This window comes from Mycobacterium sp. E1214 (assembly GCF_001666755.1).
Lineage (GTDB): Bacteria > Actinomycetota > Actinomycetes > Mycobacteriales > Mycobacteriaceae > Mycobacterium.
In genome coordinates, this window is record NZ_LZJC01000052.1 from 1 (window position 1) to 56,116 (window position 56,116).

The 56,116-nt window shown below is 70.3% G+C and carries 55 protein-coding genes; 26 read left to right on the forward strand and 29 right to left on the reverse strand.

Going from position 1 to position 56,116, the window contains the following annotated elements; translation table 11 throughout:
* From A5700_RS06420 to A5700_RS06435, 4 genes are all read right to left on the reverse strand, one after another.
* Positions 1–2,349: phosphoketolase (locus tag A5700_RS06420; protein ID WP_068204544.1), on the reverse strand; the 2,349-nt coding region annotated here is incomplete at its 3' end.
* Positions 2,350–2,395: 46 nt separating this feature from the next.
* Complete coding sequence (locus A5700_RS06425; RefSeq protein ID WP_068072514.1) at positions 2,396–3,244, reverse strand: SDR family oxidoreductase; 849 nt, start codon at positions 3,242–3,244, stop codon at positions 2,396–2,398.
* Positions 3,245–3,323: 79 nt separating this feature from the next.
* A complete protein-coding gene (locus tag A5700_RS06430; RefSeq protein WP_068072511.1) occupies positions 3,324–3,806 on the reverse strand; it encodes a DUF427 domain-containing protein in 483 nt (160 codons plus the stop codon).
* A gap of 62 nt (positions 3,807–3,868) precedes the next feature.
* The gene (locus tag A5700_RS06435; RefSeq protein ID WP_068072508.1) at positions 3,869–4,789 is read right to left on the reverse strand and encodes an undecaprenyl-diphosphate phosphatase; all 921 of its coding nucleotides are present in this window, start codon (positions 4,787–4,789) and stop codon (positions 3,869–3,871) included.
* A 190-nt stretch (positions 4,790–4,979) separates the two neighbouring features.
* Between A5700_RS06435 and A5700_RS06440 the strand changes: the two genes are divergently transcribed.
* From A5700_RS06440 to A5700_RS06450, 3 genes are all read left to right on the forward strand, one after another.
* Positions 4,980–7,385, forward strand: coding sequence for a CoA transferase (locus A5700_RS06440; protein ID WP_068072505.1), 2,406 nt, complete (start codon positions 4,980–4,982; stop codon positions 7,383–7,385).
* Between the two features lie 52 nt (positions 7,386–7,437).
* On the forward strand, positions 7,438–8,922 hold the full coding sequence (locus tag A5700_RS06445; protein ID WP_068204547.1) for an acetyl-CoA acetyltransferase: 1,485 nt from the start codon (positions 7,438–7,440) through the stop codon (positions 8,920–8,922).
* Positions 8,923–9,032: 110 nt separating this feature from the next.
* Positions 9,033–11,120 carry a hypothetical protein gene (locus A5700_RS06450; protein WP_068072500.1) on the forward strand — a complete coding sequence of 696 codons (2,088 nt, stop codon included), beginning with the start codon at positions 9,033–9,035 and terminating at the stop codon, positions 11,118–11,120.
* Positions 11,121–11,124: 4 nt separating this feature from the next.
* On the opposite strand, the gene A5700_RS06455 is transcribed toward A5700_RS06450, so the two are convergent.
* The 5 genes from A5700_RS06455 to A5700_RS06475 form a co-directional block, all read right to left on the reverse strand.
* A complete protein-coding gene (locus A5700_RS06455; protein ID WP_068072498.1) occupies positions 11,125–11,850 on the reverse strand; it encodes a DUF72 domain-containing protein in 726 nt (241 codons plus the stop codon).
* Positions 11,847–12,482 (reverse strand): endonuclease, encoded by a 636-nt coding sequence (locus tag A5700_RS06460; RefSeq protein WP_068072495.1) that lies wholly within the window; start codon positions 12,480–12,482, stop codon positions 11,847–11,849. The genes A5700_RS06455 and A5700_RS06460 overlap by 4 nt, the downstream gene beginning before the upstream one ends.
* Before the next feature lie 42 nt (positions 12,483–12,524).
* Positions 12,525–12,851, reverse strand: coding sequence for a TfoX/Sxy family protein (locus A5700_RS06465; RefSeq protein ID WP_068072492.1), 327 nt, complete (start codon positions 12,849–12,851; stop codon positions 12,525–12,527).
* A gap of 72 nt (positions 12,852–12,923) precedes the next feature.
* Positions 12,924–15,245 (reverse strand): endopeptidase La, encoded by a 2,322-nt coding sequence (gene lon / locus A5700_RS06470; RefSeq protein ID WP_068072489.1) that lies wholly within the window; start codon positions 15,243–15,245, stop codon positions 12,924–12,926.
* A 137-nt stretch (positions 15,246–15,382) separates the two neighbouring features.
* Positions 15,383–16,615, reverse strand: coding sequence for an alpha-hydroxy acid oxidase (locus A5700_RS06475; protein ID WP_068072486.1), 1,233 nt, complete (start codon positions 16,613–16,615; stop codon positions 15,383–15,385).
* A gap of 18 nt (positions 16,616–16,633) precedes the next feature.
* On the opposite strand from A5700_RS06475, the gene A5700_RS06480 reads away from it, so the two are divergent.
* The gene (locus A5700_RS06480) at positions 16,634–17,071 is read left to right on the forward strand and encodes a DUF1810 domain-containing protein (RefSeq protein WP_068072483.1); all 438 of its coding nucleotides are present in this window, start codon (positions 16,634–16,636) and stop codon (positions 17,069–17,071) included.
* Here the strand turns inward: A5700_RS06480 and A5700_RS06485 are convergent.
* The 3 genes from A5700_RS06485 to A5700_RS06495 all read right to left on the reverse strand — a co-directional run bounded on the left by A5700_RS06485 (position 17,068) and on the right by A5700_RS06495 (position 19,629).
* Positions 17,068–18,399 (reverse strand): alpha-amylase family glycosyl hydrolase, encoded by a 1,332-nt coding sequence (locus tag A5700_RS06485; protein WP_068072480.1) that lies wholly within the window; start codon positions 18,397–18,399, stop codon positions 17,068–17,070. The genes A5700_RS06480 and A5700_RS06485 overlap by 4 nt on opposite strands.
* Before the next feature lie 10 nt (positions 18,400–18,409).
* Entirely contained in the window at positions 18,410–18,946 is a 537-nt protein-coding gene (locus A5700_RS06490; protein WP_068072477.1) for an alkyl hydroperoxide reductase, read from the reverse strand.
* A 95-nt stretch (positions 18,947–19,041) separates the two neighbouring features.
* Positions 19,042–19,629 (reverse strand): peroxiredoxin, encoded by a 588-nt coding sequence (locus tag A5700_RS06495; RefSeq protein ID WP_068072474.1) that lies wholly within the window; start codon positions 19,627–19,629, stop codon positions 19,042–19,044.
* Positions 19,630–19,730: 101 nt separating this feature from the next.
* Between A5700_RS06495 and A5700_RS06500 the strand changes: the two genes are divergently transcribed.
* The 4 genes from A5700_RS06500 to A5700_RS06515 are packed head-to-tail and all read left to right on the forward strand — an operon-like array spanning position 19,731 to position 22,625.
* Positions 19,731–20,666, forward strand: coding sequence for a hydrogen peroxide-inducible genes activator (locus A5700_RS06500; RefSeq protein WP_068072471.1), 936 nt, complete (start codon positions 19,731–19,733; stop codon positions 20,664–20,666).
* Between the two features lie 28 nt (positions 20,667–20,694).
* A complete protein-coding gene (locus tag A5700_RS06505) occupies positions 20,695–21,396 on the forward strand; it encodes an EthD domain-containing protein (RefSeq protein WP_068204551.1) in 702 nt (233 codons plus the stop codon).
* Positions 21,397–21,408: 12 nt separating this feature from the next.
* A complete protein-coding gene (locus tag A5700_RS06510; RefSeq protein ID WP_068072466.1) occupies positions 21,409–21,852 on the forward strand; it encodes a TIGR03618 family F420-dependent PPOX class oxidoreductase in 444 nt (147 codons plus the stop codon).
* Between the two features lie 20 nt (positions 21,853–21,872).
* Entirely contained in the window at positions 21,873–22,625 is a 753-nt protein-coding gene (locus A5700_RS06515; protein ID WP_068072464.1) for an enoyl-CoA hydratase/isomerase family protein, read from the forward strand.
* Between the two features lie 16 nt (positions 22,626–22,641).
* Here A5700_RS06515 and A5700_RS06520 read toward each other — a convergent pair whose 3' ends face one another.
* Positions 22,642–22,827 (reverse strand): bacterioferritin-associated ferredoxin, encoded by a 186-nt coding sequence (locus A5700_RS06520; protein WP_068072528.1) that lies wholly within the window; start codon positions 22,825–22,827, stop codon positions 22,642–22,644.
* Between the two features lie 331 nt (positions 22,828–23,158).
* On the opposite strand from A5700_RS06520, the gene bfr reads away from it, so the two are divergent.
* The 9 genes from bfr (at position 23,159) to A5700_RS06560 (ending at position 33,631) form a co-directional block, all read left to right on the forward strand.
* The gene (gene bfr / locus A5700_RS06525) at positions 23,159–23,653 is read left to right on the forward strand and encodes a bacterioferritin (RefSeq protein WP_068072461.1); all 495 of its coding nucleotides are present in this window, start codon (positions 23,159–23,161) and stop codon (positions 23,651–23,653) included.
* A gap of 97 nt (positions 23,654–23,750) precedes the next feature.
* Complete coding sequence (locus tag A5700_RS06530; RefSeq protein WP_082966219.1) at positions 23,751–25,835, forward strand: MDR family MFS transporter; 2,085 nt, start codon at positions 23,751–23,753, stop codon at positions 25,833–25,835.
* A gap of 41 nt (positions 25,836–25,876) precedes the next feature.
* Complete coding sequence (locus A5700_RS06535; RefSeq protein ID WP_068073740.1) at positions 25,877–26,371, forward strand: carboxymuconolactone decarboxylase family protein; 495 nt, start codon at positions 25,877–25,879, stop codon at positions 26,369–26,371.
* 77 nt (positions 26,372–26,448) lie between these two features.
* Positions 26,449–27,330, forward strand: a complete 882-nt coding sequence (locus A5700_RS06540) for a TIGR03854 family LLM class F420-dependent oxidoreductase (RefSeq protein WP_068073739.1) — start codon at positions 26,449–26,451, stop codon at positions 27,328–27,330.
* 52 nt (positions 27,331–27,382) lie between these two features.
* Positions 27,383–28,735 carry a glutamine synthetase family protein gene (locus A5700_RS06545; RefSeq protein WP_068073751.1) on the forward strand — a complete coding sequence of 451 codons (1,353 nt, stop codon included), beginning with the start codon at positions 27,383–27,385 and terminating at the stop codon, positions 28,733–28,735.
* Between the two features lie 6 nt (positions 28,736–28,741).
* Positions 28,742–29,848, forward strand: a complete 1,107-nt coding sequence (locus tag A5700_RS06550) for an amidohydrolase family protein (RefSeq protein WP_068073737.1) — start codon at positions 28,742–28,744, stop codon at positions 29,846–29,848.
* An 80-nt stretch (positions 29,849–29,928) separates the two neighbouring features.
* Positions 29,929–31,941: an adenylate/guanylate cyclase domain-containing protein gene (locus tag A5700_RS06555; RefSeq protein ID WP_068073735.1), complete on the forward strand. Its 2,013-nt coding sequence runs from the start codon at positions 29,929–29,931 to the stop codon at positions 31,939–31,941.
* A 272-nt stretch (positions 31,942–32,213) separates the two neighbouring features.
* The gene (locus A5700_RS25150; RefSeq protein ID WP_197502924.1) at positions 32,214–32,402 is read left to right on the forward strand and encodes a DUF3761 domain-containing protein; all 189 of its coding nucleotides are present in this window, start codon (positions 32,214–32,216) and stop codon (positions 32,400–32,402) included.
* Between the two features lie 104 nt (positions 32,403–32,506).
* The gene (locus A5700_RS06560; protein ID WP_068073733.1) at positions 32,507–33,631 is read left to right on the forward strand and encodes a hypothetical protein; all 1,125 of its coding nucleotides are present in this window, start codon (positions 32,507–32,509) and stop codon (positions 33,629–33,631) included.
* Positions 33,632–33,638: 7 nt separating this feature from the next.
* Here A5700_RS06560 and A5700_RS06565 read toward each other — a convergent pair whose 3' ends face one another.
* The 7 genes from A5700_RS06565 to A5700_RS06595 form a co-directional block, all read right to left on the reverse strand.
* Positions 33,639–34,082 (reverse strand): nuclear transport factor 2 family protein, encoded by a 444-nt coding sequence (locus tag A5700_RS06565; RefSeq protein ID WP_068073749.1) that lies wholly within the window; start codon positions 34,080–34,082, stop codon positions 33,639–33,641.
* Positions 34,083–34,156: 74 nt separating this feature from the next.
* Positions 34,157–35,479: a cytochrome P450 gene (locus tag A5700_RS06570; RefSeq protein ID WP_068073730.1), complete on the reverse strand. Its 1,323-nt coding sequence runs from the start codon at positions 35,477–35,479 to the stop codon at positions 34,157–34,159.
* Positions 35,480–35,528: 49 nt separating this feature from the next.
* A complete protein-coding gene (locus A5700_RS06575) occupies positions 35,529–35,951 on the reverse strand; it encodes a lipoprotein LpqH (RefSeq protein ID WP_068073728.1) in 423 nt (140 codons plus the stop codon).
* Between the two features lie 4 nt (positions 35,952–35,955).
* Positions 35,956–36,798, reverse strand: coding sequence for an SDR family oxidoreductase (locus A5700_RS06580; RefSeq protein WP_068073727.1), 843 nt, complete (start codon positions 36,796–36,798; stop codon positions 35,956–35,958).
* Between the two features lie 18 nt (positions 36,799–36,816).
* On the reverse strand, positions 36,817–37,290 hold the full coding sequence (locus tag A5700_RS06585) for an SRPBCC family protein (protein WP_156671106.1): 474 nt from the start codon (positions 37,288–37,290) through the stop codon (positions 36,817–36,819).
* A 35-nt stretch (positions 37,291–37,325) separates the two neighbouring features.
* On the reverse strand, positions 37,326–37,736 hold the full coding sequence (gene rpfC / locus A5700_RS06590) for a resuscitation-promoting factor RpfC (protein WP_068073726.1): 411 nt from the start codon (positions 37,734–37,736) through the stop codon (positions 37,326–37,328).
* Positions 37,737–37,867: 131 nt separating this feature from the next.
* A complete protein-coding gene (locus A5700_RS06595) occupies positions 37,868–38,479 on the reverse strand; it encodes a chorismate mutase (RefSeq protein WP_082960638.1) in 612 nt (203 codons plus the stop codon).
* Positions 38,480–38,852: 373 nt separating this feature from the next.
* On the opposite strand from A5700_RS06595, the gene A5700_RS26870 reads away from it, so the two are divergent.
* A complete protein-coding gene (locus A5700_RS26870) occupies positions 38,853–39,182 on the forward strand; it encodes a hypothetical protein (RefSeq protein ID WP_231973898.1) in 330 nt (109 codons plus the stop codon).
* An 87-nt stretch (positions 39,183–39,269) separates the two neighbouring features.
* Here the strand turns inward: A5700_RS26870 and ag85B are convergent, their stop codons facing one another.
* Positions 39,270–40,262: a diacylglycerol acyltransferase/mycolyltransferase Ag85B gene (gene ag85B / locus A5700_RS06605; RefSeq protein ID WP_068073725.1), complete on the reverse strand. Its 993-nt coding sequence runs from the start codon at positions 40,260–40,262 to the stop codon at positions 39,270–39,272.
* A 644-nt stretch (positions 40,263–40,906) separates the two neighbouring features.
* On the opposite strand from ag85B, the gene A5700_RS06610 reads away from it, so the two are divergent.
* Positions 40,907–42,025, forward strand: a complete 1,119-nt coding sequence (locus tag A5700_RS06610; protein ID WP_068073744.1) for a hypothetical protein — start codon at positions 40,907–40,909, stop codon at positions 42,023–42,025.
* 24 nt (positions 42,026–42,049) lie between these two features.
* Here the strand turns inward: A5700_RS06610 and A5700_RS06615 are convergent, their stop codons facing one another.
* The 4 genes from A5700_RS06615 to A5700_RS06630 all read right to left on the reverse strand — a co-directional run bounded on the left by A5700_RS06615 (position 42,050) and on the right by A5700_RS06630 (position 45,959).
* Complete coding sequence (locus tag A5700_RS06615; RefSeq protein WP_068073723.1) at positions 42,050–42,982, reverse strand: SAM-dependent methyltransferase; 933 nt, start codon at positions 42,980–42,982, stop codon at positions 42,050–42,052.
* A gap of 94 nt (positions 42,983–43,076) precedes the next feature.
* On the reverse strand, positions 43,077–43,616 hold the full coding sequence (locus tag A5700_RS06620) for a YceI family protein (RefSeq protein ID WP_068073742.1): 540 nt from the start codon (positions 43,614–43,616) through the stop codon (positions 43,077–43,079).
* Positions 43,617–43,637: 21 nt separating this feature from the next.
* Positions 43,638–44,651: an alcohol dehydrogenase catalytic domain-containing protein gene (locus A5700_RS06625; RefSeq protein ID WP_068073722.1), complete on the reverse strand. Its 1,014-nt coding sequence runs from the start codon at positions 44,649–44,651 to the stop codon at positions 43,638–43,640.
* Between the two features lie 9 nt (positions 44,652–44,660).
* Positions 44,661–45,959 (reverse strand): cytochrome P450, encoded by a 1,299-nt coding sequence (locus A5700_RS06630; RefSeq protein WP_068073721.1) that lies wholly within the window; start codon positions 45,957–45,959, stop codon positions 44,661–44,663.
* A gap of 226 nt (positions 45,960–46,185) precedes the next feature.
* On the opposite strand from A5700_RS06630, the gene A5700_RS06635 reads away from it, so the two are divergent.
* The 3 genes from A5700_RS06635 to A5700_RS06645 all read left to right on the forward strand — a co-directional run bounded on the left by A5700_RS06635 (position 46,186) and on the right by A5700_RS06645 (position 47,216).
* Positions 46,186–46,581: a hypothetical protein gene (locus tag A5700_RS06635; protein ID WP_068073719.1), complete on the forward strand. Its 396-nt coding sequence runs from the start codon at positions 46,186–46,188 to the stop codon at positions 46,579–46,581.
* Positions 46,581–46,883: a hypothetical protein gene (locus A5700_RS06640; protein WP_068073717.1), complete on the forward strand. Its 303-nt coding sequence runs from the start codon at positions 46,581–46,583 to the stop codon at positions 46,881–46,883. Before A5700_RS06635 ends, A5700_RS06640 begins: the two co-directional genes overlap by 1 nt.
* A 111-nt stretch (positions 46,884–46,994) precedes the next feature.
* Positions 46,995–47,216 (forward strand): hypothetical protein, encoded by a 222-nt coding sequence (locus A5700_RS06645; protein WP_068073716.1) that lies wholly within the window; start codon positions 46,995–46,997, stop codon positions 47,214–47,216.
* Between the two features lie 6 nt (positions 47,217–47,222).
* On the opposite strand, the gene A5700_RS06650 is transcribed toward A5700_RS06645, so the two are convergent.
* Positions 47,223–48,353 (reverse strand): nitronate monooxygenase, encoded by a 1,131-nt coding sequence (locus A5700_RS06650; RefSeq protein WP_068073714.1) that lies wholly within the window; start codon positions 48,351–48,353, stop codon positions 47,223–47,225.
* Between the two features lie 323 nt (positions 48,354–48,676).
* Here A5700_RS06650 and A5700_RS06655 point away from each other — a divergent pair, with 323 nt between their 5' ends.
* Complete coding sequence (locus tag A5700_RS06655; protein WP_068204558.1) at positions 48,677–50,614, forward strand: NAD(P)/FAD-dependent oxidoreductase; 1,938 nt, start codon at positions 48,677–48,679, stop codon at positions 50,612–50,614.
* 10 nt (positions 50,615–50,624) lie between these two features.
* Positions 50,625–51,650 (forward strand): alcohol dehydrogenase catalytic domain-containing protein, encoded by a 1,026-nt coding sequence (locus A5700_RS06660; protein ID WP_068075199.1) that lies wholly within the window; start codon positions 50,625–50,627, stop codon positions 51,648–51,650.
* A 22-nt stretch (positions 51,651–51,672) separates the two neighbouring features.
* On the opposite strand, the gene A5700_RS06665 is transcribed toward A5700_RS06660, so the two are convergent.
* Entirely contained in the window at positions 51,673–52,584 is a 912-nt protein-coding gene (locus A5700_RS06665; RefSeq protein ID WP_068075202.1) for a class I SAM-dependent methyltransferase, read from the reverse strand.
* A 77-nt stretch (positions 52,585–52,661) separates the two neighbouring features.
* Positions 52,662–53,093: a D-aminoacyl-tRNA deacylase gene (dtd, locus tag A5700_RS06670; RefSeq protein WP_068075205.1), complete on the reverse strand. Its 432-nt coding sequence runs from the start codon at positions 53,091–53,093 to the stop codon at positions 52,662–52,664.
* Positions 53,094–53,144: 51 nt separating this feature from the next.
* On the opposite strand from dtd, the gene A5700_RS06675 reads away from it, so the two are divergent.
* Positions 53,145–53,450 carry an MTH1187 family thiamine-binding protein gene (locus A5700_RS06675; protein WP_068075208.1) on the forward strand — a complete coding sequence of 102 codons (306 nt, stop codon included), beginning with the start codon at positions 53,145–53,147 and terminating at the stop codon, positions 53,448–53,450.
* Between the two features lie 30 nt (positions 53,451–53,480).
* The gene (locus tag A5700_RS06680) at positions 53,481–54,749 is read left to right on the forward strand and encodes a competence/damage-inducible protein A (RefSeq protein ID WP_068075211.1); all 1,269 of its coding nucleotides are present in this window, start codon (positions 53,481–53,483) and stop codon (positions 54,747–54,749) included.
* Here A5700_RS06680 and A5700_RS06685 read toward each other — a convergent pair.
* The gene (locus A5700_RS06685) at positions 54,746–55,957 is read right to left on the reverse strand and encodes an MFS transporter (RefSeq protein ID WP_068075220.1); all 1,212 of its coding nucleotides are present in this window, start codon (positions 55,955–55,957) and stop codon (positions 54,746–54,748) included. The genes A5700_RS06680 and A5700_RS06685 overlap by 4 nt on opposite strands.
* Between the last annotated feature and the right edge of the window lie 159 nt (positions 55,958–56,116).

Sequence of the window (56,116 nt, forward strand, 5' to 3'; positions counted from 1 at the left end):
GGCCGGGTCGTCCTCGCCGTGCTCCCGGGTGTAGCGCCGCGCGTCGAGGCGGGCGTCGACCATCCGCTGCCGCAGCACCGCGGCCCTGCTCGCCAAGCCGTCCACCCGATCGATGACGTCCATGACGAGGTGGAAGCGGTCCAGGTCGTTGAGCATCACCATGTCGAACGGCGTCGTTGTGGTGCCCCGCTCCTTGAAGCCCCGCACGTGCAGGTGCCCGTGGTTGGTGCGGGCGTAGGTCAGCCGGTGGATCAGCCAGGGGTAACCGTGATAGGCGAAGATGACCGGCCTGTCGCGGGTGAACAGCGCGTCGAATTCGCGGTCCGGCAGGCCGTGCGGGTGTTCGGAGTCGGGCAGCAGCCGCATCAGGTCGACGACGTTGACCACGCGGACCGCCAAGTCGGGCAGCTCGCGGCGCAGGAGCGCCGCGGCGGCCAGCGTCTCGAGCGTCGGGACGTCGCCGGCGCAGGCCAGCACCACGTCGGGCTCCGCGGTGGCGGTGCTGGCCCACTGCCAGATGCCCAGGCCGCGCGCGCAGTGGGCGATCGCCTCGTCCATGTCCAGGTAGGCCAGCGCGGGCTGCTTGCCCGCGACGATGACGTTGATGTAGTCGCGGCTGCGCAGGCAGTGGTCGGCCACCGACAGCAGGGTGTTGCCGTCCGGCGGCAGGTACACCCGCGTCAGCTCCGCCCGCTTGTTGGCGACCAGGTCGATGAACCCCGGGTCCTGGTGCGAGGCGCCGTTGTGGTCCTGGCGCCACACGTGGGAGGTCAGCAGGTAGTTCAGCGACGCGATGGGCCGCCGCCACGGCAGCTCCCGGCTGGTGCCCAGCCATTTCGCGTGCTGGTTGAGCATCGAGTCGACGATGTGCACGAACGCCTCGTAGCAGTTGAACAGCCCGTGCCGCCCGGTCAGCAGGTAGCCCTCCAGCCAGCCCTGGCAGAGGTGCTCGGAGAGCACCTCCATGACCCGGCCGTCGGGCGCCAGATTCTCGTCGTCGGGGCCGATCTCCGACATCCACGCCTTGGCGGTCGACCCGAACACCGCGTCCAGCCGGTTGGAGGCGGTCTCGTCGGGGCCCATCAGCCGGAACCGGTCGGGGTTGCGGGCGATCACGTCGCGCAGGAAGGCGCCCAGGACGCGGGTGGCCTCGTGGGTGACGGCCGCCGGGCGGTCCACCTGCACCGCGTAGTCGCGGAAGTCGGGCAGCTCGAGGTCGTGCAACAACAGGCCGCCGTTGGCGTGCGGATTGGCGCTCATCCGGCGATCGCCGGTCGGCGCCAGCGCCCGCAACTCGGGCCGCAGGGCGCCGTCACCGTCGAACAGTTCCTCGGGCCGGTAGCTGCGCAGCCAGTCCTGCAGCTGCGCGCGGTGCTTCGGGTTGTCGTGCGTCTCCGACAGCGGCACCTGGTGCGCCCGCCAGGTGCCCTCCACCTTCTTGCCGTCGACCTCCTTCGGGCCGGTCCAGCCCTTGGGCGTGCGCAGCACGATCATCGGCCAGACCGGCCGTTGCGGGTGGTCGCCGGCGCGCGCGGCGCGCTGGATGGCGGCGATGTCGTCGAAGGCGTCGTCGAGCGCGGCGGCCAGCTGCCGGTGCACGTCGGTCGGGTCGTCACCGGCGACGGTGATCGGCCGATAACCGTAGCCGCGCAGCAGCGCCTCCAGCTCGACGTGTGGGATCCGCGCGAGGACGGTCGGGTTGGCGATCTTGTAGCCGTTGAGCGCCAGGATCGGCAGCACGGCGCCGTCGGTCACCGGGTTGAGGAACTTGTTCGAGTGCCAGCTGGCCGCGAGCGGCCCGGTCTCGGCCTCACCGTCACCCACCACGCAGGCCACCACCAGGTCGGGATTGTCGAACGCCGCGCCGTAGGCGTGCACCAGCGCGTAGCCGAGCTCACCGCCCTCGTGGATGGACCCGGGTGTCTGGGCGGCGACGTGGCTGGGGATGCCGCCGGGGAAGGAGAACTGCCGGAACAGCTTGCGCAGCCCCTCGGTGTCCTCCTCGATTCCGGTGTAGACCTCGCTGTAGGTGCCCTCGAGGTAGGCGTTGGCCACCAGGCCGGGGCCGCCGTGGCCGGGGCCGGTGACGTAGATGACGTTGGCGTCGCGGTCGCGGATGACCCGGTTCAGGTGCGCGTAGATCAGGTTGAGCCCGGGCGTGGTGCCCCAATGCCCGAGCAGCCGCGGCTTGACGTGCTCGACGGCCAGCGGCTCGGTGAGCAGCGGGTTGTCGAGCAGGTAGATCTGTCCGACGGACAGATAGTTCGCGGCACGCCAGTAGGCGTCGATCAGGTCCAGCTCGTCGTCGGCAAGGGTGGTGGACTTTCCTACGCTCGTCTCAAGGCTCACCGCGCCAATTGTCCAAGGCGTCGCTGCGCGCCGCCAGGTTCAAAGGTCACTCTTCGCCGCGCGCCCGCGCCTCGTAGGCGCGCCGCTTCGCCACGTCGACGTCGTCGGTGAAGACGTGGTCGCCGCCGAGCAGCCGGTTCATTCCCTCGGACACGGCACGCGGCAGGTATTTCTGCGACACGATGAGGGCGCCGGCGGTTTTCGTTACCCGCACCCGCGGCCGGGGATGGGCGATCAGCCGCACGATGGCGTCGGCGATGTCGGCCGGTTCGGCGTTCTTGATGCCCTTGGCGCCGGAGGTGCCGGCGGTCAGCTCGGTGTTGACGAACGTCGGCAGGACCGCGGAGAACTTCACACCGGTCGTGCGGTATTCGATCCGGGCGGCGTCGGTGAAGCCGATGACCGCGTGCTTGCTGGCGCAGTAGGTCGCCGCCCCCGCCAGGTAGGTCTCGCCCGCGAGGGAGGCGACGTTGATGACGTGGCCCGCGCCGCGCGGGAGCATGCGTTGCGCCGCGAGCTTGCTGCCCAGGATGACGCCGTAGACGTTGATGTCGAGGATCCGCCGCGTGACGGCGTCGGGCTCGTCGACGACGCGGCCCAGCGGCATGATGCCGGCGTTGTTGACCAGCACGTCGACCGGCCCGAGTTGCCGCTCGACGCCGTCCAAGAAGTCCGCGAACGACTGGGGGTCGGTGACGTCGAGCCGCCCGTAGACGTCGAGGCCGAGGTCCGCGCCGGCCTCCTTGACCTTCACCTCGTCGACGTCGCCGATGGCAACCTTCGCGCCCAGGCCGTGCAGCGCCGTCGCGGTGGCCAGGCCGATGCCCCGGGCGCCGCCGGTGATGACGACGACCTTGCCGCCCACCTTGACCGCGAGGGATTCCGTGTCCGCCATGTCGCCCCTTCCGGTGACAAGCACAGCACTCGGGGCCCGGGCGCGCAATGCCCTGCCCGGGCGGCGCGCGGCGGCGCGATCACCACCCCGCCGAACCGGGGCCGCCTTTGAATGGGCCGCTGATCCAGCTGGTGATCCAACCGCCGTAGAAGCCCCCGGGCTGCGGTACGACGACCTCCCCGTTAACGGTGCACCGATCGACGGCGCCGGCCATGACCGCGACCGCACCGGCGATCGCGGCGAAACCCGGCGTCGGCTCCGGATAGCTCCAGGCGCACTTGCGCGCGACCTGGCCGCCGCCGATCAGGTCGTAGTAGGCGGCCCGGCCTTTCCACTCGCACCAGGAATTCCCGGACGCCGGGCGCAGGCCGCCCTCGGCGAACGCTTCGCGAGGCAGATAGTAGGTCGGCGGATGGCTGGTTTCGAGCACCCGCCAGGCACGAGAAGCGCGGGCGACGACCTCACCCCCCAGCTCGACGGTGAGGGAACCCGCGAACGGCTCGACGCGCGGTGGCCGGGGGTAGTCCCACACCGACTCGCGCCGGGGCCCGGATTCGCTCATCTGTCGTCTCCCTGGCTGGTCGTCGCGGTGCCGCCCCCCGTCGGCCCGAGCGTAGCGGCGAATCAGCGCAGCAGCAGCCACGCCAGGCTGCCCCCGCCGGCCAGCGCGCAATAGATCGCGAACGGCGTCAGCGTGCGCGTCTCGAAGTAGCGGGTGAGGAACCGCACCGCCAGGTAGGCGCAGACGAACGAGGCGACGCTGCCGGCCAGCACCTGACCCTGGATGCCCTGGCTGAGCGGCCCGAACAGCTCCGGGATCTTGTACACCCCGGCGGCCAGGATGATCGGCGTCGCGAGCAGGAAGGAGAAGCGGGCGGCGTCCTCGTGCGACAGGCCCCGCCACAGGCCGGCCACGATGGTGATGCCGGATCGGCTGATGCCGGGCAGCAGCGCAAGGATCTGCGCGGCGCCGATCAGCACACCGCGCCGCAGCGGCAGCTCGGCGAGCCGGTGATCGGCGGCCTCCCCGGCGTCGTCCGACGGCTCGCCGGCCGGGCGCGCGGCGGGCTCGGCGGCCGGCGCGACGCGGCGCCGCAGCACCTCACCCACGTACAGGGCGACCCCGTTGACCAGCAGGAACGCCGCGGCGGGCACGGGCTTGCCCAGAGTCGTGCGAAACAGCTGTTCCAGCAGCAGCCCGGCGAGCCCCACCGGGATGGTGCCCGCCACGATCAGCCACGCCAACCGCTCGTCCGCGTTCTGCACGCGGCGGTGCCGCACCGACGAGACGAAGCCGGACAGGATGCGCACCCAGTCCCGCCAGAAGAACACCAACAACGCGGCCGCCGTCGCGACGTGCAGGCCCACGATGAACGCCAGGTACGGCGACTTGGGCGCGGACACGCTCAGGTCGGCCGCCCACCGCCCGCCGACCAGCGCCGGCACCAGCACCGCGTGCCCCAGGCTCGACACCGGGAACAACTCGGTGACCCCCTGAAACGCCCCGACCACCACCGCCTCGACGTAGCTCAAGTGCGCGCTCATGACTCGGTGCCTCCATCGACGGTCTGGGCGGATCGGCCTGTGACGATAGCCCACCGCACCCCTCACCGGGTGCCGCAGGCGCGCCCCGGCGGGCCGAATCCGGTTGGCGACAGGCCTTTTGGGCCGACGCCGGGGCGGTCCGCCGCGCAAGACGGCGCACCGCGTCGGGCGCGTCGGGGGCAGGTACGGTGTGCGAATGGCCGACGGGTTACTCGATGCCGTGCGGGTGCTCGACTTGTCGAGCGGCGTCGCCGACGCGGTGACCCGCCTGTTCGCCGACCTGGGCGCCGACGTCCTCAAGATCGAACCGCCGGGCGGCAGCGCGGGGCGTGACGCGCTACCCGCCCTGGGCCGGGCCAGCATCCCGTTCGCCGTGCACAACGCCAACAAGCGCTGCGCGGTGCTCGACCCCTTCGACGACGACGATTGCGACCGCTTCCACGACCTGGCCGCCGAATCCGACATCGTCATCGACACGGGCTTCGACGAGCAGGGCGCCATGTTCGGCACCTCCGGCGCCGAGCTGGCGGCCCGCTACCCGCACCTGGTGGTGCTGTCCATCACCTACTTCGGGGCCGCGGGTCCGCGGTCGTCGTGGCGGGCCACCGACCCGGTGCTGTACGCGATGTGCGGCGCGCTGTCGCGGTCCGGCCCCACCACCGGCACCCCGGTCCTGCCGCCCGACGGCATCGCGTCGGCGACCGCGTCGGTGCAGGCGGCGTGGGCCGCGCTCGCCGCGTACTACAACCGGCTGCGGTGCGGCACCGGCGAATACATCGACTTCTCCTGGTTCGACGCGGTCGTGATGGCGCTCGACCCGGCGTTCGGCGCCCACGGCCAGGCGGCGGCCGGGATCCGCAGCGGCGAGCGGTGGCGGGGCCGCCCGAAGAACCAGGACGCCTACCCGATCTATCCGTGTCGCGACGGCCATGTCCGGCTGTGCGTGATGGCGCCCCGGCAGTGGCGGGGCCTGCGCCGCTGGCTGGGGGAGCCCGAAGAGTTCCAGGACCCCAAGTACGACGTGATCGGCGCGCGCTTCGCGGCCTGGCCGCAGATCAGCGTGCTGATCCAGGAGATGTTCGGCCCGCAGACCATGAAGGAGTTGGTGACGGCGGGGCAGGCGCACGGGGTGCCGATCGCCGCGGTGTTGACGCCCGCGCAGATCCTGGCGTCCGACCACTTCCAGGAGGTGGGCGCCACCACCGACGCGGAGCTGGCCGCCGGGGCGCGCACCAGCGTGCCGACCGGCTACTTCGTGGTCGACGGGCGCCGCGCCGGCTTCCGCACCCCCGCACCGGCCGCGGGGCGCGACGAACCGTTCTGGCGGGGCAACCCGTCGGTGGTGCCGTCACCGGGGGGCCGCCTCGGCGACTACCCGTTCGCCGGCCTGCGGATCCTCGACCTGGGCATCATCGTCGCCGGCGGTGAGCTCAGCCGGCTGTTCGGCGACCTGGGCGCCCAGGTGATCAAGATCGAGAGCGCCGACTACCCGGACGGGCTCCGGCAGGCCCGCGCCGGTGAGGCCATCAGCGAGTCCTTCGCCTGGACCCGGCGCAACAACCTCGGGCTCGGCCTGGATCTGCGCAGCGAGCAGGGCAACGAGCTGTTCCGCCGGCTGGTCGCCGACGCCGACGCCGTCTTCGCCAACTTCAAACCGGGAACGCTGACGGCGCTGGGCTTCTCCTACGACGCGCTGCGCGCGATCAACCCGCGCATCGTGCTCGCCGAGAGCAGCGCGTTCGGCGACACCGGTCCGTGGAGCACCCGCATGGGTTACGGCCCGCTGGTGCGCGCCACCACCGGCGTCACCCGGCTCTGGACATCCGACGACGCGCAGGAGACGGACTCGGGCAGGCACGCGTTCTATGACGCGACCACGATCTTCCCCGATCACGTCGTGGGGCGGGTGACGGCCGTCGCGGCGCTCGCGGCGCTCATCCACCGCAACCGCACCGGCAGGGGCTCCCACGTCCACATCTCGCAGGCCGAAGCCGTCGTCAACCAGCTCGACACGCTCTACGTCACGCAGGCGGCGCTCGCCGCGGGCGTCGCGCAGGTCCGCGACGACACCAGCCTGCACGCGGTCTACCCGTGCGCCGGCGACGACGAGTGGTGCGTCATCTCGATCACCTCCGACGACGACTGGCGCCGCGCCGCGTGGGTGCTCGACCACTCGGCGTGGGCGGACGACCCGCGCTTCGCCACCGGCGAGGCGCGGCAGGATCACCGTCGTGAGCTGATGGACCTCGTCTCGGCCTGGACCCGGACCCGCACTCCCGCGCGGGTCGCCGAGATCCTGCAGGCGGCCGGGATCGCCGCGGGGCCGATGAACCGCCCACCCGACATCCTCGAGGACCCGCAGCTGACCGCGCGCAAGGTGTACAGCCCCATGGTGCATCCGCTGATCGGGCACCCGCTGCCGGCCGAAACCGGCCCCGCCCCGTTCCACCACATCCCGCCGGCGCCGCAACGCCCGGCGCCGCTGCCCGGCCAGGACACCGTCGAGATCTGCCGGACGCTGCTGGGCATGAGCCCCGCCCAGGTCGAGCAGCTGCGCGAGGCGCGGGTGCTGTTCGGGCCGACCCCCCACGCCTGACGCGGGGCGGCCCGTTCCCGGGACCAATTCATAGCTTCGCTAAATTCGTCGCATGACCGTCGACCCCAAGACACCGGTGCTGATCGGCTACGGCCAGGTCAACCATCGCGGCGAGATCGACCCCGACGGGCCCACCGTCGAGCCCATGGACCTCATGGTCGCCGCGGCCCGCGCGGCCGCCGACGCGGCGGTCATCGACGCGGTCGACTCCATCCGGGTGGTGAACATCCTGTCGGCGCAGTATCGGGATCCCGGCCTGCTGCTGGGCCAGCGCATCGGGGCCTCCGGTTTCGGCACGCTGTACAGCCCCGTCGGCGGCAACGTCCCGCAGTCGCTGCTCAACCACGCCTGCCTCGACATCCAAAGCGGCCGGGCCGGGGTGGTGCTGCTGGCCGGCGCCGAGACCTGGCGCACCCGCCGCGCCCTGCGCGGCCGGGGCGGCAAGCTCACCTGGACCGAGCAGGACCCCTCGGTGCCGATGGCGGCGATCGCCGGCGCCGACGTCCCGATGGCCGGGGAGGCGGAGATCAGGATCCGGCTCGACCGGCCGGCCTACGTCTATCCGCTGTTCGAGCAGGCGCTGCGGATCGCCAACGGCGAGTCGGTCGAGGCGCACCTCGACCGCATCGGGCAGCTGTGGGCGCGGTTCAACGCGGTCGCGGTCGACAACCCGCACGCCTGGATCCGCACGCCATCGACCGCCCAGGAGATCAGCCATCCCGGCCCGGTGAACCGGATGATCAGCTGGCCGTACACCAAGCTGATGAACTCCAACAACATGGTCGACCAGGGCGCCGCGCTGGTCCTGGCGTCGGTCGAGCAGGCGACCCGGCTGGGCGTCCCCGCCGAACGGTGGGTGTTTCCGCACGCGGGCACCGACGCGCACGACACCCCGTCGGTCGCCGAGCGCGCCGAACTGCATCGGTCGCCGGCGATCCGCATCGGGGGCGCGCGGGCGCTGGAGCTGGCCGGTGTGGGCATCGACGACGTCGACTACGTCGACCTGTATTCGTGCTTCCCTTCGGCGGTGCAGGTGGCGGCGGCCGAACTGGGGCTGGCCGCCGACGACCCGGCACGGCCGCTGACGGTCACGGGCGGGTTGACGTTCGCCGGTGGTCCGTGGAGCAATTATGTCATGCACTCCATCGCGACCATGGCGGAGTTGCTGGTGGCCAACCCGGGCCGGCGCGGACTGATCACCGCCAACGGCGGCTATCTGACCAAACACAGCTTCGGCGTCTACAGCACCGAGCCGCCGGCGCGGTTCCGCTGGGAGGACGTGCAGCCCGCCGTCGCCGCCGAACCCACCCGCGAGGCGGCCGTCGAGTGGGAGGGCGTCGGCACCGTCGAGGCCTGGACCACCCCGTTTGACCGGGACGGCAATCCAGAGAAGGCTTTCCTGGCAGTGCGCACACCCGACGGGTCGCGCGCGCTGGCCGTCCTCACCGACGACGCCGCGGTGCGCGCGTCGGTGCGCGACGATATCGCGGGCGCCAAGGTTGCCGTCAGCGCCGACGGCGGCGCCATTCTGCAGTAATCCAACCGGCGCCACACACCAGCTCGTCAGGGCCGCGAGCGGGGTAACGGTCGCGTAGGTGCTAGCGGCCTGCCTATGGTTTAGGCGGATGTTGGGGGAGGTGGGCCCGGGTGCAGATCCTGGTTACCGACGCCACCGGAGCGCTCGGGCGGCTGGTGTCCGCGCAGCTGATCGCTGCCGGCCACTCCGTCACCGGCATTGCTGAACTCCCGCATCCGTGTTTGCACGGCAACGTCGAGCTTGTTTGCGCGTCGCTCCGTGAGCCGGTGCTCTACGAGCTCACCGCGCAGGCCGACGCGGTCCTGCACCTGGCGCCGGTCGACCCCAGCGCGCCCGGCGGCGCCGACGTCGACGGCCTGGCGCGGGTCACCGACGCCGCCGCCCGCGCCGGCGCCCGGCTGCTGGTCGTGTCGCAGGCCGCGGGCCGGCCGGACCTGTACGGGCCGGCCGAGGAGCTGGTCGTCGGCAGCTGGGGGCCCAGCCTGATCGTCCGTAGCGCGCCGCCGGTGGGGCGCCAACTCGACTGGACGGTGTGCCGCACGGCGGCCACGGTGTTGCGGGCCAAGGTCACCGAGAGGCCCTTGCGCGTCCTGCACCTCGAGGATCTCATGCGGTTCCTGGTCGCCGCGGTCGACACCGACCGGACCGGCGTGGTGGACCTGGCCACCCCCGACACCGTCAACATGGTGACCGCCTGGCGGCTGCTGCGCGCGGCGGACCCACGGTCGCGGGCGCAGCGAGTCCGCGGCTGGGCGACGCTGTTCCCCTACATGAATGTCGCTCAGGTACAAGAGGATTGGTCGTTCGAGTTCGGCTGGCACGCGCTGGACGCGGTCGCCGACACCGCCCGGGGGCTGGTGGGCCGGCGCCTGGGCGCCGCGGGCGCGACCAACCGCGGCGGCCAATTCCCGCTGCCCGTGGAGGTGCAGCCGCGCCCGCGCCCATCGCAGCGGGTGCGCGGCGCCGCGCCCGAAGGGGTCGACGGCGAGTTCGACGACCGCATCGACCCCCGGTTCCCGGTGTTCAGCGGCGCCGGCCTCGCCGAGGCGCTGCCGGGCCCGCTCACCCCGATCACGCTGGACGTGCAGATGAGCGGGCTGCGCACCGCGGCCGGCGTGCTGGGTCGCATCCTGGCCCTCGGCGGGGAGGTCGACCGGGAGTGGGCGAGCCGGGCCGTCGCGGTGTTCGGCCACCGCCCCTACGTCGGGGTGTCCGTGAACATCGTCGCGGCCGCCCAGCTGCCGGGCTGGGACCAAGACGCGCTCACCCGTGACGCGCTCGTCGGGCAGCCGCAGGTCGGCGACCCGCTGCCGTTCGGGGATCCGCCGCTGGCCGGGGGCGCGCGGGGATCGGTCGCCAAGGCGGTCGCCGCCGGGCGCTCCGTCGCGCTGCTGCGCCACCTCCGGCGCGACACCCGCGACTACGTCGCCGCCGCGACCGCCGAGCACCTCGACGCGACCTCGCTGACGACCCTGCCCGACGCCGGCCTCGAGGTGCGAATCCGGTTGCTGCGCGACCGCATTCACCAAGGTTGGATCCTGACCGCGCTGTGGCTGATCGACACCGGCGTCACCGCGGCGGCGCAGCGCTCGAGGGGTGCCGGCACGGTCCCCGGTATCGGGATGATCACCGACACGTCCCTGGTCGCCGGCGAACTCGCCGAGTTGGCGGCGCTGTTGCGCGCCGACCCGGCGCTGTGCGCCCTGGCCCGCCAGGGCAACGTGGCCAGCCTTCGTGCGCTATCCCCGCGGACCGTCGCCGCCATGGACGCCGCCGTGGACCGGCTGCGGCATCGAGGACCGGGCGAGGCGGAGCTGGCCGCCGCGACCTTCGCCGACGACCCGACGCTGCTGCTGGCGGCGGCCGCCGCCGAAGCGGACGCGCCGACTCCCGGGCCCGCGCGGGCCGTCGACCCTGCCCGCGGCTCGCGGGAGCTGGCCTACGACGCCACGCTGCGTTTCACCCACGAACTGCGAACGACGTTGCGCGAGTTGGGGACCCGCCGAGTCGCGGCCGACACCGCCGACGCCGTCGACGATGTGTACTACCTCACCTGCGACGAGCTCGTCAGCACGCCCGCCGACGCCCGGTTGCGCGTCAAACGCCGCCGCGCCGAGCGGGACCGCCTGCAGGCCCAGCGTCCACCCGAGGTCGTCGACGGGGCGTGGACGCCGGTCGCCGACGGCGCCGCGGGCTGAGCGCTCAGGCCAGCAGCTCGCGCAGCCGCAACGCGTTGCGCACCGCGTGGCCGCCAAGGTCGTTGTTGAAATACATCCACACGTCCTTGCCGGCGGCGCCCCAGTCGGCGATCAGGCCGGCCCACCGCCCCAGGTCGGAGTCCGGGTAGGAGCCCTCGTACATGGCGTCCGGATCGGGACCGTGCATCCGCACGTACACCAGGTCGGTGGTGGCGCGCGGGATGCACGGCAGCCCCGCGCCGCTCATCACCACATAGGCGGCGCGGCGGCGTTCCAGCACCTCGAACACGGCGGGGTCGTTCCACGACGGGTGGCGCAGCTCGACGGCCACCCGGATCTCGGCGGGCATGCTGCTCAGGAAGGAGTCCAGACGCTCGTCGTCGCGCTGTTGCTCGGGGTGCAGCTGCACCAGCAACACACCGTGGCGATCTCCCAATGTGCGCCAACAGCTTTCGAAGCGCTCGATCCACGGCTCGGGCGAGGCCAGCCGGCGGTAGTGGGTCAGCCCGCGGTGTGCTTTGACCGACATGGTGAACCCGGGCGGCAGCTGCTCGCGCCAGCCCGCGAACGTGGCGTCCTTGGGCCAGCGGTAGAAGCTGGCGTTGAGCTCGACGGTGTCGAAAACCTCGACGTAGCGCGCCAGCCGGCGCCCGGCCGGTGTCCCGGTGGGGTACAGGACGCCGGCCCAGTGGTTGTAGGACCACCCGGAGGTGCCGATGCGGACGGTCAACCGGTCACCCGCCGACGCACGTCGTCGTCCAGCGACGCCCGGACCAATGCGGCGGCCAGGCGCGCATTATCCTGCGGGGCAAGCGAACTCAGCTTGGCCGGGCTGGTGGGCAGGCCCAGTTGCCCGGCCGCGGCGGTGGCGCGGTCGTCGAAGTAGGGCCGCACCCAGGTCCACACGTCCTGCACTTCCCGCAGGTAGATGTCGGCGCCCGTGTCGCCGATTCCCTTGAACGCCTTCAGGAACCGCTTTGCGGTACCGGCGTCGCCCCCGCTGCGCTCGGCCAGGCCGCGCAGGTCGCCGGAGTACTCGGCGTTCACCCGCTCGGCCATGGCGGTCAGGCGGGTCGCCGAGCTTTCGTCATAGCGGACGTAGTGCGCGCGCCCGAACGCGTCGATTACGGCCCCGCGCTCGGCGGCCAGCACCGCCTTCGGGGTGCGCAGGCCGGCCCTGAACAGCTCCCGGGCGGCGCTCGTCGCGATGGCCGCGTCGATCGGCTTGCTGGCCAGCATGCACAGCACCAGCAGCTGGAACAACGGCATCGGCTTGTCGCGGGTCGTGATTCGCGCCTCGGCCGCGTACGTCGTCCCGGCGACGTCGAGCAGCCGACACGCCACCTGTTGCGGCTTAGCCATACCGCCTCGCGTACCCGCACCCTGTGCCAGCAAACCGCGCGCTCACTTGGGCGGCAGGCCCCGCGCGTAGTCGGTGCCGCGGCGCACCCAGCCCTGCAGTTGGCGGTGGGTGCGCAGGGCGGCTGCGTCGACATGAAGCCAGCCGCGCATCTCGCGGCCCGCCATCACCATCGGGGTCACGTGCGGACGCCGCAGCAGTGTGTCGGCGTCGCCCACCCGGACCAGCAACCCGCCCCGGCCGCTCGCGGCCACCGCCATGTTGCCGTTGACGAGGAACGCCAGGCCGCCGAACATCCGTTTCTCCACGACCCCGCCCTCGCGGGCGAGGCATTCCCGGATGCCGTTGGCCAGGTCTTCGTCGTAGGCCATCCGCCAAAGGTAACGCCGAGCGTGACGACGGTGTCACGCTCGGCGCTGATGTGACGTCGCTGTCACAGGTAATCAGGCGGCGGCGACCGCACCTTGGGTGGCCGGTTCCAGCGCCTGGGCGACGATCTCGGCGACGTCGGTCATCGGTTTGACCGTCAGGGCCTCGAGCACCTCGGCGGGCACGTCGTCCAGATCCGGCTCGTTGCGCGCCGGGATGAACACCGTTGACAGGCCGGCGCGTTGCGCGGCCAGCAGCTTCTGCTTCACCCCGCCGATCGGCAGCACCCGCCCGTTCAGCGTGACTTCGCCGGTCATGCCCACGTCGGAGCGGACCTGCCGCCCGGTCGCCATCGACACCAGGGCCGTCACCATCGTCACACCGGCCGACGGCCCGTCCTTGGGCACCGCGCCCGCGGGCACGTGCACGTGGATGCGCCGGTCCAGCGCCCTCGTGTCAATGCCCAGCTGCTCGGCGTGCGAGCGGACGTAGGACAGGGCGATCTGCGCCGATTCCTTCATGACATCGCCCAGCTGACCGGTCAGCTGCAACCCGGCGTCGCCGTCGGTGGCACCGGCCTCGATGTAGAGGACGTCACCGCCCAGGCCGGTCACTGCCAGGCCCGTCGCCACGCCCGGCACCGCCGTGCGTTCGGCAGACTCCGGCGTGAACCGCGGCCGGCCGAGGTAGCCGACCAGGTCGGGCTCTTCGATCGTCAGCGGGGCCGGATCGGCCGCCAGCTTGGTGGTCGCCTTGCGCAGCGCCTTGGCCAGCAGCCGCTCGAACTGCCGCACGCCCGGCTCCCGGGTGTAGTCGGCGGCGATCTTGCGCAGCGCGGCGTCGGTGAGGGTCACTTCGTCCTCGGTCAGCGCCGCCCGCTCCCGCTGCCGCGGCAGCAGGTACTCGCGGGCGATGGCAACCTTGTCGTCCTCGGTGTAGCCGTCGATGGTCACCAGTTCCATGCGGTCCAACAGCGCCGACGGGATGTTCTCGATCACGTTGGCGGTGGCCAGGAACACCACGTCGGACAGATCCAGGTCCAGGTCCAGGTAGTGGTCGCGGAACGTGTGGTTCTGCGCCGGGTCCAGCACCTCGAGCAGCGCCGCGCTCGGGTCGCCGCGGTAGTCGGAGCCCACCTTGTCGATCTCGTCCAGCAGCACGACGGGGTTCATCGATTTCGCCTCGCCGATCGCGCGGACGATCCGGCCCGGCAACGCACCGACGTAGGTGCGCCGGTGGCCACGGATCTCCGCCTCGTCGCGCACGCCGCCCAGCGCGACGCGCACGAAGGAGCGGCCCAGCGCCCGCGCGACGCTCTCACCCAGCGAGGTCTTGCCGACGCCGGGAGGGCCGGCCAGCACCATCACCGCGCCGGAGCCGCGACCGCCGACGACCTGCAGCCCGCGCTGCGCCCGGCGGGCGCGCACGGCCAGGTACTCGACGATGCGGTCCTTGACGTCGTCCAGCCCGTGGTGGTCGGCGTCCAGCACCGCCCGCGCGGCCACCAGGTCGGTCGAGTCTTCGCTTTTGACGTTCCACGGCAGGTCCAGCACGGTGTCCAGCCAGGTGCGGATCCAGCCGCTCTCCGGGCTTTGGTCGCTGGACCGTTCCAGCTTGCCGACCTCGCGCAGCGCGGCCTCCCGCACCTTCTCGGGCAGGTCGGCGGCCTCGACGCGGGTCCGATAGTCCTCGGACCCGTCCGGTTCGCCGTCCCCGAGTTCCTTGCGGATCGCCGCCAGCTGCTGGCGCAGCAGGAACTCCTTCTGGGTCTTCTCCATGCCCTCGCGGACGTCTTCGGCGATCTTGTCGTTGACCTCCACCTCGGCGAGGTGGTCAGCGGTCCACTCGATCAGCACCCGCAGCCGCTCGGTCACGTCGACGGTCTCCAGCAACTGCCGCTTCTGCTCGTTGCTGAGGTAGGACGCGTACCCGGAGGTGTCGGCAAGCGCCGACGGGTCGGTCAGCCGGTTGACGTAGTCGATGATCTCCCACGCCTCGCGCCGTTGCAGCATTGCGAGCAGCAGCTTCTTGTACTCGGCCACCAGCGTCTTGATCTCGTCGGTGGTCGCGGCGTCGGGCACCTCGGTCACCTCGACCCACAGCGCGGCGCCGGGCCCGGACGCGCCGGCCCCGATCTGCGCCCGGCGCTCGCCACGCACCACGGCGGCGGTGCCGCCGCCGGCCACGCGTCCGACCTGCAGAATCTTCGCGATCACCCCGTGGGTGGGGTAGCGGTCATGAAGGCGCGGGGCGATGAGCAGCTGCCCGGAGTCGCTCGCCTGCGCGGCGTCGATCGCCGCCCGAGCGGCGTCGTCCAGCGCGATCGGCACGACCATGCCCGGCAACACGATGGTGTCGGTGACAAACAGCACCGGCACCGACTTGGCTTCAGCCATCAATCCTCCAAAAGTTGAGTCTGATGCGCTTAACCCAGGAGGTGGCCGGTTTGTTCCCGCGGCCGGGTCGGTTCGCCGAACGTGAAGCTGGCTTCACGCTCGACGACGAACGTGAAACTGGCTTCACGCTCGATCGGCTAGCCCGGCCCCAGGCGGCGCAGCTGCGTCACGTGCCGGGGCGAGAGCTCCTCGAGGCAGGTGACGCCCAGCAGCCGCATCGTGCGGGTCAGCCCCTCGGCCAGGATGTCGATCGCGCGGGTCACGCCGGCCTCGCCGCCGGCCATCAGCCCGTACAGATAGGCCCGCCCGACCAGGGTGCAGCGCGCCCCGAGCGCGATCGCCGCCACGATGTCGGCGCCCGACATGATGCCGGTGTCGACCAAGATCTCGGTGTCCGCGCCGAATTCGCGCGCCACCGCGGGCAGCAGGTGGAACGGCACCGGGGCCCGATCCAGCTGGCGCCCACCGTGATTGGACAACACGAGGCCGTCGACGCCGCGCTCGACGACGGCGCGGGCGTCCTCGAGCGTCTGAATGCCCTTGACCACCAGCTTGCCGGGCCACTGCGCCTTGATCCACTCCAGGTCGTCGAAGGTCAGGCTGGGGTCGAACATCGTGCTCAGGTATTCCGCGACGGTGCCCGGCCACCGGTCCAGCGACGCGAACGCCAGCGGCTCGGTGGTCAGCAGGTCGAACCACCACTTCGGGTGGGGCACCGCATCTAAGACGGTGCGCAGCGTCAGCGTCGGCGGGATGGTCATGCCGTTGCGGTTGTCGCGCAACCGGGCGCCGGAGACCGGCACGTCGACCGTGGCCAGCAGCGTGTCGAAACCCGCGTCGGCGGCGCGTCGCACCAGCGCCATCGAGCGCTCCCGGTCGCGCCACATGTACAGCTGAAACCACTTGCGGCCCTGGGGAACAGCGCTCACCAGGTCCTCGATGGCGCAGGTGCCCAAAGTAGACAGCGAAAACGGGATTCCCGCCGCGGCGGCCGCCCGCGCCCCGGCGATCTCGCCCTCGGTGTGCATCAGCCGGGTGAAGCCGGTGGGCGCGATCCCGAAGGGCAGCTCGACGGGCCGCCCGAGCACCTCCCAGCCGGTGCTCACGCTGCTCACGTCACGCAGGATCGTGGGGTGAAATTCGATGTCGCGGAACGCTTGTCGGGCACGCTCGATGGACAGCTCGTCTTCGGCGGCCCCGTCCGTGTAGTCGAACGCCGCCCTGGGCGTGCGCCGCTTGGCGATGCGGCGCAAGTCCTCGATGCTGAAGGCGTTGGCGAGCCGCCGCTTGGTCGCGCTGAACTGTGGCCGCTTGAACTGCATCAGCGGAGCGAGATCGTGGAAGCTGGGCACTCGTCGATTGACCGCCATATGTGCCACCGTAGTCATATGAATCCCGTCGGCGACCCCTTCGACCTCGCCCGTTTCGTCGAGGCGCAGGAACCCGTGTACGACGACGTCGTCGACGAACTGCGTAATGGCCGAAAACGCAGTCACTGGATGTGGTTTGTGTTCCCACAGCTGCGCGGCCTGGGCGGCAGCGCGATGGCGGTGCGCTACGGCATCGCCTCGCTGGAGGAAGCCGGCGCCTACCTGCGCCACGACCTGCTGGGGCCGCGGCTGCGCGAATGCACGGATCTGGTGAACCGGGTGCGGGGACGCACGGCGGGCGAAATCTTCGGTTCGCCCGACGACGTGAAACTGCGGTCGTCGATGACGCTGTTCGCCCGCGCCACCGACGACAACGACGCGTTCGTCGCCGTGCTCGACCGCTACTACGGCGGCGAGGAGGATCCCGTCACGGTGGCCCGCCTCGGCGGTGCCTAGCGCGGGCTCAGGATCCGCCAGCCGTGCGGTTCCACCGTCACCGCGTCGACGACCTCCGGCGGCGGCGCGGCCGACCCGCCGAGGACCTCAGCGCGCCCCACGCCCCAGTCCGACACCGCGACCCGCAGCGGCTTGTCGTCGATGTTGAGGGCGACCAACAGGGCGTCGTCGCCGCTGCGCGCGGCGTAGACGTACTGGCGGTTTTCCAGGCGCGCCGCGGTGGTCGACGCCCGGTGCAACCACGGGTGGCGGCGGCGCAACCCGATCAGAAATTGGTGCAGACTCCACACCTCGGCGCCGAACGCGTCCAAAGGCTGTGGGGGAGAGCCGAATTCGGGGCGCACAGCGTCGTCGCCACCGAACCGTTCCTCCTTGACGGCGCGGAATCCGAACTCATCGCCGGCGTAGATGCTGGGGACGCCGCCAACGGTGAGTAGCAACACCAGCGCGTGCGCCAGGTGGCGGGAGTCGTCGAGCTGGCTCGCGATGCGGGTGACGTCGTGGTTGCCGACGAAGGTGAGCGGGGCGAACCGGCGAAGAAAGTCGTTGTGCCGCTGCAGGGCCCAGTCGAGCTCGAAGAAATTGCCGTCGTTCAGACCGCTCCAGATCGCCTTCCACAGCTCGTACTGGGTTGCCGAGTCGAACTTGGCCGCCTCGACCGCGGCGGCGTAGTCGCCGTGGATCAACTCCCCGACGAACCAGGCGTCGGGGTGGCGCTCCCGCGCCCGCGGCAGCGCGGCGGCCCAAAACCGTGGTGGTACGGCGTAAGCGGCGTCGAGGCGCCACCCGTCGGCGCCGCGGTGCAGCCAGTGGGTGAGTACGTTCACGGTGTAGTCGAGGACTTCGGGGTTGTCGTGGTTGAGGGTGATCAGGCCGTCGTGACCCTCGAACGTGTGGAATCGGCCGGGGCGCCCGCGAAACCAGCGCGCGGCCGCGGCGTGATCGGCCGCGGCGACGTCCGCGGCGGCGCGATAGCGGGCGAAGTCCTGGCCGACGTGGTTGAACACCCCGTCGAGCAGCACCCGCAGCCCGCGCCGGTGCGCCTCGGCGATCAGGTGGTCGAAGTCCGCGTCATCACCGAGCCGCGGGTCAATGCGGTAGTGATCGGTGGTGTCGTATCCGTGCGTGCGCGAGGCGAAGATCGGGCCCAGCGCCAGGCCGGAGGCGCCCAACGCGACGGCGTGGTCCAGCCAGTCGACGAGCCGCCGCAGCCGGTGTTCCTCGGGCCGCGGCGGCTCATTCGACGCCGCCGTGGGATAGGCGCCCACGAAGCCCAGGGGATAGACGTGCCACCAGATGGCGTGGTCGACCCAGGACAGCCCCGTCACGGCGCGGCGATCAGCCGACGCCCGCCAGCGTCTGGGCCGCGGCGATCGCCTGGGCAACCCCGGAGACGATGGCCGCGGCCTTCAACGCTTCCTGGATGGATTCGCGGCTGACGCCCGCCTCGCGCAGCGTGTGCTCGTGGGCGGCGACGCAGTCGGGGCACCCGTTGATCGATGACACCGCGAAACACCACAGCTCGAAGTTCGCCTTCTCCACGCCGGGGTTGGCGATGATGTTCATCCGCAGCCCCGCGCGCAGGTCGTCGTACTTGCCGTCGAGGAACCCGCGGCCGCGGTAGAACACGTTGTTCATCGCCATGATCGACGCCGCGCCCAGGGCGGCGTGGTAGGCCTCGGCGGACAGCGTGTCGGCCGCCTCGGTGCCAATCTCGCTGAGCACCTGGGGGTTTCGTGTGGCCGCGGCGCAGGCCAACAGGGTGCCCCAGAGCTGCTCCTCGTTGAGCTCGGTGGTGCGGCTGATCGAGCCGAGGTTCAGCTTGAGGTCCTTGGCGTACTCGGGCAGCGCTTCTTTGAGGTTGTCTATGCTCATCCTGGTCTCCTCGTCCGACCTCTCGACCTTAGGGGGAATGACCGAAGTCCGGGCCTTTAATCAGGCCCGGACCACGGATCACGCGCGGGCTCCGCTCAGGCGGACGCCTTGAGCAACTCGCCGGCGTTCAGCGTCGGGTCGCCCTTGCGCCAGTTGCAGGCGCACAGCTCGTCGGATTGCAGCGCGTCGAGGACTCGCAGCACCTCTTCGACGTTGCGGCCCACGGAACCGGCCGTCACGGAGACGAACTGGATCTCGTTGTTGGGGTCGACGATGAAGGTGGCCCGGTCGGCCACGCCGCCGGCGTTGAGGACGCCGGTGGCCAGGCTCAGCTCCCGCTTGATGTCCGACAGCATGGGGAACGGCAGGTTCTTCAGGTCCTCGTGCTGGGCGCGCCAGTTGAAGTGGACGAACTCGCTGTCGATGGACACCCCGAGCACCTGCGCGTCGCGGTCGGCGAACTCGTCGTTCAGCTTGCCGAACGCCGCGATCTCGGTGGGGCACACGAAGGTGAAGTCCTTGGGCCAGAAGAACACCACGCGCCACTTGCCCTCGTAGTCGTCGCTGCTGACCGTCGTGAAGTAGTCCTCGGGCTGCTTGGCGTCGACCTTGGACAGATCACCCGCGATGAGCGCGGTGAGTTCGTAGGCGGGGAACTGGTCGCCGATGGTCAACAAAGGCATATCGCTCCTTAATTGGATCAAGTCAAGTTTGGTGGTCTACGCCCATGGTGCCGTCTACCCTTGTTGAAGTAAAGGTGATATTTCCCACTACACTTATAGGCATGCCCGATAAGAGTTATCAGCCCACGATCGCCGGCCTGCGGGCGTTCGTCGCAGTGGCGGAGAAGCGTCAATTCAGCAGTGCCGCAACGGCTCTCGGCCTCAGCCAGTCCACCTTGTCGCAGGCGCTGGCCGCCCTGGAGGGCGGCCTGGGCACCCGGCTGGTCGAGCGGTCGACCCGGCGTGTCCTCTTGACGGCGGAGGGCGCGCAGCTGCTGCCGCGCGCGCAGGCCGTCGTCGACGCGGCAGACGCGTTCACGGCCGCGGCCGCCGGCTCCGCCGACCCGTTGCGCAGCGGGATGCGCCTGGGGCTCATCCCGACGGTCGCGCCGTATGTGCTGCCGACGGTGCTGGCGGGGCTCGCCGAGGAGTTGCCCGGGCTGAACCTGCGCGTCATCGAGGACCAGACCGAACGCCTGCTCACGGTGCTGCGGGAGGGGGCGCTGGACGCGGCGCTGATCGCCCTGCCCGCGGACGTCGGCGGTGTCACCGCAATCCCCATCTACGACGAGGATTTCGTGCTGGCGTTGCCGCCCGCACACCCGCTGTCCGGCAAGCGTCGGGTGCCCACCACGGCGCTCGCCGAGTTGCCGCTGTTGCTGCTGGACGAGGGGCACTGCCTGCGCGACCAGGCGCTCGAGGTATGCCACATCGCGGGGGTGCGCCCCGACCTGGCCAACACCCGGGCGGCGTCGCTGGCGACCGCGGTGCAGTGCGTGACCGGGGGGCTCGGCGTGACTCTGATCCCGCAGACCGCCGTGCCGGTCGAGGCCTCTCGCAGCCGGCTCGGCCTGGCGCAGTTCGCGGCCCCCCGGCCGGGTCGGCGGATCGGGCTGGTGTACCGGTCCTCCAGCGGCCGCGACGAGTCCTACCGCCGGCTCGCCGCGACGATCGGTGAACTGGTCGGCAGTCAACACCAGGTCCGGCTGGTGAAATAGGCCGCGCCCGCGGCGGTAGGTTCGGCGCATGGAGAAGGTGATCGCGGTGCTGATGCGCGCCGAGCCGGACGACGACTGGTGCGCCCGGCAGCGGGGCCCCGTCGCCGACGCGCTGCTGCAACTGGGACTGCCGGGACTGGCGATCAATGTCCGCGACGCCCCGGTGCGGAACTCGCTGATGACCCTGACCACGCTGGACCCGCCGGCCGCCGCGGTGGTCAGCATGTGGACGCAGCAGTGCTACGGCGACCAGCTGCGAGCGGCGCTCGGGCTGCTCGCCGGCGAGTGCGAACGGCTCGCCGCCTACCTGGTGACCGAGTCGGTGCCGCTCGAGGCGCCCGCCGTCGAGCCGGGGACCGCGACACCGGGATTGGCCAACGTCGCGCTGCTGCGCCGGCCCGCCGGCCTGGACCGGGAGACGTGGCTGGCGCGCTGGCAAGGCGACCACACGCCGGTGGCCATCGAGACGCAGTCGACGTTCGGTTACACCCAGAACTGGGTGGTGCGAGCCCTGACTCCCGACGCGCCGGGAATCGCCGCCATCGTCGAGGAGTTGTTCCCGGCGGAGGCCGTCACCGACCTCAGGGCGTTCTTCGGCGCCGCCGACGACGCCGATCTGCACGACCGCCTGAGCCGGATGGTCGCCAGTACAACAGCATTCGGCGCCAACGAGAACATCGACACCGTGCCCACCAGCCGGTACGTGCTCCGCTCGCCGTTCAAGGACTGAGGTGGTGGTCGTATGACAACGCTGGACGAGGCCGTCGGGCTGGCGGCGGCGGACAGCGGGCTGGCGGTGATCTCGACGGTCCGCGCCGACTCGACGGTGCAGGCGTCGCTGGTCAACGTCGGCCTGTTGACGCACCCCGACGGGGGCCAACGGGTGCTCGGCTTCACCACCTACGGCAAGGTCAAGCTCGCCAACCTGCGGGCGCGCCCGCAGCTAGCGGTCACCTTCCGCGACGGATGGCGCTGGGCCACCGTCGAGGGCCGCGCCGAACTGGTCGGCCCCGACGACCCGCGGCCGTGGCTCGCCGACCCCGACCGGCTGCGGCTGCTGCTGCGCGAGGTGTTCACCGCCGCGGGGGGCACCCACGACGACTGGGACACCTACGACCGGGTGATGGCCGACGAGAGGCGCGCCGTCGTGCTGATCGACCCGACCCGGGTCTACAGCAACGGTTGAGGCCGATAGGCTCTCAAGCCGTGACGCTGCAGATCAACGACGATAAGCGGGTACGCACTCTCACGCTGAATCGGCCGGAGGCGCTGAATGCCTTCAACGAGGCGCTCTACGACGCCACGGCCGAGGCGCTGTTGGCCGCCGCCGACGATCCGGAGGTGGCGGTCGTGCTGCTCACCGGCGCGGGCCGCGGATTCAGCGCCGGCACCGACCTCACCGAGATGCAGGCGCGCATCACCGACCCGGATTTCACGCCGGGCAAGCACGGTTTCGTCGGCCTGATCGACGCGCTGAGCGCGTTCCCCAAACCGCTGATCTGCGCGGTCAACGGCGTCGGAATCGGGATCGGTGCCACCATTCTCGGCTACGCCGACCTGGCGTTCATGTCGTCGACGGCCCGGTTGAAGTGCCCGTTCACCAGCCTGGGCGTGGCGCCGGAGGCGGCGTCGTCGTACCTGCTGCCCCAGCTCGTCGGCCGGCAGAACGCCGCCTGGCTGCTGATGTCGTCGGAATGGGTCGACGCCGACGAGGCGCTCCGCATGGGTCTGGTCTGGCGCGTCTGCGAACCCGACGAACTGCTGACCGAGGCGCGCCGGCATGCGGAGGTCCTGGCCGCACGCCCCATTGCCAGCCTGATGGCGGTGAAGCACACCATGACCGAACCGCTGCGCCCGCAGATCGCGGCGGCCAGCGCCCGGGAGAACGCTCACTTCGCCGAGTTGATGGGCGCCCAGGCCAACGCCGCGGCGCTCGCCGAATTCAACAGAGCGCGCTAGGCCGAACTGCAAACCGCTACACCGCGGGCGCCGTCTCCATGTTTGCTGCGGCGGCGATGATGGCCCGCAGCGTGCGCCGGCAGCGCCCGCAGTCGGCGCCGGCACCGCACGCGGCGGCCACCTCCTTGGACGTGGAGGCGCCGCGGGCGACGACGTCGCACACCGTCTGATTGGTGGCTCCCACACACAGGCACACGTACATCAGCGCCACCCCCGCACGCAGGCAATCCCTTCGTCGAACGCTCCCGCACGCGACCGCGGGCCGGTGCCGAAGTGGTGCTCCCGGATCATCAGAAGTCCCCTCGAACTCGCCGCCGCATATCGCCGCATATTAGATGAGTCTAACCTAAGTCGATAAGCGCAGTCTAACCTAAGAATGCCTGGGCGCGGTCCACGCCGCGACGCGGTGAGCGCAGCCAAACCTTGCTGGAAGATTCGCTGTGCGCATGGCAAAGTGCTGCTACAGCCCAGGGGGTGCGCATCCGCCCGCCATGGCCCGCCGCGACAGCCCGTCCACACCGGAGGAGTGATTCATGCAAGGGGATCCGGAGGTTTTGCGCCTGCTCAACGAACAGTTGACCAGCGAGCTCACCGCGATCAACCAATACTTCCTGCATTCGAAGATGCAGGACAATTGGGGCTTCACGGAACTGGCCGAGCACACCCGGGCCGAATCGTTCGACGAGATGCGGCACGCCGAGGCGATCACCGACCGCATCTTGCTGCTCGACGGGCTGCCCAACTATCAGCGCCTGTTTTCGCTGCGCATCGGCCAGACGCTGCGCGAGCAGTTCGAGGCCGACCTGGCCATCGAGTACGAGGTGCTGGAACGCCTCAAGCCCGCGATCGTCTTCTGCCGGGAAAAGCAGGACAGCACCACCGCCAACCTCTTCGAGCGGATCGTGGCCGACGAGGAGCTGCACGTGGACTACCTGGAGACGCAGCTGCAACTGATGGACAAGCTCGGCGAGGAGCTCTACTCGGCGCAGTGCGTTTCGCGGCCGCCGGGCGGCGGGTCCGGGGGCTAACCGCGGCGCGCCCCGCACGGGCGCACCCGGCGCGCCTGCGATTGCCGTCGACTGACCCTGGGCATTATCAGCGGCGAACGGCAAACGAGAGGCACCCATGACGACCCCTGACACGGCGGCGCCGAGCGGACCCGCTCTCGCCGACCAGGCGGGCAGCGCGGCGCTGATCAGCCCACAACGACGCAACCTGATTTTCGTCGCGATCGTGCTCGGCATGCTGCTGGCCGCGTTGGACCAGACGATCGTGGCGACGGCGTTGCCGACGATCGTCGCCAATCTCGGGGACGCGGGTCACCAGTCGTGGGTGGTCACCAGCTACCTGCTCGCCTCGACGATCGTCACCGCCTTGGTCGGCAAGCTCGGTGATGTCTTCGGTCGCAAGCGGGTGTTCCAGGTCGCCATCGTCTTCTTCGTCGTCGGCTCGATCCTGTGCGGCCTGGCGCAATCGATGGCCATGCTGGTCGCGGCCCGCGCCTTGCAGGGGATCGGCGGCGGCGGCATCACTGTCACCGCCAGCGCGCTGATCGGCGAGGTCGTCCCGTTGCGGGAACGCGGCCGCTACCAAGGCATCCTGGGCGCCGTCTTCGGCGTCACGACGGTCATCGGTCCGCTGCTGGGCGGTTACTTCACCGACTACCTGACCTGGCGGTGGGCGTTCTGGGTCAACGTGCCCATCTCGGTGATCGTCATTTTCGTTGCGGCCGCGGCGATTCCGGCGCTGACCGCCGCCTCCAAACCTGCCGTCGATTACGCGGGCATCGCGTTCATCGGCCTGGGCGCGGCGGGGCTGACGCTGGCCACCAGCTGGGGCGGCACCCTGTACGCGTGGGGATCGCCGACCATCGTCGGGTTGTTCGTCGGGGCCGCCGTGGCGCTGGGCGTGTTCGTCGTCGTGGAGCGCCGCGCCGCCGAGCCGATCCTGCCGATCCGGTTGTTCGCCAGCCCGGTGTTCACGGTGTGCTGCGTGCTCTCCTTCGTCGTCGGGTTCGCCATGCTGGGCGCCATGACGTTCCTGCCGACCTACATGCAGTACGTCAACGGCGTCTCGGCGACCACCTCCGGTCTGCGCACGCTGCCGATGGTGGTCGGCATGCTGTTCACCTCGACCGGCAGCGGCACCATCGTCGGGCGCACGGGTCGTTACAAGGTGTTCCCCGTAGCCGGAACCGCGCTGATGGCGTTGGCGTTTGTGTTGATGTCGCGGATGCAGCCGTCCACCCCGACGGTGGTGCAGTCGCTGTATCTGGTCGTGCTCGGCGCCGGCATCGGCCTGTCCATGCAGGTGCTGGTCTTGATCGTGCAGAACACGGCGAACTTCGAAGACCTGGGCGTCGCCACCTCCGGCGTCACCTTCTTCAGGACGATCGGAAGTTCGTTCGGGGCGGCAATTTTCGGTTCGCTGTTCGTCAACTTCCTGAACCACCGAATGGGGGCGGCTCTGGCGGCCAGCGGCGCGCCGCCCAGCGCCGTCGCGTCCCCGGAAGCCTTGCACCGGCAGCCGCATAACGTGGCCGCGCCCATCGTCGCCGCCTACGCCGAGTCGCTCACCCAGGTGTTCTTGTGGGCGGCGCCGGTCGCCCTGGTGGGCTTCGTGTTGGCGTTGTTTCTGCGCGAAGTGCCGCTGCGCGACTTGCACGACAGCACAGTCGATCTCGGCGACGCGTTCGGCATGCCGACCAGCGAGACGCCGGACCAGATGCTGGAAACCGCGATCGCCCGGATGCTGCGCGGCGAGACGGGGATGCGGCTGCGCAGCATCGCCATGCGCCCCGATTGCCAACTCGACGTCGCCGGGTTGTGGGGGGTGTTGCGCGTCAACCGGTACTCCCAGTTGTACGGGACGGCCAAGATCACCGACATGGCCGACTACGCGCGCATTCCGTTCGAGGTGCTCGAGCCGACCTTCACGCGCCTGGTCACCACCGGCTACGTGCGCCGCGACGGCGAGCTGATGTGGCTGACGCCTGCCGGGGCGCAACAGGTCGCCTACGTGCACGCGTTGCTGGTGGCCTGGCTCGTCGACAAGCTCGCGCGCTCGCCCGGATTCGAGGGCCGCCCGGATCGCCGGCAGGTGGAGGCCGCGTTGGAGCGCGTCGCAGGACGCCTTGTGGCGCAACGCGATTGGCACGAAGAGCAGCCCACCACGACCATCCGGACACCGGCGCCGCGTCCGCTGCGCTGACAGCTGTATGCCGGCGTCCGGCGCGGGCGTACCATCACGCCATGAGCCGAATCGGAACCTTCGCTGACGATGACCTCGCCGGATGGTTTGTGAAGTCTCCCGATCTCGGCGGGGCGCTCGCCGGATTCAGCGAGGCGGTGTACTCCAAGAGCCGGCTGCCGCTGCGGACCCGCGAAATCGCGCGCACGGTGATCGCCCACCGCAACGAGTGTGTCGTCTGCGTCAACACCCGCGACGCCGACGGCCCCGCCCAGGGCGTCGACGAGGAGTTGTACGACCACGCGCTGGACTGGCGCACCTGGCCCGGCTTCAGTGACCAGGAGCGGTTGGCCGCCGAATTCGCGGATCGGTTCGCGACGGAGCACACGGCGCTGCGCGACGACGAGGACTTCTGGAGCCGCTGCGCGCAACACTTCTCCGACGAGTTGCTTGCCGACCTGGCCCTGTCCTGCGCGCTCTGGGTGGGCATGGGCAGGGTGCTGCGGACGCTCGACCTGGGACAGGCCTGCAAGCTGACCATCCCCAGCCGCGCGTAGCCGTCCAATTCTTGCCGCGCTGGGCACAAAACCCGGCGGCGGGGCGTTGCGCTAGCGGTGAACGAAAGAACACGCCGGTGAAGATCCGCTTCGGCGTCGGCCTTGGCGCGGACACGGCGCCGGACCGGTTGGCGGGCATCGTCGACCATCTCGAAAGCAACGGTGTCGACTCGATCTGGTTCTCCGAGCTGGTGTACTCCCCGGCGGTCGACCCGATGATCGGCATGGCCTACGCGTTGGCGCGCACCAGCCGCTTGAAGGTCGGCACGTCCGTCGCCGTGCTTCCCGGGCGACACCCGGTGCTGGTAGCCAAGCAGCTGGCGTCCCTCGCGGCGCTCGCGCCCAAGCGGGTGCTGCCGGTGTTCGGGCTGCGCTCGGCGATCCCGGCCGAGCGCGAGGTGTTCGTGGTACCCGACGGGCAGCGCGCGGCCGTGTTCGACGAATCGCTACGGGTGCTGCGCGCCGCGTTGACTCAGGATGCGGCCGACTACGCCGGCAAGTACTTCACCGTCACCGGCGCCGCCGTCGCGCCGAAACCCACACCGCCGCTGGACATCTGGCTAGGCGGCTCGGCGCCGGCGGCGTTTCGGCGCATCGGGGAGCTCGGTGATGGCTGGCTGGGCAGCTTCCTGACGCCGGCCGAGGCCCGGGCCGGGCGCGAAGCCATCGAACACGCGGCCGCGGACGCCGGCCGGCGGGTCGAACCCGACCATTTCGGCATCTCGTTGGCCGTCGTGGAGGGCGAGGTACCCGCGGAGCTGGCCGCCGCGGCGCGCCGCCGGCGCCCGGACGTCGACCCGGGCGAGCTGATCGCCGCGGGCTGGGACCGGCTACACCGCCAGCTCGACGCCTACATCGAGGCCGGACTGACGAAGTTCGTGATCCGCCCCGCCGGCGGAGCGCCCCTTGAGGGCTTCCTCGATCGTTTCGTCACCGAGTTGGTCACCCGGCAGAACTGAAGCCCGCGGCCCGGCACAATGCTTGCATGGCAGCGCGCGCGGCGGGACCTCGGTGACGGCCACACCGGCCGCGGGCGGCGCAGCGTGGCACCTCCCGGACGGTGACATAGACACCGTCGTCGGCACCGTGGTCAACCCCGCCGGCCTCATCCTGGCCAAGACGGTTTCGGGGCGGCGCGCCGGCGCGTTCGCCGACCCCGGGCTGGGCGCCAGCCCCTCGTGGCACGCCTTCGCCATCGACCAGGTCGGCATCGCCTTCACCGGCGAAGTCGGCGTCGTGGGGGACCAGCGCCTACGCATCGACCCCGCGGCGTTGCGCATCGTCGACCGCGGCCTGGCCTGGGCGCCCGCGGGCTTCTTCGAGCAGGACGGCGCGACCGTGCCCGCGTGCGCCCGCGGCACCCTGCGCCGCGTCGAGGCCGCGCTGGCCGCGGCCGGTGTCACCGCGGCGGTGGGCCACGAGGTGGAATTCGTGCTGGTCGCCCCCGACGGGGCCCGGCTGCCGTCGACGTTGTGGGCGCAATACGGCCTCGCCGGCGTCCTTGAGCACGAAGCGTTCGTCCGCGACGTCATCACGCACGCGGAAGCGGCGGGCGTCGGGATCGAGCAACTGCACCCCGAGTACGGGGCCAACCAATTCGAGCTGTCGCTGCCGCCACAATCCCCGGTGGCGGCCGCCGATCAGCTGGTGTTGACCCGGCTGCTCGTCGGCCGCCTCGCCCGGCGGCACGGCCTGCGGGCGAGCTTCTCGCCGGTGCCGTTCGCCGGCGGCGTGGGATCGGGCGCGCATCAACACTTTTCGCTACACACCCGGGGCGGACCGGTGTTCTCGGGCGGCACCGGGGCGCGCGGAATGCGGCCCGCCGGGGAAAGCGCGCTGGCCGGCGTCGTGAGCGGTCTGACCCAGGCGCAGGGCGTGCTGTGCGGGTCGATCGTGTCCGGCCTGCGACTGCGTCCCGGTAACTGGGCCGGCGCGTACGCGTGCTGGGGCACCGAGAATCGCGAGGCGGCGGCGCGGTTCATCGCCGCCGGCCCGGCCAACCCGCACGGCGCGAACGTCGAGGTGAAAGTGGTGGACCCGTCGGCGAACCCCTACCTGGCCTCCGCCGTCATCCTGGGCCTGGCCCTCGACGGGATCCGGCGCCAGGCCCCGTTGCCGCCGGAGGTGACGGTCGATCCGGCGCGGCTGTCCGAGGCCGAGCGGCGGCAGGGCGGCATCGTCGGGCTGGCGCCGTCGCAGCCCGAGGCGATCGCCGCGCTCGACCGTTCGGCGCTGGTCCGCAACCTGCTCGGTGACGCCGCGGTGGACATGGTGGTCGCGGTGCGGCGCCTTGAGCACGAACGCTACGGCGACCTCACGCCGGAGGACCTGGTGAACACCTTCCGCATGGCCTGGAGCGTGTGAGCCGCGATGCCCGATGCTGCCGCCCTGGCCCGGCACCTCGATGACGTGCGGCTGATCGATCAGCACGTGCACGGCTGCTGGCGCACGGCCGGCGACCGGGCACGCTTCGAGAACGCGCTGAACGAGGCGAACACCGCCCCGCTCGCGGCGTCCGGGTTCGACTCCCAACTGGGGTTCGCGGTGCGCGCGCATTGCGCCCCGGTGCTAGGGCTGCCCAAGCACGTGGAACCCGACGCGTACTGGGACCGCCGCAGCGCGCTGCGCGAGGACGAACTGGCCCGGCTGTTCCTGCCCGCCGCGCAGGTCAGCGACTGGCTGGTGGACACCGGAATCCCCGCGGACATCGCCGGCGTCGCCGAGATGGCCGCGGCGTCGGGGGAGCGCGCCCACGAGATCGTCCGGCTCGAGGAGGTCGCCGAGCAGGCAGCGCGCGCGCCCGGCGACTACGCGGCGGCGTTCGAGGACATCCTGCACCGGCGTTGCGCCACCGCCGTGGGCACCAAATCGATTCTGGCCTACCGGGGCGGTTTCGCCGGCGACCTGAGCGAACCGTCCCCGAGCCAGGTGGCCGCGGCCGCGAGCCGGTGGCGCGACGACGGCGGCACCCGGCTACAGGAGCGGGTGCTGCTGCGGTTCGGGCTGCATCGGGCGCTGCGGCTGGGCAAGCCGTTGCAGTTCCACGTCGGGTTCGGCGACCGCGACTGCGACCTGCACCAAGCCAATCCGTTGCTGCTACTGGACTTCCTGCGCCAGTCGGCCGACACCCCGATCGTGCTGCTGCACTGCTACCCCTACGAACGGGAGGCCGGGTATCTGGCGCAGGCGTTCAACAACGTTTACCTCGACTGCGGGCTGACCGTGACCCACCTGGGTGGGCGCGCGCCGGCATTCCTTGCCCGGCTGCTCGAAATGGCCCCGTTCGGCAAGATCCTGTACTCCTCGGACGGCTTCGGCCCGGCGGAGCTGCACTACCTCGGCGCCGCGTTGTGGCGCCGGGGCATGCGGCGCGTGCTGGGGGAGTTCGTGGACCGGGGCGACTGGAGCGTGGGCGACGCGATCCGGGTGGCCGACCTCATCGCCCACGGCAACGCCCGCCGCCTCTACCGCCTCTGATCCCGCCGCGCGGTCAGGAGATGTCCGGGCGGTTCGGCCGAACCGGGATGACGACGGCCGCGTGCGCGGTTGCCCTAGGGATGACGACCACCAGCGCGCCTCCGCGCCGCGGGTCGCGGGTGCGCACCGCGAACTGGCTGATGCACATGACGCTGCCCATGCTGGCGTTGTGGCTGCTCTTGGACGTGCCGAGGGTCGACCTGGAATGGGACAACCGGCTGGCGCACTTCGCGCTCGTTCTGTCCGCCTCCTCGGTGAGCGTGGTCTTGGGCGCGATGATCGCCCGCGAATCCCGCGCCCGCGACGACGCCCGCCTATGGCTGGTGTCGCTGGTGTTCATGACCACGGCCGGGTTCTTCGGCGTGCACGCCCTCTACACGCCCGGCGTCCTGGTGGACACCTCCGACACCAATTTCATGCTGGCCACCCGGTTGGGTTTGGTGCTGGCCGGGCTGGCGGCGCTGGCCTCCTCGATGACGTTCACCCCGGCGCGCAGCGCCCGGCTGTGGGCCTGGCGCCGGACCGTCTCGACAGTGGTCGCGGCGCTCATCGGGCTCACCGCATTGGTGATCGGGCTGCGCGTGCTGGACCGGCTGCCCGACCAGGACGCGGTGGAACACGGCGAGCAGATCGCGGCGCTCACCGGCGGCGTGCTGTTCACGGTGGCGGCGCTCGCCTATTTCCCGATCTATCGGCGCCGCCCCGCGGTGGTCGTGATGTCTGTGCTGACCGCGTTCGTGTTGCTGGCGGAGGCCTCGGTGGCGCTGGCGCTCGGGATGAGCTGGCACGCGTCGTGGTGGCTGTGGCACCTGCTGATGACGATGGCGTTCTGCTTCATCGCCTACAGCGCGCGGGTGCAGTTCCGCAAGGAGGGATCGGTGCGGGGCCTCTTCGACGGGCTGGCCACGCGGCAGACGGTGGCCGAGCTGCGCCACGACTACGCCGCGGCCCTGGAGGCGATGGTCGACATCCTGCAGCGCCGCGAGCGCGGCGAGCAGGTGGCGCCTGGCCTGGCCGCGGCGGCGCTCGCCGACCGGTTCGAGCTGTCCGAGCAGCAGGTCGCCGTCCTCAAACGCGGCGCCGAGGCGCTGGGCGCCGAGCGGGAGCGCGTCCGCAGGCTCGGCCGGCTGATCACGCTGGGCCAGGAATCCAGCGTCATCCAGGAGGAAGAGGACCTCCTCGCCCGGGTGATGGCCGCGCTGGCCGACGCGTTCCCCGGCGACCGGTTCCAGATGAGCCTGATGCACTCCGGCGTGCTCGAGTGCTGTTGCGACGCGCTGGGCCCCGAGACGCGCGACCAGACGGTGGAACTGCCCCTCGAGGTGAAGGGCCAGGTCGCCGGGATGATCTGGGCGCACCGCCCGGACGGGGAGTTTTCCGAGGCCGACGTCGCGCTGTTGCGATCGTTCGCCACCCAATCGTCGATGGCGCTCGAGAACGCGCGCCTGTACCGGCATCTCGACGGGTTGTTCCGCAGTTACATGTCGCCGGCGGTGGCCACCGCGTTGCTCGCCGACCCCGATCAGGCCGGCCTGGGCGGCGCCACCACCGAGGTGTCGGTCCTGACCGCCGACTTGCACGGATTCACCGCCTTCACCGAGGTCACTCCGCCCGACCGGGTGGTCGGCATGCTCAACGCCTACTACGGCGCGGTCGTCCCGGTCATCCTCGATGCCGGCGGCACGGTCCTTCCGTTCGCCGGGGACGCGGTGGTGGCGATCTGGAACGCGCCGGTGCGCCAACGCGATCACGTCCGGCGGGCGGCGGGCGCCGCGCTCGCGCTGCACAGCGTCGTCGCGACCGCGGCCGCCGGGCGCCCCGAGTGGCCGCGATTCCGGGTCGGGGTCAATACTGGACCGGCCCTGGTGGGCAATGTCGGTGCGCCACAGATCCGCAACTTCACCGCCATCGGCGACACCATCAATTTGGCCGCCCGGCTGGAAAGCCTGGCCGAGCCCGGGCAGGTCGTGATCGGGCCCAACACCGCGGCGGCGCTGGGGGCGGCCGCGCGGGTGACCATGCACGGCTGGGTGGGGGTCAAGGGCAAGCGTGACCCGGTGCGGCTGCGGGTGCTGCACGGGCTGGGGGAGTGAGGGCCCCGCGTATCCGCGAAAGTCCTTGTGCCGGTGCTGGATCGGGGTGGAACCCGCCACCGGCGGTCTTGCCGCGATGGAAATCCCTTAGCCGTAACGGAATTTTCCGCAAACGCGGTGTGAGCAATCTTGGCGGCGCATACGCTGCCATCGACGAATCGGGCAGCGTCACCACACTTCAGTCGTACTACCGGAGGTTCGACCCGATGTTGCCCCGCGCCGCCGTTCTTGCCGCGGCCCTCGCCTCCGTCGCCATCGGTGTAGCTTCGCCGGTGCCTGCGTCACCGGGTGGCGGTTGCTACACCGCCGCGTCCGGGGACTGCGTCCCCTACCCGCAGCAGGGTGGTCCGCAACCGCCGAACGCGACGGCCAAATGTGCCGACGGCAGTTGGTCGTTCAGCGAGCATCCGCATTCCGGCGGCACCTGCCACGGACACGGAGGCGTCCAGCAGTACCTGTGACGCGCCGGGGAACCGCCGGCATGGCCGACGAGGGGTGGCCATGCCGGCGCTCCGCGGGGCACCGGTCGACGTGTCCGGATGCCGACGCACGTCAGAATGAAGGCATGGTGACTGCGACGGAACCTACCCGCCCCGCGCCGGGGCCGCGAATTGTGTTGGGCCTCATCGGCGCGCCGGGCCCGGCGTTCAGTCTGGCCTCCGAACTTGCCGAAAACGGGTTGAGTGCGGAGCTCGAGCGGCGACTGTCCGGGGCCCAATGGTGCATCGAGCTGGTCGAGGACCGCCTGGTGGCGCCCCCGGCCAGCGACGCGGCGATCGTGGAGGCGGCCCGCAGGATGCTGCTCGACCGCGGCTGGGACGTCGCGGTGTGCCTAACCGATCTGCCGCTACACGTGCACCGGCGGCCCGTGATGGCGCACGCGAATCCGGTGCGCAACGTGGCGATCGTGTCGGTGCCCGCGCTCGGCGCCCTGGGCGCGCGCCTGCGGCTTCGAGAGATGATCCTGCGGCTGCTCGAGCGGCTGATCGGACTGGACCAGCAGCGCGTCCCGGCCGGCGACGCACGTCGGCCCGCCCGCCGGTTGTGGGTGGAACGGGTGCGGGAGCTGGGCACCGACCCGGCCGAGGGGTCCTTCGCCTACACCGCCCGGGTCCTGACAGGCAACCTGGTGCTGTTGGGCGGCATGGTGGCGGCCAACCAGCCGTGGCGGTTGTCCCTGCGGCTGTCCCGCGCGTTGACCGGCGCGGTGGCGGTGGGTGTCCTAGCCCTGGTGACCTCGGACATCTGGCGGCTCTCCGACGCCTTCGACTGGATTCGTCTCACGGGGACGGGCGTGTTGTCGATCGGCGCAACCGCCGGGACACTGATTGTGGGGGCGCAACTTTGGGAACCTGTCGTCACCGCCGGCTCGCGCAAGCAGGTCCTGTTGTTCAACATCGCCACCGCGGTCACCGTCGTCATTGGGGTGACGGTCCTCTACGCCGCCCTGTTTGTGCTGGCGCTGATAGCGGCCTTCTGGTTCGTGGTGCCGCGGGTGTTCCGGGACGCGGTGGGCCACCCGGCGTCGCTGCGCGATTATCTCGAGTTAGCGTGGCTCACATGCTCTTTAGCGATGATCGGGGGCGCCCTGGGCGCGGCGCTCGAGTCGGACGCCGCGGTGCGCGACGCGGCCTACGTGCAGCGCTCCGACACGACCGCGGAGATCAACCAGGCGCCGCCGGCGGCCTAGCCGCTCGTCACACCAACGCCGAGGCGTCGAACACCCAACTGGTGTCGGCGTTCGCGAGGTTCTCGAAGTGGTTCGGGGGCGCGAACGCCACCAGGCTGTTGAAGTCCCAATAGTCTTTCCAGACAGTCACTTTCCCGTCCACGACCTTGTGGACGGTGACGAACCGGAGCACGCCTTGCTCGCCGGTGCCGAAGGTCCACGTCTCGGAGTGCTCGTAGAGGACGTCGTCGCCATTGGAGACCAACACGCCATCGTGGTTCTCGTAGGCCGCCAGCGGCTCGAGACCCATCTTCAGGCGCTTGACGATGTCCTCGGGGCCGCGCGCCGACAGCGCGGGCACGGGCATGTCGACGTACAGGCACTCGTCGGCCAGGAAGCCCTGCACCGCGTCCCAGTCCCGCCGGGACAGCGCCTGCCACAGCCCGAGTACGACGTCGTCCACCGCAATCATGGAAGCCTCTGCCATAACGGCTCAATTAACTCCGTCCCGGCGGCGCTGTCAACCGCCGCGGCGACGCCGCCGCGCTACCCGTCGACCGCGGCCATGGACCGCGCCGGCCCCAGGGTCACCGGCAGCGTCGACCAGCCCCGCAGGACCCGCGTCTGGCGCCGGCTTCCCGCGCCCGCAGAGCGCACGTCGGGGAAGCGCTCGAAGAAGGTCCGCAGCCCGACTTCGCCCTCGGCGCGCGCCAGGGCCGCTCCCAGGCAGAAGTGCCGGCCGCCGGAGAAGGCGAGATGTTTTCCGGCGTTGGGTCTTTCGATGTCGAAGCGGTGCGGATCGGGGAAGACGGCCGGGTCCCGGTTGGCGGCGGCCAGGTACACCACCACCAGGTTGCCGCGTTCGAGCTGGCGGCCCGCGACCTCGACGTCGGTTCGGGCGACCCGCGCGGTCAGCTGCACCGGCGAATCCAGCCGCAGGATCTCTTCGACGGCGTTGGGCCACAGGTCGGGCCGGGCCCGCAAGGTGTTCAGGTGGGCGGGCGCGTCCAGCAGCATCCGAATGCCGTTGCCGAGCAGGTTGACGGTGGTCTCGAAGCCGGCGGCCAACACCAGGCCGGCGACGGCTTCAAGCTCCCGTTCGCTCAAATGCGTGTCTGCTGAACCACTTTCGGCGGCTTGAATCAATTGGCTCATCAGGTTGTCGCCGGGTTCGCGCCGCAGCCGTTGCAGGTGCTCGGTGAGCCACGCGTTGAAGCCGGCGATGCCGCGCTGCACGCTGCGGTATTGCCACCACGGCAGGCCGATGTCCAGGCTCGGCGCGGCCAACTCCCCGAACTCCAGTACGCGCCGCCGGTCCCGTTCGGGCACGCCGAGGATGTCGCTGATGATCGCGACGGGAAGCTGGGAACAGTAGCGCCCCACGATGTCGACGACCCCCGACTCGGCGGCCAACCGATCCAGCAGCTCCGCGGCCGTCTGCTCGACGCGGTCACGCAGCGCGGCCACCGCGCGCGGCGTGAACACCGCCGACACGGTCTTGCGGTAGCGGGTGTGGTCGGGTGGTTCGACGGCCAGCAGCGACGGCGCCCGCAGCGGGTGAATGAGGCTGTCGCGGCTCAGCCGTTCCAGCCGCCGCAGCGGCGTCGGGAGATTGGACCCGAAGAGGACGACCCGAAAGTCGTCCGACCGCAGCAGCTCGTGAGCCAGCGCGTGGTCCCCGGTCAGATAGGCCACCCGGCCCTTCACCAGGGTGCCGCGGGCGCGGAGCTCCTCGTAGAACGGCACCGGGTTGGCGGAAACGCTGGGGTCGGCGATGAGTCTGGCCTGCATGTCGCCCCGGCGCGCCCCGAGGGCGGCGGCGCCGCGGACGAAGCCGTGCATCGCCAACCAGTGCAGTCGCTCCCTCACCGGACCTCCCCACTGCCGGTCGCCGCGCCCACGTCTGAACCGCTGCGCGTCAGCACTCGGCGACGATCTTGAAATCGGTGGTGACCACTTTGTCCGGCTTGCTGCTGTTGATGCCGTAGGCGCTGCCGGAGATGGTGTACGCGCTGTTGGTGACGTCGGCGTGGGCGTCGCCCACCCCGCCGAGCCAGAAGCTTCCGGTGAACCCGTCGACGTTGCGGATCTTGACCCACTGCGGCATCGCGCGGTAGCCGCTGAGCAGGACCACCGCCTCGACATCGCCGTCGTGGTCGCGGATGTCGATGGTCCGGTACGACTGGTTCTGGCTGCAGGCGGGCGGCCGTGTCGTGTGCGCGGCGCCGGCGATGGTGACGCGGGCCGGTTTCAGTCCGGTCGTCTGGGCCTGACCGCATCCGGCCAGGACGGCGACGGCGACCAGGATGACGACAGTGATCGAGGGCGAACGCGGTTGCATCAGCTCACCTTCTCTGCTCGCGGTTGGGCATCAGCTTAGGCAAGGACTGCGCGATTCGGCCGCGCACGAATTCCGGGCTCAGCCCCTTCAGCAGGTCGACCAGACGGATGCTTTTCGGCACGTACCAGTGCAACCGCGTCGGGTGCTGGTAAGCCTGCCATGCCGCCTCGGCGACGCTGGCCGCGGGCATCAGCCGGAGCATCCCCCGCCTCGGCGCGGCGGCGCGCAGCTCCTCAACCGTCATCCGGGCGGCCGCGTCGTCGGAGTGGTTGGTCGTGGTGGTGAGGATGGCGGTGTCGATCAAGCCGGGCAGGACGTCGGCGACCCGCACTCCGTGCCGCTGCCACTCGACGCTGAGCGCCTCGGTCAGCCCCTTGACCGCGTGCTTGGTCGAGGAGTAGACGGCGATGCGGGGCATGCCGTAGGTCGCGGACGAGGAGGACGTCGAGAACATCAGGCTGCCCGGGCGCCGCTTCAGGTACGGCAGTGCGCCGTACGCCCCGGCGAGCACCGCCCGAAAGTTGACGTCGACGACGCGCATGGCGGCCTCGTACGGCACGTCTTCGAACCAGCCCGATTCGCCGATGCCGGCGTTGTTCCACATCATGTCCAGGCCGCCGCCGCGGTTGCCGCCGCAGAAGTCGGCCAGGGCGCCGTCCAGCGCGGCCTTGTCCGTGACGTCGACGGACCGGGTCCACAGCCGGTCGTCACCCAGCTCGCCGGCCAGCTCCGACAGGCCGTCCGCGTTGCGGTCCACCGCACCCACCCGCCACCCCTTGGCGTGGAACAGCTGAGCGCCGGCGCGGCCCATACCGCTGCCGGCGCCGGTGATGAAGACCGATTGCACGATGCGCCGCCGACGGGTTCAGTTCGCCTCGACCGCAGTCTTGATGCGGTTGAGGGTCTTGGTCATGTCGCGGATGTTGCGGCGCTTGCGCAGGAAGCCGCCGAACACCCAGTACAGGCCCAGCCAGGCTGCGGGGTTCAGCCGGAACGACTCCGTGACGTCGGTGCCGCCGTCACCGGGCGTCAGCCGATAGTGCCAGTTGTTGATCGGTCGGTCACCGAGTAGGACGGCGAAGCCGAATTCCCGGCCGGGTTCGCACGCGGTGACCTTGCACGTCGTCCAATAGACCGGCCCCTTTTCGTTGCGGCGGACGTGACCGCGGAAGGTGGCGCCAAGGGCGGGCCCGGTCGCGCCGCCCAGCCATTCGGCTTCGAACACTTCGGGGGAGAACCGCCCGACGTTGCGCACATCGGCGATCAGCTCCCAGATCTTGTCCGCGGGCGCGGCCATGTGCACGGTCGCCGAACCTTCCATGGGCTGATCCAAACACAGCTTCATGCGTGGTCATAGCTCATTGCCGGGTTTGATCAGTGCGGGACGGCCGCCTGGATCAGGCCGTTGATGATTTCCTTGATGCCCTGGGCGGGATGCGAGTACCAGCCGATCGGCAGGCCCGACTGGGCGCCGCACTTGGGCCACGCTTCCACCCCTTGGTCGGCGAAAACCCGGTCGGCGACGGCGATTTGCTGCTCTCGCGAGGCGGCCGCCGGGTTGCCGACACCGCCATACCGATACCAGGTGTCGGGTTTGAATTGCAGTCCACCGTATTCGCCGTTGCCGGTGTTGGCGTGCCAGTTGCCGCCGGACTCGCACTGGGCGACCGCATCCCAGTTGGGGGTGGGCGCGGCGCCGGCCGGACCGGACGTCGACGCCATGGACGCTGCAACGAACCCGCCGATCACCAAGGACTTGACGAGAGGCTTGCAGAGTTTTCTCATGCCAGGGATTTCGGCGGCCGTGGCCGAAGCGTTACCTAATTGGAAATGGCGCGAGATTGGCCGTCTATCTGCGCGAATCGCTTAATGGCGGCGAAAATCGGAGGGTTAGAAATCGGTGAGGAAAAATTAAACTATCGCTGGCAATATGCGTGAGTGGCTAACGCCAACGCCTGTTGGTAGAGGCCGTCGAGCCGGTGGGCCCGCGTGACGTCGACCGTGGCGGCGTCGAGCTGCGCGGCGCAGGCCGCCGAGTGCAGCTCGTCCCAGTGGTCCGCGATCTGGCTCAGCATCGTCCGGTTGAACCCATCGATCGTCGCGCGGGAGGACGACAGGTCGGGGGACGCGCCCGGTGCGGCGGCCGGGTTCAGCTTCCAGTCGGCGAACCGCCGGTACTCGATGGCCTCCGTCGCCTCGATCTGGTCACCGAAGATCCGCGTGACGTAGTCGCGGTCGAGGTGGTCGGCGGCGGCCGCGTCGCCCAACTCGGCGAGCTGCTGCTGGACCCGGGCGGGATCCTCCACCGCGCCGTGCGTGTTCCATTTGAACGCGGCGACCGGCTCGGCGACCTGCAGGCGCTGCGCGGCGGCGTCCACCAGCTCGGTCAGCGGGCTCGCGCTGCCGGCGCGCGCGGATCCGACGGCCAAGACCGCGGCCACGGCCACCGCCACGACGCCCAGCGACCCGACGACCGCATCCCGGCGGCGCCTCGGAGGCGTTATGACAATCGGATGCCGGCTGCGCATGCGCACGATTCTGGCGGGTTCCTGGCCGCTTGGCGGCTTTTCGACGGACCGGCAAGCCCGCCGACCGGATTAGCCTAGGTTGGTGTGACGCCGACGACGCCAGACCCGGACCGGCCGAACGCGACGCACGGCCATCGACAGCGGTTGCGGCTCAACCAGATTCGCACGCTGACCGCCGCCGCGCTCACGACCTCGCTGGTCTTGGGCGGTGGCTTCCTCGCGGTCAACCGGCTGCACGCGACACCTTCCGACGCCCTGGACCATCCCGGCGATCCGCTCGACGACAGCGGATCGAAGGCCCAGGCGGTGGCCTCGGCGCGGCAGATCGTCGGCGTCGCCCAGCTGCACACCCGTGTCGGCGGGCTACTCGCTCATGTCGTGCAAGAACCAGCAGGACCCGCCGTACCAGGGCGCCGTCTACGTGACCTTCGCGTTGCCGCCCGGGGCGCGGGGCGATCTGTACTTCGCCGGATTGGCGGCGACCCTGGCGGACCGTGGCTGGCGGGAGGGCCTACCGCCCAACAATCACCCCTTCGCCAGGACGCTCACCCGCGACGGCGTCACCGCGGTCGTCTACCGGCAAGACGACGACCCGGCCTCGGGCGTCGCGCGGATCTACGGTCAGTGCCGGAACGTGAACGACCACCGCGGTGACGCGGCCGCGTGGGTCGACGTCACCCAGGACGTGGCCCCCGCGCCCTGACAGGCAGTGCGCACCGGGCCCAGATACACCACTGCGCCCGACGTGGCCGTCGAGCGCAGTGGCGAAGGCGGATGCAGAACGCGGAGGTTATCCGCCGCCGCCGGGCGAGGCGCCCAGCACACCCTGCAAGTCGGGCTTCATGGCGTTGAGCTGCGCACCCCAGTACTCCCAGCTGTGAGTTCCGTTGGCGTTGAAGTTGAACACCGCGTTGTGGCCGCCGGCCGCGTTGTAGGCGTCCTGGAACTTCAAGTTGCTGCTGCGCACGAAGTTCTCCAGGAACTCCGCGGGCATGTTCGCGCCACCGAGCTCGGAGGGCGTGCCGTTACCGCAGTACACCCAGAGGCGGGTGTTGTTGCCGACCAGCGCGCCGATCTGCTGAGTGGGGTCGTTGCGCTGCCAGGCCGGGTCGCTGGACGGCCCCCACATGGCGTCGGCCTTGTAACCGCCGGCGTCGCCCATCGCCAAGCCGATCAGCGACGGCCCCATGCCCGCGGACGGGTCCAGTAGGGCGGACAGGGACCCGGCGTAGATGAACTGCTGGGGGTGATACACCGACAGGATCATCGCCGACGAGCCCGACATGGAGATACCGACCGCGGCGCTGCCGTTCGGCTTCACGCTCTTGTTCGACTGCAGGTACTGCGGCAGCTCGCTGGTGAGGAAGGTCTCCCACTTGTAGGTGGAGCAGCCGGCCTTGCCGCACGCCGGCTGGTACCAGTCGGCGTAGAAGCTGGACTGCCCGCCCACCGGCATCACGATCGACAGGCCGGACTTGTAGTACCACTCGAACGCGGGGGTGTTGATGTCCCAGCCGTTGTAGTCGTCCTGCGCCCGCAACCCGTCGAGCAGGTAGACCGCGGGGGAGCCGCTACCACCGCTCTGGAACTGCACCTTGATGTTGCGGCCCATGCCCGCGGAGGGCACTTGCAGGTACTCGACGGGCAGGCCCGGCCGCGAAAACGCGTTCGCGGTCGCCGCGCCACCGGCAAGACCGATCAGGCCGGGGAGAGTGACGGCAGCTGCCGCACCGACTAAAAGCCGGCGCCCCCAGGCCCGGACCTTCTCGCTCAGATCTGTCATACGTGCCCCTTGTCGATGTGATCGTGATCTCAGCAGGAAATTTACCGTGTTCGTCCGTCATATGTCGATCGGGACGCGGGGGTGTCTCGGTTCGGCATCGGTTTCCCACCTCGGATTTCGCCGCGCGGACCGCCCACGGCGGCGATTACGGGGCCCGTCGGCCGCCGGCGCCGCCCCCGATAACGCCAGGCAGGCCCGCCGCCCGCGCGGGCCACCGACCCGGCTATCCCGCCGGTTGCCGACGTCCCCGCGACGGCCCTCGCGGTCGGGCCCACCGGATAGCGGCGACGGGGTCCCGGGACGCTCCAACACCGCCGCCGAAGTGACGTCACGGCAAACTCATGGTGGCCACCGCGCCCGCCGGTTTCGCGCCGTCGTGCGGTTCGAAACGGACGTCCGACAAGCGTTTTGGCCCGCGTCGCGGCTGGGTCGAGCGCGTGGCACGCCTCTCATCAGGCGTTTCGGGCCGACGGCGAACCGGCGCAGCTGGATTTGCGTCGACCGCGTAGGCTCTCTCGGAGCAAGCCGATGGAGACCGCGCTATCCCGGGTCTGTTCCGGCCTCTCACGAATCACCGCACCAGCGGATTCTTGGTGCGCGCGGTGGAGGGCGCCGGCGACGCGGGACCGATTGGGGCACAGATTTTGGACACGGTACTTGGACTGTCAGTGACGCCGGCCGCCGTTGGGTGGGTGCTCGCTGAGGGACACGGCGCGGACGGCACGATCCTGGATCACCAGGAGGTCGAGCTGTGCGCCGGTCGCGGCGTCCGCGCCGTGGGTACCGCAGAGCAGGTGGTGGACCAGGTTCTGCAGGTTGACGCGACGGCCGCCGCGAACGAGCGCCGCCTGCGCGTCGTCGGCGTGACGTGGAGCGACGACGCGGCGGCCCCGGCCGCGCTGGTGCTGGAGGCGCTGACCGACGCGGGGTTCGACAACGTGGTGCCGGTCCGGCTGCTGGAGTCGATCGAAACGCTGGCGCAGGCCATCGCCCCGGTGATCGGCTATGAACAGACGGCGGTGTGCATCGTCGAGCATGACGCGACGACGGTCGTCATGGTGGACACCCACGACGAACAGACCCGCACCGTGACCAAGCAGGTGCGCGGCGGTTTCGACGGCCTGAGCCGCTGGTTGACCGGCATGTTCGAACGCGACGGATGGCGCCCGGGCGGCGTGGTGATCGTCGGCCCGCACACCGACGTGGACGGCTTCTCCTGGCATCTCGAAGAGACCTTGCCCGTACCGGTTTTCGTGCAGACGATGGCGCAGGTGACCATCGCCAGGGGCGCGGCGTTGTGCGCCGCGCGCAGCACGGAGTTCACCGACGAGCAGTTGGTGGCGGTCACCCGGCCGCCAGCCGCCGCGCCGGCCCGCCCGCGGCGGTTGCCCTACGCGGGAGCGGTGACGGCTCTGGCCGCGGGTGCGGTGACCTTCGTGTCGTCGCTGTCGCTGGCGGTCGGCATCCAGCTCGCCCCGGCCAGCGCCCCGAGCGCGGCCAAGCACGCGCCGCACCCGCCGACGCCGCAGATCGCCGAGGCCGCCGCGCCTGCGGTGGTCGCGCCGCCCGCCGCCCCCGCGGCCACGCCGCAGGCCCCCGAACCGGCGAGCGAACCGGCGGCGGAGGCCAACGCGCCCGAGGAGCAGCGGGTGGCGCCGAGCGAGCAGCGGGGAGAGCCCGGCGCCCGGCAGCCCTACCTGACGAGGGTGCTCGAGCACATTCCCGGCGACGCCGGCGAACCCGCGACCGACCCGCAGCCCTGAGGCTGCGCCCGCGCCGTCGCGGGGCTAGCCGCCCCGGACGGCCGTGCAGTAGTAATTCTGGACGAACGCCTCGTTCTCGGGCGTCTGCGGGATCTCCGGGAGACCGTTGGCGGCCAGCAGCTCGTTGAGGGTGGTGGAGCGGCTCTGCCAGCCGTGTGCGTCGAGATAGGTCGCCACATCGTTGCGATCGACGTCGTAGCGCAAATCGGACAACTCAATGTCGAACCCGTGGGGACGCCACCGCTCACTGGCCGTTTGCAACAGGTCCGGCCCGCGCTTGCCGTCCACGTCCGGGGGAGTGGCGAAAATCTCTGCGGCCAAACGACTTCCGGGTGCGCTGAGCGCCGTGATGTTGTCCAACAACCGATCCTGGGCATCCGGGGGCAAAAAGGCCAGCAGACCCTCGGCGATCCACGCGCTCGGCCGGTCGGCGTCGAATCCCGCCGCCCGCAGCGCGGCCGGCCAATCCTGTCGCAGATCGATCGCGACCGGGCGTAGCTCGGCGGTCGGTCGCGCGCCGAGACCTTCCAAAGTGGTGGTCTTGAATTCGATGACCAGTGGCTGGTCGATCTCGAAAACAGTTGTCGCCGGCGGCCATTGGAGTCGGTATGGCCGCGCGTCGAGGCCCGACGCCAAGATGACGGCCTGGCGGATCCCGGTCGCGGTCGCGTCGGCGAAGAACGCGTCGAAGTACCGGGTGCGGGCGCTCATCAGGTCGGCCATGCGCTGCAAGCCCCACGCGTCGTCGGGCGCGTCGACGTCGGCGGCGGTGATCTCCCCACTGACCCACCGGTCGAAGAACTCGACCCCGACGGCGCGCACCAGCGGCTCGGCGAAGGGATCGTCGATCAGCGCGTTGTCGCCCTTCGCGGCGACGGCGCGGGCGGCGGCCACCATGGTGGCAGTCGCCCCGACGCTGGTGGCAAGGTCCCACGAATCGTTGTCTGTGCGTGGCATATCGGCCCTTCCGGACGAATAACTAGATACTTAGCGCAAGCAATTACCTACCGGAATCGAGAGTACACGCGCGGCCGGGACCGGCCGGTGAAGCTCAATCGACCTTGGCGTGAACCGCGGTGAAGGCGATCGACACGTCGTCGGCGACCTGAACCGAGCCCATCAACAGCGAGTAGGGCTTGATGCCGTAGTCGGTCTGGCGGACGGTGGTGTTCGCCGACATCCGCCAGGAATCACCCAAATCCTCTGTGCGCAGCTCGATTACGTGCTGGTGTGATCGGCCGTGAATCGTCAGCTCGCCAACGAGCCGGTACCCGTCCGCGGTTGGCTCGACGGCGCCGGCGACGAAGCGGATGTCCGGGAACCGACTCGCTTCGATCGACTTCATCGCGTTGGCTCGCACCAACACCTTTTCCGGCCCCGAGAGCCCCTTGACGCCGCCGTCGCCGCGTAACACGTCGAACGACTCGACCTCGACGGCCAACTCGGCGGCCACCGGTTCGTCACCGCGCCAGGTCACGGTCGCCCGCCAGCGCCGCATCGCGATGGTGAGCCGGTGGCCCATCCGCGCGGCCCTGCCCGCCACTGCGGTGCGCAGCGTCAGCTCCCCATCGGACGGCCCAATGGTCCACATGTCGGTCACCGACCGACTGTGTCACATGGTCAAGACGGTGCGGTAGCGCGCTCGGCCCTCTTCCAGCGCCGCGTAGCCTTCGGCCGCCCGGTCCAGCGGCAGCTCCTCGACCCAGGCGCGCACCCCGGACAGCACCGCGAAGTTCATCGTGTCCTCGACCTCTTTGGCGGTGCCCGACGGATGGCCGACGACGCTGATGCCGGGCGTGATCAGTTGCGCCGGGCTGATCGGCAGCGGCTCGGGGGTGACGCCGATCGTGACGAGCTCACCCAGGGGTTGCAGGCCGCCGACGGTCGCGGCCATCGCCTGCGACGCCCCGGCGGTGCCCAGCACCACCGCGACCCCACCGAGGTCCTTCAACGACTCGGCGACGTCACCGTCGCTGGCGTCGATGTAGTGGTGCGCGCCGAGCTTGAGCGCGTCCGCCTTCTTGGCGGTGCCCCGGTTGATGGCGATGGTCTCGAATCCCATCGCCCGGGAGAACTGCAACCCGAGGTGTCCCAGGCCGCCGACACCGAGGATGGCGACCCGGTCGCCGGGCAGGGCTTTCGTGTGGCGCAGCGCGTTGTAGGTGGTGACGCCCGCGCAGCCCATCGGCGCGGCCTCGGCGTCGGACAGCTCGGCGGGGATGCGGGCGAGCGCGGTCGCCGGCACGGTCGCGGATTGCGCGTACCCGCCTGGATAGTGCCAGCTGGGCACCTTGCCGTTGAGGCAATGGATGAACAGGCCCTTGCGGCACTGCTCGCAGTGGTTGCAGTTGCCGCCGAACCACCCGACGGCCACGCGGTCGCCGACCGCGAATTCCTCGACGCCCGCGCCGACTTCGGCGATGGTGCCCGCGATTTCGTGGCCGGGCGTCAGCGGCCAGGACATCCCGGGGAAGCTGCCGGCCACGAAATGGGCGTCGGTGCCGCAGATGCCGCAGGCGCCGACCTTGATGCGCACCTCACCGCGCTCGGGTGACTTGGTCTCGGCTTCGGCGAGCTCCAACGGCGCGCCCGCGGACTTGACGTGGATCGCTCTATGTGACGGCATGGCCGTAGCCTAATGCGCCACAGGGCATTTCGCCGCCTGATCGCTGTGATAGTCGACCTGCCAGTGCTTGATCCCGTTGAGCCAGCCGGACCGCAGCCGTTGCGGCTGGCCGATCGACTCCAGTCCCGGCATGACGTCGGCGATGGCGTTGAACATCAGGTCGATGGTCATCCGCGCCAGGTTCGCCCCGATGCAGTAGTGCGCCCCGGTGCCGCCGAAGCCGACGTGCGGGTTGGGGTTGCGCAGGATGTTGAACGTGAAAGGGTCGTCGAACACGTCCTCGTCGAAGTTGGCCGAGCGGTAGACCATGACGACCCGCTGGCCCTTCTTGATCTGCACGCCGGACAGCTCGTAATCCTCGAGGGCGGTGCGCTGGAACGACGTGACCGGGGTGGCCCAGCGGACGATTTCGTCGGCCGTGGTGACCGGGCGTTCGCGCTTGTACAGGTCCCACTGATCGGGGAAATCCGTGAAGGCCATCATGCCCTGGGTGATGGAGTTGCGGGTGGTCTCGTTACCGGCCACCGCCAGCAGGATCACGAAGAAACCGAACTCGTCGTCGGAGAGCTTGTGGCCGTCGACGTCGGCCTCGATCAGCTTCGTGACGATGTCCTCGCCCGGGTTCTGGGCCCGGTCGGCGGCCATCTGCATGGCGTAGGTGATCAACTCCACCGAGGCGCCCATGGCGTCGTTGCGGGCGAACTCCGGGTCTTGGTCGCCGACCATCTCGTTGGACCAGTGGAACAGCTTCATGCGGTCTTCCTGCGGCACGCCGAGCAGCCCGGCGATGGCCTGCAGGGGCAGTTCGCAGGAGACCTGCTCGACGAAGTCGCCGCTGCCCGCGGCGGCCGCCGTCTCGACGATGCGCCGTGCGCGTTCGCGGAGATCGTCGCGCAAGCGCTCGACGGCGCGCGGCGTGAAGCCCCGGGAGATGATCTTGCGCAGCCGCGTGTGCTGCGGGGCGTCCATATTGAGCAGCACGAACTTGCCCGTGTCGCGCTGCTCGCGCACGGTGCCCTCCTTGTAGCGCGGCAGGGCGGTGTTCTGCAGGCTCGAGAAGACGTCGCTGCGCAACGAGATCTCTTTGACGTCCTTGTGCTTGGACACCACCCAGAAGCCGCCGTCGTCGAAGCCGCCGCAGCCGAGGGGCTGCTCGTTCCACCAGATCGGTGCGGTGCGGCGCAGCTCGGCCAGTTCCTCGATGGGCAGGCGCACGGCGTGGACGTCCGGGTCGGTGAAGTCGAAACCGGGCGGCAGGTTGGGGACCGGCGTGGAGGTCGGTTCGGTGGTCGTCTTGGCAGTTGACACGGCCCACTCCTCGAGTGACGAAGTCGTCTAGTCGTCCTCGTGCTAATAAACCACCGCCGCACCTCGGATGGGAAGGATTAACGCAAGATCCGAGACGGGAATTGCAACGTGTTCTCTTCGGCACGAGCGTCGCGCCGGTATGGTCTTGTCGCGCCGAGCGGGCCGGATATGCTGTGGTGCAGGTCACCGCCACACGGACGGGGTGAGTCAGCGCGAGGGGTTGAAGATGATCCGGGAAGCAGTTGTCGCCGCCACCTTGGCGGTCGGCGCGATCAGCGTGGCGCCGCACGCGGCCGCCTACGAGGGTGACGTTCCGGGCATGAACTTCCAGGCGACGCTGGGCGCGCCGTGCGATAACTACGAACGCTTCATCTTCGGGCGGGGGCCCAGCGGCCAGGCCGAGGCGTGTCACTTCCCGCCGCCGAACCAGTTCCCGGCCGCCACCACGGGCTACTGGGTCATCTCCTACCCGCTGTACGGGGTCCAGCAGAACGGGGCCAAGTGCCCGGGATCGCAAGCGGCCGCGCAGACGCCCGACGGGCTGCCCATGCTCTGCCTGGGCGCTCAGGGCTGGCAGCCGGGGTGGTTCACGGGCGCCGGGTTCTTCCCGCCCGCCGACTGATGGACGCAGCCACGGCCCGCCGCCGACCCGACACCGCGGTGGTGCCGCGCTGGCTGCGCTTCGTCGTGGCGTCGGATCGGACCGGCTCGGCCTGGTACATCGGCGCCGGCTTCTTTTTCGCGCCGGTGCTGGCCGTGCTGTCGCCGTGGCCCGCGGTCACCGTCGCGCTGTGGGCGGTGATCGGGGTGACCGGGCTGTGGCTCGGCCTGCTGGGCATCGCGATGGCCGTCGGGCTGGCCCGAATCCTGGCGTCCGGCGCCGAGATTCCCGAGGACTACTGGCGCAAGGTGGTGCACTACTAGCGTCCGGCCGGCCCTCGCCGGCGCGCCGGGTGGCTCCCGTCGCGTCTAGAGTCCTTACCGACGCAGCAACCACCGACTGTCCCAAGACTGTCCCCAGCAAGGAGATTCGAGATGGGCTTCAACCCCAAAGACGCAGTCGACGCGGCCAAGGACATCGCGACCAACGCCGTCGAGAAGGCCTCCGACATCGTGGAGCACGCCAGCGACATCATCCGCGGTGACATCGCCGGCGGCGCCAGCGGCATCGTTCAGAACTCGATCGAGATCGGCACGTACGCCGTCGACCGGGCGAAAGAGGTGTTCACCGGCCGCGACGACCTCGACGACGTCTAAGCCCGGTTAGACGGCGGCGGCCTCATTGAGTTCGTCGAGCCGGTTGGTTGCCTCCAGGTACTCCTGGACCCAGCGCTCGATGACCGTCGCCGTCTTCTCCACCTTGTTGAATTGGCCGACGACCTGACCGACCGGGTTGAAGGCGACGTCGACGCTTTCGTTCGGGTACCTGTTGGTGGCCCGCACCGCCATCCCGGACACCATGTACTGCAACGGCATTCCCAGCGGCTTGGGGTTGTCGGGCGCCTCCCAGGCCTCGGTCCAGTCGTTGCGCAGCATGCGGGCCGGCTTGCCTGTGAAGGAGCGGCTGCGCACGGTGTCGCGGCTACCCGCCTTGACGTACGCCTCCTGCTGGACGGGCGTGTTCGAGGACTCCTCGACCATCAGCCACTGCGATCCCGTCCACGCCCCTTGAGCGCCCAGCGCCAGCGCCGCCGCGATCTGCTGGCCGCTGCCGATGCCGCCGGCCGCCAGAACCGGCACCGGCGCGACCTCCTTGACCACCTGCGGCCACAGCACGATGGAGCCCACCTCGCCGCAGTGGCCGCCGGCCTCGCCGCCCTGCGCGATGATGATGTCGACGCCCGCGTCCGCGTGCTTGCGGGCCTGTGACGGCGAGCCGCACAGCGCGGCCACCTTCAGGCCGGCTTCGTGGATGTGCTTGATCATCTCCGCCGGCGGAGTGCCCAGCGCGTTGGCGATCATCTTGACCTTCGGGTGCTTGAGCGCCACCTCGACCTGCGGGGTCGCGGTCGCCTCGGTCCACCCCAGCAACTGCAAGGTGTCGCCGTCGCTGTCCTCGACCGGTACGCCGTGATCGGCGAGGATCTTCTTGCCGAAATCGAGGTGTTCCTGCGGGACCATCTTGCGCAGCGTGTCGGCCAGCTCCTCGGCGGACAGCTGCGAGTCCATGCCCTCGTACTTGTTCGGGATCACGATGTCGACGCCGTAGGGGTGGTCGCCGATGTTGTCGTCGATCCACTTGAGTTCGATCTCGAGCTGCTCGGGCGTGAAGCCGACGGCGCCGAGCACGCCGAAGCCACCGGCCTTGCTGACGGCCACCACGACGTCGCGGCAGTGGGTGAACGCGAAGATCGGGAACTCAATACCGAGCTCGTCGCAGATGGCGGTATGCATGCCTACTCCTGGGGCGCTGGCGGAATTGAAACGTGTTCTAGTTTAGTACCCGGCGTGCTGACGTGGCCAGCGGGTCCCGTCGCGCGGCCCGGGACTACGGTTCGTCGCCGCCTACTTGCCGGTGGCCGGCGTTCGCGCGGGGTTGCCGCCACGCGCAACGTCCCCGTCGATGTCGTCTCCGCACCGCGCGAGCCGCGTTGCGGCGGCCGCCCGGGCTCGCGTGGCCTCTTGATCCGCTCCGTCGGCAGCGGGTAGCGTAATGCTGCCAATTACGACACCACGAGTCTCGTAATTGCCCGTCTCCGGTGAAAGGATCTCAGCCGATGCGCAGCCGTTACGCCGGCGAACCGTTCACCACCGCGACCGCCCACATCGCTGCCGCGCTCGAGGAGGTCAGCGTCCCGACCCTGCTCCTGTCGCTCGTGCACGTCACCGGCGACCCGCGCTTCATCCGCGAGTACAAGCAGCTGGGCATCTTCCTCAACGAGGTGCAGGGGTTCATGTCCGAAGAGGACAAGGCCCGTGCCCGCGCCGAAGCCCTGTCGGTGCTCGCCGACTACCGCGACCGCGGTTGTCCAGAGCCGGCGCCGCTCAGCGCGGACCTCATCCGCGAGATGCTGGACTGGGCGGCCTGCGAACGCGTTCCCGACGACTACCTGCCCCTGGTCGGCGAGGAATTGGACCTCGACGGCGCGGACCCGCGCCGCCCGGCGCCCCTGCCCGTAGAACGCGCCACCGAACTTCCCGTCGTGGTGATCGGGTGCGGCGAATCCGGCATCCTGGCCGGCATTCGGCTCAAGCAGGCCAACATCGAGTTCACCATCGTCGAGAAGAACGCCGGGCCGGGTGGAACCTGGTGGGAGAACCGCTATCCCGGCGCCCGGGTGGATGTGGCGAACCATTTCTATTGCTACAGCTTCGAACCGAACAACGACTGGACGCACTTCTTCGCCGAGCAGCGCGAGCTACAGGACTACTTCACCACGGTCGTCGCCAAGCACGGGCTCGGTGAGCACGTGCGGTGGAACACCGAGGTGCTCGGCGCCACATGGGACGACGACGACGGAACGTGGGGCGTCTCGCTGCGCGGCCCCACGGGGCGCGTCGAGACGCTGCGCGCCCGGGCCGTCATCGCCGCGGTCGGCCAGCTCAATCGCCCCAACGTTCCCGACATCGCCGGCGCCGACACCTTCGCGGGGCCGACGTTCCACAGCGCGGCCTGGGACGCATCCGTCGATCTCACCGGCATGCGGGTCGCGCTCATCGGGGCCGGCGCCAGCGGCTTCCAGATCGCCCCGGCGATCGCGGACCGGGTCGACCAATTGACGATTTACCAGCGCACCGCGCAATGGATGTTCCCGAACCCGATGTACCACGACGAGGTTCCCGACGGCGTCCGCTGGGCGATGCGCCACCTGCCGTACTACGGGCGGTGGTACCGGTTCCTGGTCCTGTGGCCGGGATCCGACAAGGGGCTGGACGCCGCGCAGACCGATCCCGACTTCGCCGACCAGGACCACGCCGTCAGCGACATCAACGCCGCGGCCCACATCATGTTCTCGCAGTGGATCACCAGCCAGATCGACGGACCCGGTGCGGCGGACCTGCTAGCCAAGGTGATGCCGGACTATCCCGCCTGCGGCAAGAGGACCCTGCAAGACAACGGCAGCTGGCTGAAGACGTTGCAGCGCACCAATGTCGAGCTGGTGCGCGCCCCGATCCGCGAGATCACGCCCGACGGCGTGGTCACCGACGACGGGACACACCGCGGCGCCGACGTCATCGTGTACGCCACCGGCTTCCGGCACACCGACGTGCTGTGGCCGCTGACGGTGACCGGCCGCGACGGAGCGGATCTCCGCGAAAAGTGGGGCAGCCGGCCGTACGCCTACCTCGGCATCACCGTCCCGGATTTTCCCAACTTCTTCATCCTCTACGGGCCCGGCACCCACCTCGCGCACGGCGGCAGCCTGATTTTTCAGTCCGAACTGCAGATGCGTTATGTCGACCAATGCCTGCAGCGCATCGCGCAGGACGACCTGCATGCGCTGGAACCGCGGGCCGAGGCGGCCGACGACTGGCACCGACGCACGCAGCACCAGATCAAAAAGATGGTGTGGTCGCATCCCGCGGTCAAACACTCCTACTTCAAGAACGCCGACGGCGAGATCCACACCGTCAGCCCATGGCGGCTCAACGAATACTGGAGCGCCGTCCGCGAACCCGATTGGTCGCGGTTCGTGGTGCGAGGAAGAAAGTGAGCACGCCGACATGCGCACGGTAGTCGTCGACGGTCCCCGCAGCGTCCGGGTCGACACCCGGCCCGATCCGGCGCTGCCCGGACCCGACGCCGCGATCGTCGAGGTGACGGCCGCGGGCATCTGCGGCTCCGACCTGCATTTCTACGAGGCCGATTTCCCGCTGCCCGAGCCGATCGCCGTGGGACACGAGGCCATCGGCACCGTCGTGGCGGTGGGACCCGAGGTGCGCACCGCCAGGGTGGGTGACAAGGTCATGGTGTCGTCGGTGGCCGGGTGCGGCGCCTGCCCCGGCTGCGCCACCCGCGATCCGGTCATGTGCCACAGCGGCTTTCAGATCTTTGGCGGGGGAGCGCTGGGCGGGGCGCAGGCCGACCTGCTCGCGGTGCCCGCGGCCGACTTCCAGCTCCTCAAGGTACCCGACGGCATCAGCGACGAGCAGGCGCTGCTGCTGACCGACAACCTGGCGACCGGCTGGGCGGCGGCGCAGCGCGCCGATATCCCCTTCGGTGGCACCGTGGCGGTGCTGGGCCTGGGCGCCGTCGGGCTGTGCTCGCTGCGCAGCGCGTTGTTCCAAGGCGCGGCAACGGTTTTCGCGGTCGACCACGTCGAGGGCCGGTTGGCGCGCGCCGCCCGTTGGGGAGCGACGCCCGTCAAGCCTCCGGCCGTCGAGGCGATCCTGGCGGCGACCGGAGGTCGCGGCGCCGACGCCGTCATCGACGCCGTCGCGACCGACGCCTCGCTGACCGACGCGCTCAACGCGGTGCGGCCGGGCGGCACGGTGTCCGTGGTCGGTGTGCACGACCTAAACCCGTTTCCGCTCAACGCATTGGGCTGCCTGATCCGTAGCATCACGTTGCGGATGACCACCGCGCCGGTGCAACGCACCTGGCCGGAGCTGATCCCGCTGCTGCAGTCCGGGCGGCTCGACGTGGACGGCATCTTCACGACGACCCTGCCGTTGGACGACGCCGCGAAGGGCTACGCGACCGCCGGGTCGCGCACGGGCGAGGACGTCAAAATCCTGCTGAGGCCATAGCGGCGACGCGGGGGGTGGCTGGTCAGCGGGTTGCCGTGATGTATTGCGAATGCATGAAGCCGTCGATCTTGACGTCGACGTCCGGCGGGGTCAGGCCGTAACCGGCCTGCAGCTGCAGCGTGCTGCGGACCGGATCGACCGTCCACGCATGGGCGGCCAGCCGCTCCGCGGGTTCGGTCTGCGGTTCGTAGGTCAGCGCGGAGAAGTCCACGTCGCCGGACACATTCACCCCGGGGTGAGCCGACTCCAGCGCCGTGAGCTGGTCATGGTCGAGCCGAGAACCCAACGCTCCCACCGCGATTCGACTGCCCGGCGCGCTCAGCCCACTGATCCGGGTGAATAGCGCGTTCTGCGCCTCGTCGGTGAGGTAGGGCAGCAACCCCTCCACCGACCATGCGCTGGGACTTTCGACGTCGAAGCCGGCGGCTTCCAGCGGCCGTGACCAGTCGGACCGCAGGTCGGCGTCGACCTCGACGCGGCGGGCCTTCGGCGTGGCGCCGTGCTCACCGAGCACGCGGGCCTTGAACTCCAGCACCTTGGGCAGGTCAACCTCGAAAACGGTTGTGCCGGCGGGCCAGTCGAGGCGATACGCCCGGGAATCGAGGCCGGCGGCGACGATCACCGCCTGGCGGATGCCCGCCTCACCGGCAGCGGCGAAGAAGTCGTCGAAGAAGCGGGTCTGCACCCCGTACAGGCGAGGGAAGGCCGTCTCGTCCTCGGACGTCCCGGGGTTGGCGAGCACACCGGCGAGGTAAGGGTCCTCCGAGGCGGCGATGAACACCTTCGCGTACTCGTCGCGGACCAACGGGGACGAGCTCACGGCGTGCAGGGCGCGCCAACCCGCCACCAGCAGGGCCGTGTAGCCGACGCTGCTGACGATGTCCCAGTGGTCGTCGTCGGAGCGCAGCGAACCAAACTCCGGTGACGTGCTCACGGCCGCCCCTTCCAGCGCATACGCAGACCCACAGATCGCATGAAGCCGACATACCCAACGTAGCCGCAGTTGTACCGTCAAAGCTCGAGAAACACCGTGACCGGGCCGTCGTTGACCAACTGCACTTGCATGTTCGCACCGAACACACCCGTCTGCACCTCGGCGCCCTGCTGGCGCAGCGCCGCCGCGAACGCTTCTACCAGCGGCTCGGCGAGGGCGCCCGGCGCGGCCGCGTTCCAGGACGGTCGGCGGCCCTTGGCCGTGTCGGCGTACAGCGTGAACTGGCTGACCACCAGGATCGGGGCCTGCACGTCCGCCGCCGACCGCTCGTCGGCGAGAATGCGCAGCCGCCACAGTTTTTCGGCAAGCCGCCGCGCGATGTCGGGTCCATCGCTGTGGGTGACGCCGACAAACGCCAGCAGGCCCTGCGCGTCGGGCCGGATGGCGCCGACCACCTCACCGCCCACCGATACCGACGCCGACGTGACCCGCTGCACCAACACCCGCATGGTTCCCGATGGTGCCAGGCCGGGCCCGCCGCAGTTGGGTACGCTCGTCGGGTGTCCGTGCTCGTCGCGTTCTCCGTCACGCCGCTGGGGGTGGGCGAGGGCGTCGGCGAGATCGTCGCGGAGGCGGTCAGGGTGGTGCGGGCGTCCGGCCTGCCGAACAAGACCGACGCCATGTTCACCGTGATCGAGGGCGACACGTGGGACGAGGTCATGGCCGTCGTCCAGCGTGCGGTGGAAGCCGTCGCCGCCCGCGCGCCCAGGGTCAGCACCGTGATCAAGGCGGACTGGCGGCCCGGGGTGAGCGACGCCATGACGCGCAAGGTGGCCACGGTCGAGGATCACCTCGCCGGCGGCTGACCCAGCGGGCGCACCAGTAGGCTCGTCCCGGTGAGCGCACGCGCAGGCATCGTTGTCACCGGAACCGAGGTCCTCACCGGACGCGTCCAGGATGCGAACGGGCCGTGGCTCGCCGACCGCCTGCTCGAGCTGGGCGTCGAACTCGCCCACATCACCATCTGCGGTGACCGTCCGGCCGACATCGAAGCGCAGCTGCGCTTCCTGGCGGCACAGGACGTCGACCTGATCATCACCAGCGGCGGCCTGGGGCCGACCGCCGACGACATGACCGTCGAGGTGGTGGCGCGCTTCTGCGACCGCGAGTTGGTGCTCGACGACGAGCTGGAAGCCACGATCGCCGACATCCTCAAACGCCTGATGGCGCGCTTCGACGGCGTCGACTTCGACTCGGTGCGGGCCGCCAATCGCAAGCAGGCCATGGTGCCGGCCGGCGCGGAGGTGCTCGACCCCGTCGGCACCGCTCCCGGGGTGGTGGTGCCCGGCACCCCGACCGTCGTCGTGCTGCCCGGCCCGCCGCGCGAGCTGCAACCCATGTGGCGCAAGGCAATTCAGACCGCCGCCGCGCAGCAGGCGGTCGCCGGGCGCACCGTCTACGAACAACAGACGGTGCGCATGTTCGGGCTGCCCGAGTCGGGCCTGGCCGAGACGCTGCGCGACGCCGAGCAGTCCGTGCCCGGTTTCGGCGCGCTCGAGATCACCACCTGCCTGCGCCGCGGCGAAATCGAGATGGTCACCCGCTACGAGCCGGACGCCGCCGCAAGCTACGCCGACCTGGTCCGGCTGCTGCGCGACCGGCACGGCGAGCAGCTGTTCTCCGAAAACGGTTCACTGGTGGACGATCTGGTGGCGCAACTGCTCACCGGTCGCCTCATCGCGACCGCCGAGTCGTGCACGGCGGGGCTGCTGGCCGCACGGCTCACCGATCGCCCCGGGTCGTCGGCGTACGTGGCGGGCGGCGTGGTCTCCTACTCGAACGAGGCCAAGGCGGAGCTGCTGGGCGTCGACCCGGCGCTGATCGAGGAGCACGGAGCCGTCTCCGAGCCGGTGGCCGAGGCGATGGCCGCGGGCGCGCTGCAACGCCTCGGCGCCGACACCGCCGTCGCCATCACCGGGATTGCCGGGCCCGGCGGCGGCACGGAGACCAAGCCGGTCGGCACGGTGTGCTTCACGGTCCGGCTGCGAGACGGCCGCGCCGACACCCGCACGTTGCTGTTGCCGGGCAACCGCTCGGACATCCGGGAACGCTCGACCACCGTCGCCATGCACCTGCTGCGACGCCTGCTGAGCCAACCCTCCTAGGTCGGTTCGGTTGGCAGGAAAGCGCTTTGGGAGCTGCCGAACCGAATCCCGGTGGCGTCCTTGCCGATCAGCGTCAGGACGGTCACGGCCAGCAGCACCGGCACGATCGTCGCCGCCAGCGCGAAGGGATAGCCGTGCGACTCCGCCAGCCGCTCCTGAATGGGCAGGTTGAACGCCGCCAGCAGGTTGCCCAGCTGGTAGGTGACGCCGGGATAGAGGCCGCGGATGGCGTCGGGGGACAACTCGGTGAGGTGAGCGGGGATCACGCCCCACGCCCCCTGCACGCACACCTGCATCAGGAACGAGCCGAGGCACAGCATGGCCGCCGTCCGCGAGTACGCGAACAGCGGCACGATGGGCAGCCCGAGCAGCGCGCAGAAGGCGACGGTGTAGCGGCGGCTGAACCGTTGCGAGAGCGTGCCGAAGAACAGCCCGCCGACGATCGCGCCGACGTTGTAGACGACCACGATCCACTTCACGGTGACGCTGGACAGGCCGGCGCCGTGGTTGGCGGTCGAGCCCAGGAAGGTCGGGTAGACGTCCTGGGTGCCGTGGCTCATCCAGTTGAAGGCGGTCATCAGCAGGACCAGGTAGACGAACCGGCGGATGATGGCGCCGTCGCGCAGGACGTCGCGAATCCGGGTGTTGGTCAGCTTCAGCTGGTCCTGGGCGGCCTCCCAAACCTCGGACTCCTGCACGCGGTAGCGGATGATCAAGCTGATCAGGGCCGGAATGACGGACAGCCCGAACAGCCACCGCCACGACAGTCCCAACCAATCCATCACCACCAAAGAACCCACGCTGGCCAGCAGGTAGCCGAAGGCGTAGCCCTCCTGCAGCAGGCCGGAGAAGAACCCGCGCCGCTCGACGGGCACCTTCTCCATCGCCAGCGCGGCGCCCAGGCCCCATTCGCCGCCCATGCCCAGCCCGTAGAGCAGGCGCAGGATCACCAGCACCGTGAAGTTGGGCGCGAACGCACACAAAAAGCCGACCACCGAATAGAAGATGACGTCCACCATCAGCGGGGTACGCCGGCCGACGCGGTCGGCCCATAAGCCGAACAGCAACGCCCCCACCGGCCGCATGACCAGGGTGGCGGTGGTGATGAACGCGACCTCGGCCTTGCTGTGGTGGAACGTCTTCGCGATGTCGGCATAGACGAATACCACGATAAAGTAGTCGAAGGCGTCCATCGTCCAGCCCAGCATCGCCGCGACGAACGAGTTGCGTTGGTCGGCGGTAAGCCGCTGCCGAGGGCGTGGGTTCTGCAAGCTCGGTGTGGTCACCTGAGCATCGTGCAGGACCGCGCCGCGATGCGCGAGAGCCTGGCCGCGCGACACGCACCGAATTCACCGGCGGCCGCGCGG

Bases quoted from the DNA above. Each gene is read 5' to 3' on its own strand.
- A5700_RS06425 (WP_068072514.1), bottom strand. From the start codon at position 3,244: ATGGCGGACACGGAATCCCTCGCGGTCAAGGTGGGCGGCAAGGTCGTC.
- A5700_RS06430 (WP_068072511.1), bottom strand. From the start codon at position 3,806: ATGAGCGAATCCGGGCCCCGGCGCGAGTCGGTGTGGGACTACCCCCGG.
- A5700_RS06435 (WP_068072508.1), bottom strand. From the start codon at position 4,789: ATGAGCGCGCACTTGAGCTACGTCGAGGCGGTGGTGGTCGGGGCGTTT.
- A5700_RS06445 (WP_068204547.1), top strand. From the start codon at position 7,438: ATGACCGTCGACCCCAAGACACCGGTGCTGATCGGCTACGGCCAGGTC.
- A5700_RS06460 (WP_068072495.1), bottom strand. From the start codon at position 12,482: ATGGCTAAGCCGCAACAGGTGGCGTGTCGGCTGCTCGACGTCGCCGGG.
- A5700_RS06465 (WP_068072492.1), bottom strand. From the start codon at position 12,851: ATGGCCTACGACGAAGACCTGGCCAACGGCATCCGGGAATGCCTCGCC.
- lon (WP_068072489.1), bottom strand. From the start codon at position 15,245: ATGGCTGAAGCCAAGTCGGTGCCGGTGCTGTTTGTCACCGACACCATC.
- A5700_RS06475 (WP_068072486.1), bottom strand. From the start codon at position 16,615: ATGGCGGTCAATCGACGAGTGCCCAGCTTCCACGATCTCGCTCCGCTG.
- A5700_RS06480 (WP_068072483.1), top strand. From the start codon at position 16,634: ATGAATCCCGTCGGCGACCCCTTCGACCTCGCCCGTTTCGTCGAGGCG.
- A5700_RS06490 (WP_068072477.1), bottom strand. From the start codon at position 18,946: ATGAGCATAGACAACCTCAAAGAAGCGCTGCCCGAGTACGCCAAGGAC.
- A5700_RS06495 (WP_068072474.1), bottom strand. From the start codon at position 19,629: ATGCCTTTGTTGACCATCGGCGACCAGTTCCCCGCCTACGAACTCACC.
- A5700_RS06500 (WP_068072471.1), top strand. From the start codon at position 19,731: ATGCCCGATAAGAGTTATCAGCCCACGATCGCCGGCCTGCGGGCGTTC.
- A5700_RS06505 (WP_068204551.1), top strand. From the start codon at position 20,695: ATGGAGAAGGTGATCGCGGTGCTGATGCGCGCCGAGCCGGACGACGAC.
- A5700_RS06510 (WP_068072466.1), top strand. From the start codon at position 21,409: ATGACAACGCTGGACGAGGCCGTCGGGCTGGCGGCGGCGGACAGCGGG.
- A5700_RS06520 (WP_068072528.1), bottom strand. From the start codon at position 22,827: ATGTACGTGTGCCTGTGTGTGGGAGCCACCAATCAGACGGTGTGCGAC.
- bfr (WP_068072461.1), top strand. From the start codon at position 23,159: ATGCAAGGGGATCCGGAGGTTTTGCGCCTGCTCAACGAACAGTTGACC.
- A5700_RS06530 (WP_082966219.1), top strand. From the start codon at position 23,751: ATGACGACCCCTGACACGGCGGCGCCGAGCGGACCCGCTCTCGCCGAC.
- A5700_RS06535 (WP_068073740.1), top strand. From the start codon at position 25,877: ATGAGCCGAATCGGAACCTTCGCTGACGATGACCTCGCCGGATGGTTT.
- A5700_RS06550 (WP_068073737.1), top strand. From the start codon at position 28,742: ATGCCCGATGCTGCCGCCCTGGCCCGGCACCTCGATGACGTGCGGCTG.
- A5700_RS06555 (WP_068073735.1), top strand. From the start codon at position 29,929: ATGACGACCACCAGCGCGCCTCCGCGCCGCGGGTCGCGGGTGCGCACC.
- A5700_RS06560 (WP_068073733.1), top strand. From the start codon at position 32,507: ATGGTGACTGCGACGGAACCTACCCGCCCCGCGCCGGGGCCGCGAATT.
- A5700_RS06565 (WP_068073749.1), bottom strand. From the start codon at position 34,082: ATGATTGCGGTGGACGACGTCGTACTCGGGCTGTGGCAGGCGCTGTCC.
- A5700_RS06575 (WP_068073728.1), bottom strand. From the start codon at position 35,951: ATGCAACCGCGTTCGCCCTCGATCACTGTCGTCATCCTGGTCGCCGTC.
- rpfC (WP_068073726.1), bottom strand. From the start codon at position 37,736: ATGAGAAAACTCTGCAAGCCTCTCGTCAAGTCCTTGGTGATCGGCGGG.
- A5700_RS06595 (WP_082960638.1), bottom strand. From the start codon at position 38,479: ATGCGCAGCCGGCATCCGATTGTCATAACGCCTCCGAGGCGCCGCCGG.
- A5700_RS26870 (WP_231973898.1), top strand. From the start codon at position 38,853: ATGTCGTGCAAGAACCAGCAGGACCCGCCGTACCAGGGCGCCGTCTAC.
- ag85B (WP_068073725.1), bottom strand. From the start codon at position 40,262: ATGACAGATCTGAGCGAGAAGGTCCGGGCCTGGGGGCGCCGGCTTTTA.
- A5700_RS06615 (WP_068073723.1), bottom strand. From the start codon at position 42,982: ATGCCACGCACAGACAACGATTCGTGGGACCTTGCCACCAGCGTCGGG.
- A5700_RS06620 (WP_068073742.1), bottom strand. From the start codon at position 43,616: ATGTGGACCATTGGGCCGTCCGATGGGGAGCTGACGCTGCGCACCGCA.
- A5700_RS06625 (WP_068073722.1), bottom strand. From the start codon at position 44,651: ATGCCGTCACATAGAGCGATCCACGTCAAGTCCGCGGGCGCGCCGTTG.
- A5700_RS06635 (WP_068073719.1), top strand. From the start codon at position 46,186: ATGATCCGGGAAGCAGTTGTCGCCGCCACCTTGGCGGTCGGCGCGATC.
- A5700_RS06640 (WP_068073717.1), top strand. From the start codon at position 46,581: ATGGACGCAGCCACGGCCCGCCGCCGACCCGACACCGCGGTGGTGCCG.
- A5700_RS06645 (WP_068073716.1), top strand. From the start codon at position 46,995: ATGGGCTTCAACCCCAAAGACGCAGTCGACGCGGCCAAGGACATCGCG.
- A5700_RS06650 (WP_068073714.1), bottom strand. From the start codon at position 48,353: ATGCATACCGCCATCTGCGACGAGCTCGGTATTGAGTTCCCGATCTTC.
- A5700_RS06655 (WP_068204558.1), top strand. From the start codon at position 48,677: ATGCGCAGCCGTTACGCCGGCGAACCGTTCACCACCGCGACCGCCCAC.
- A5700_RS06660 (WP_068075199.1), top strand. From the start codon at position 50,625: ATGCGCACGGTAGTCGTCGACGGTCCCCGCAGCGTCCGGGTCGACACC.
- dtd (WP_068075205.1), bottom strand. From the start codon at position 53,093: ATGCGGGTGTTGGTGCAGCGGGTCACGTCGGCGTCGGTATCGGTGGGC.
- A5700_RS06685 (WP_068075220.1), bottom strand. From the start codon at position 55,957: ATGCTGGGCTGGACGATGGACGCCTTCGACTACTTTATCGTGGTATTC.